The 57,671-nt window shown below is 43.8% G+C and carries 51 protein-coding genes (1 of these 51 running past the window's edge); 33 read left to right on the top strand and 18 right to left on the bottom strand.

Features of this window, described 5'->3' with window-relative positions; genetic code table 11:
- From RLN88_RS01080 to RLN88_RS01065, 4 genes are all read right to left on the bottom strand, one after another.
- Window positions 1-805: the 5' portion of a DUF2268 domain-containing putative Zn-dependent protease gene (locus tag RLN88_RS01080; protein WP_350219525.1), read on the bottom strand. 113 nt of this gene lie to the left of the window's left edge; 805 of the gene's 918 nt are visible here — the first part of the coding sequence; its start codon is at window positions 803-805; its stop codon lies off the left edge, out of view.
- A gap of 21 nt (window positions 806-826) precedes the next feature.
- Window positions 827-1,345: a hypothetical protein gene (locus RLN88_RS01075; RefSeq protein ID WP_350219524.1), complete on the bottom strand. Its 519-nt coding sequence runs from the start codon at window positions 1,343-1,345 to the stop codon at window positions 827-829.
- 84 nt (window positions 1,346-1,429) lie between these two features.
- A complete protein-coding gene (locus RLN88_RS01070; protein ID WP_350219523.1) occupies window positions 1,430-2,230 on the bottom strand; it encodes a LytR/AlgR family response regulator transcription factor in 801 nt (266 codons plus the stop codon).
- A gap of 722 nt (window positions 2,231-2,952) precedes the next feature.
- Window positions 2,953-5,022, bottom strand: a complete 2,070-nt coding sequence (locus RLN88_RS01065) for an alpha-ketoacid dehydrogenase subunit alpha/beta (protein ID WP_350219522.1) — start codon at window positions 5,020-5,022, stop codon at window positions 2,953-2,955.
- A 292-nt stretch (window positions 5,023-5,314) separates the two neighbouring features.
- Between RLN88_RS01065 and RLN88_RS01060 the strand changes: the two genes are divergently transcribed.
- A complete protein-coding gene (locus RLN88_RS01060) occupies window positions 5,315-6,448 on the top strand; it encodes a Fic family protein (RefSeq protein WP_350219521.1) in 1,134 nt (377 codons plus the stop codon).
- Between the two features lie 89 nt (window positions 6,449-6,537).
- Here RLN88_RS01060 and RLN88_RS01055 read toward each other — a convergent pair whose 3' ends face one another.
- The 4 genes from RLN88_RS01055 to RLN88_RS01040 all read right to left on the bottom strand — a co-directional run bounded on the left by RLN88_RS01055 (window position 6,538) and on the right by RLN88_RS01040 (window position 11,218).
- Window positions 6,538-7,296 carry a hypothetical protein gene (locus RLN88_RS01055; protein WP_350219520.1) on the bottom strand — a complete coding sequence of 253 codons (759 nt, stop codon included), beginning with the start codon at window positions 7,294-7,296 and terminating at the stop codon, window positions 6,538-6,540.
- Between the two features lie 46 nt (window positions 7,297-7,342).
- On the bottom strand, window positions 7,343-9,499 hold the full coding sequence (locus tag RLN88_RS01050; RefSeq protein ID WP_350219519.1) for a S9 family peptidase: 2,157 nt from the start codon (window positions 9,497-9,499) through the stop codon (window positions 7,343-7,345).
- 157 nt (window positions 9,500-9,656) lie between these two features.
- On the bottom strand, window positions 9,657-10,457 hold the full coding sequence (locus tag RLN88_RS01045; RefSeq protein ID WP_350219518.1) for a hypothetical protein: 801 nt from the start codon (window positions 10,455-10,457) through the stop codon (window positions 9,657-9,659).
- 8 nt (window positions 10,458-10,465) lie between these two features.
- Window positions 10,466-11,218, bottom strand: a complete 753-nt coding sequence (locus RLN88_RS01040) for an enoyl-CoA hydratase/isomerase family protein (RefSeq protein ID WP_350219517.1) — start codon at window positions 11,216-11,218, stop codon at window positions 10,466-10,468.
- Between the two features lie 167 nt (window positions 11,219-11,385).
- Between RLN88_RS01040 and RLN88_RS01035 the strand changes: the two genes are divergently transcribed.
- The 4 genes from RLN88_RS01035 (at window position 11,386) to RLN88_RS01020 (ending at window position 16,463) form a co-directional block, all read left to right on the top strand.
- Window positions 11,386-12,522 (top strand): hypothetical protein, encoded by a 1,137-nt coding sequence (locus tag RLN88_RS01035; RefSeq protein WP_350219516.1) that lies wholly within the window; start codon window positions 11,386-11,388, stop codon window positions 12,520-12,522.
- A 74-nt stretch (window positions 12,523-12,596) separates the two neighbouring features.
- Entirely contained in the window at window positions 12,597-13,760 is a 1,164-nt protein-coding gene (locus RLN88_RS01030) for a histidine kinase (protein ID WP_350219515.1), read from the top strand.
- Window positions 13,757-15,715 carry a tetratricopeptide repeat-containing sensor histidine kinase gene (locus tag RLN88_RS01025; protein ID WP_350219514.1) on the top strand — a complete coding sequence of 653 codons (1,959 nt, stop codon included), beginning with the start codon at window positions 13,757-13,759 and terminating at the stop codon, window positions 15,713-15,715. The genes RLN88_RS01030 and RLN88_RS01025 overlap by 4 nt, the downstream gene beginning before the upstream one ends.
- Before the next feature lie 4 nt (window positions 15,716-15,719).
- Complete coding sequence (locus RLN88_RS01020; protein WP_350219513.1) at window positions 15,720-16,463, top strand: LytR/AlgR family response regulator transcription factor; 744 nt, start codon at window positions 15,720-15,722, stop codon at window positions 16,461-16,463.
- A 116-nt stretch (window positions 16,464-16,579) separates the two neighbouring features.
- Here RLN88_RS01020 and RLN88_RS01015 read toward each other — a convergent pair whose 3' ends face one another.
- Window positions 16,580-16,855 (bottom strand): hypothetical protein, encoded by a 276-nt coding sequence (locus tag RLN88_RS01015; protein WP_350219512.1) that lies wholly within the window; start codon window positions 16,853-16,855, stop codon window positions 16,580-16,582.
- Window positions 16,856-17,099: 244 nt separating this feature from the next.
- Here RLN88_RS01015 and RLN88_RS01010 point away from each other — a divergent pair, with 244 nt between their 5' ends.
- From RLN88_RS01010 to RLN88_RS00980, 7 genes are read left to right on the top strand one after another with little or no spacing between them, the layout of a single operon-like run.
- Window positions 17,100-17,612 (top strand): hypothetical protein, encoded by a 513-nt coding sequence (locus RLN88_RS01010; protein ID WP_350219511.1) that lies wholly within the window; start codon window positions 17,100-17,102, stop codon window positions 17,610-17,612.
- A gap of 4 nt (window positions 17,613-17,616) precedes the next feature.
- Complete coding sequence (locus RLN88_RS01005) at window positions 17,617-18,282, top strand: hypothetical protein (protein WP_350219510.1); 666 nt, start codon at window positions 17,617-17,619, stop codon at window positions 18,280-18,282.
- Window positions 18,252-19,037 (top strand): sensor histidine kinase, encoded by a 786-nt coding sequence (locus RLN88_RS01000; protein ID WP_350219509.1) that lies wholly within the window; start codon window positions 18,252-18,254, stop codon window positions 19,035-19,037. Before RLN88_RS01005 ends, RLN88_RS01000 begins: the two co-directional genes overlap by 31 nt.
- 1 nt (window position 19,038) lies before the next feature.
- The gene (locus RLN88_RS00995) at window positions 19,039-19,719 is read left to right on the top strand and encodes a response regulator transcription factor (protein ID WP_350219508.1); all 681 of its coding nucleotides are present in this window, start codon (window positions 19,039-19,041) and stop codon (window positions 19,717-19,719) included.
- 26 nt (window positions 19,720-19,745) lie between these two features.
- A complete protein-coding gene (locus RLN88_RS00990) occupies window positions 19,746-20,027 on the top strand; it encodes a type II toxin-antitoxin system ParD family antitoxin (protein ID WP_350219507.1) in 282 nt (93 codons plus the stop codon).
- Window positions 20,014-20,310 (top strand): type II toxin-antitoxin system RelE/ParE family toxin, encoded by a 297-nt coding sequence (locus RLN88_RS00985; protein WP_350219506.1) that lies wholly within the window; start codon window positions 20,014-20,016, stop codon window positions 20,308-20,310. Before RLN88_RS00990 ends, RLN88_RS00985 begins: the two co-directional genes overlap by 14 nt.
- 13 nt (window positions 20,311-20,323) lie before the next feature.
- Window positions 20,324-21,367: a hypothetical protein gene (locus RLN88_RS00980; RefSeq protein WP_350219505.1), complete on the top strand. Its 1,044-nt coding sequence runs from the start codon at window positions 20,324-20,326 to the stop codon at window positions 21,365-21,367.
- A gap of 50 nt (window positions 21,368-21,417) precedes the next feature.
- Here RLN88_RS00980 and paaZ read toward each other — a convergent pair whose 3' ends face one another.
- Genes paaZ through RLN88_RS00965 form a run of 3 tightly spaced genes read right to left on the bottom strand, consistent with a single transcriptional unit; the run spans window position 21,418 to window position 24,757 of the window.
- Entirely contained in the window at window positions 21,418-23,469 is a 2,052-nt protein-coding gene (gene paaZ, locus RLN88_RS00975) for a phenylacetic acid degradation bifunctional protein PaaZ (RefSeq protein WP_350219504.1), read from the bottom strand.
- 51 nt (window positions 23,470-23,520) lie between these two features.
- A complete protein-coding gene (locus RLN88_RS00970) occupies window positions 23,521-24,138 on the bottom strand; it encodes a deoxynucleoside kinase (protein WP_350219575.1) in 618 nt (205 codons plus the stop codon).
- A gap of 25 nt (window positions 24,139-24,163) precedes the next feature.
- Complete coding sequence (locus RLN88_RS00965) at window positions 24,164-24,757, bottom strand: acyltransferase (protein WP_350219503.1); 594 nt, start codon at window positions 24,755-24,757, stop codon at window positions 24,164-24,166.
- Window positions 24,758-24,847: 90 nt separating this feature from the next.
- Between RLN88_RS00965 and RLN88_RS00960 the strand changes: the two genes are divergently transcribed.
- Window positions 24,848-25,390 carry a putative outer membrane beta-barrel protein gene (locus RLN88_RS00960; RefSeq protein WP_350219502.1) on the top strand — a complete coding sequence of 181 codons (543 nt, stop codon included), beginning with the start codon at window positions 24,848-24,850 and terminating at the stop codon, window positions 25,388-25,390.
- Window positions 25,391-25,435: 45 nt separating this feature from the next.
- Here the strand turns inward: RLN88_RS00960 and pcaF are convergent, their stop codons facing one another.
- Window positions 25,436-26,644 (bottom strand): 3-oxoadipyl-CoA thiolase, encoded by a 1,209-nt coding sequence (gene pcaF, locus RLN88_RS00955; RefSeq protein ID WP_350219501.1) that lies wholly within the window; start codon window positions 26,642-26,644, stop codon window positions 25,436-25,438.
- 158 nt (window positions 26,645-26,802) lie between these two features.
- On the opposite strand from pcaF, the gene carB reads away from it, so the two are divergent.
- Together carB and RLN88_RS00945 are read left to right on the top strand one after the other, a co-directional pair.
- Complete coding sequence (carB, locus tag RLN88_RS00950) at window positions 26,803-29,619, top strand: carbamoyl-phosphate synthase large subunit (protein ID WP_350219500.1); 2,817 nt, start codon at window positions 26,803-26,805, stop codon at window positions 29,617-29,619.
- Window positions 29,620-29,630: 11 nt separating this feature from the next.
- Window positions 29,631-29,876, top strand: coding sequence for a hypothetical protein (locus RLN88_RS00945; RefSeq protein ID WP_350219499.1), 246 nt, complete (start codon window positions 29,631-29,633; stop codon window positions 29,874-29,876).
- 243 nt (window positions 29,877-30,119) lie between these two features.
- On the opposite strand, the gene RLN88_RS00940 is transcribed toward RLN88_RS00945, so the two are convergent.
- Complete coding sequence (locus tag RLN88_RS00940) at window positions 30,120-30,764, bottom strand: response regulator (protein ID WP_350219498.1); 645 nt, start codon at window positions 30,762-30,764, stop codon at window positions 30,120-30,122.
- Between the two features lies 1 nt (window position 30,765).
- Complete coding sequence (locus RLN88_RS00935) at window positions 30,766-32,721, bottom strand: sensor histidine kinase (RefSeq protein ID WP_350219497.1); 1,956 nt, start codon at window positions 32,719-32,721, stop codon at window positions 30,766-30,768.
- 125 nt (window positions 32,722-32,846) lie between these two features.
- On the opposite strand from RLN88_RS00935, the gene accD reads away from it, so the two are divergent.
- From accD to RLN88_RS00920, 3 genes are all read left to right on the top strand, one after another.
- Complete coding sequence (gene accD, locus RLN88_RS00930; RefSeq protein WP_350219496.1) at window positions 32,847-33,686, top strand: acetyl-CoA carboxylase, carboxyltransferase subunit beta; 840 nt, start codon at window positions 32,847-32,849, stop codon at window positions 33,684-33,686.
- A 127-nt stretch (window positions 33,687-33,813) separates the two neighbouring features.
- Window positions 33,814-35,109 carry an NADH:ubiquinone reductase (Na(+)-transporting) subunit F gene (nqrF, locus tag RLN88_RS00925; RefSeq protein WP_350219495.1) on the top strand — a complete coding sequence of 432 codons (1,296 nt, stop codon included), beginning with the start codon at window positions 33,814-33,816 and terminating at the stop codon, window positions 35,107-35,109.
- Between the two features lie 67 nt (window positions 35,110-35,176).
- Window positions 35,177-36,313: a formimidoylglutamase gene (locus RLN88_RS00920; RefSeq protein ID WP_350219494.1), complete on the top strand. Its 1,137-nt coding sequence runs from the start codon at window positions 35,177-35,179 to the stop codon at window positions 36,311-36,313.
- Here the strand turns inward: RLN88_RS00920 and RLN88_RS00915 are convergent.
- Window positions 36,310-36,498: a PspC domain-containing protein gene (locus tag RLN88_RS00915; RefSeq protein WP_350219493.1), complete on the bottom strand. Its 189-nt coding sequence runs from the start codon at window positions 36,496-36,498 to the stop codon at window positions 36,310-36,312. The genes RLN88_RS00920 and RLN88_RS00915 overlap by 4 nt on opposite strands.
- A 12-nt stretch (window positions 36,499-36,510) precedes the next feature.
- The gene (locus RLN88_RS00910; protein WP_350219492.1) at window positions 36,511-36,741 is read right to left on the bottom strand and encodes a hypothetical protein; all 231 of its coding nucleotides are present in this window, start codon (window positions 36,739-36,741) and stop codon (window positions 36,511-36,513) included.
- Between the two features lie 461 nt (window positions 36,742-37,202).
- Between RLN88_RS00910 and RLN88_RS00905 the strand changes: the two genes are divergently transcribed.
- Window positions 37,203-40,454 carry a PAS domain-containing sensor histidine kinase gene (locus RLN88_RS00905; protein WP_350219491.1) on the top strand — a complete coding sequence of 1,084 codons (3,252 nt, stop codon included), beginning with the start codon at window positions 37,203-37,205 and terminating at the stop codon, window positions 40,452-40,454.
- Here the strand turns inward: RLN88_RS00905 and RLN88_RS00900 are convergent.
- On the bottom strand, window positions 40,438-41,034 hold the full coding sequence (locus tag RLN88_RS00900) for a LuxR C-terminal-related transcriptional regulator (protein WP_350219490.1): 597 nt from the start codon (window positions 41,032-41,034) through the stop codon (window positions 40,438-40,440). The genes RLN88_RS00905 and RLN88_RS00900 overlap by 17 nt on opposite strands.
- 76 nt (window positions 41,035-41,110) lie before the next feature.
- Between RLN88_RS00900 and RLN88_RS00895 the strand changes: the two genes are divergently transcribed.
- From RLN88_RS00895 to RLN88_RS00830, 14 genes are all read left to right on the top strand, one after another.
- Window positions 41,111-42,466, top strand: coding sequence for a response regulator (locus RLN88_RS00895; protein ID WP_350219489.1), 1,356 nt, complete (start codon window positions 41,111-41,113; stop codon window positions 42,464-42,466).
- Complete coding sequence (locus RLN88_RS00890; RefSeq protein ID WP_350219488.1) at window positions 42,453-43,106, top strand: response regulator; 654 nt, start codon at window positions 42,453-42,455, stop codon at window positions 43,104-43,106. The genes RLN88_RS00895 and RLN88_RS00890 overlap by 14 nt, the downstream gene beginning before the upstream one ends.
- A 127-nt stretch (window positions 43,107-43,233) precedes the next feature.
- Window positions 43,234-43,575, top strand: a complete 342-nt coding sequence (locus RLN88_RS00885) for a hypothetical protein (RefSeq protein WP_350219487.1) — start codon at window positions 43,234-43,236, stop codon at window positions 43,573-43,575.
- A gap of 367 nt (window positions 43,576-43,942) precedes the next feature.
- Complete coding sequence (locus RLN88_RS00880) at window positions 43,943-44,359, top strand: HYC_CC_PP family protein (protein WP_350219486.1); 417 nt, start codon at window positions 43,943-43,945, stop codon at window positions 44,357-44,359.
- 89 nt (window positions 44,360-44,448) lie between these two features.
- Window positions 44,449-48,279, top strand: a complete 3,831-nt coding sequence (locus RLN88_RS00875; RefSeq protein ID WP_350219485.1) for an efflux RND transporter permease subunit — start codon at window positions 44,449-44,451, stop codon at window positions 48,277-48,279.
- Window positions 48,276-49,499, top strand: a complete 1,224-nt coding sequence (locus tag RLN88_RS00870; protein ID WP_350219484.1) for a TolC family protein — start codon at window positions 48,276-48,278, stop codon at window positions 49,497-49,499. The genes RLN88_RS00875 and RLN88_RS00870 overlap by 4 nt, the downstream gene beginning before the upstream one ends.
- Window position 49,500: 1 nt before the next feature.
- Complete coding sequence (locus RLN88_RS00865) at window positions 49,501-51,306, top strand: efflux RND transporter periplasmic adaptor subunit (RefSeq protein WP_350219483.1); 1,806 nt, start codon at window positions 49,501-49,503, stop codon at window positions 51,304-51,306.
- A 17-nt stretch (window positions 51,307-51,323) separates the two neighbouring features.
- Window positions 51,324-51,815 (top strand): DUF3347 domain-containing protein, encoded by a 492-nt coding sequence (locus RLN88_RS00860; RefSeq protein ID WP_350219482.1) that lies wholly within the window; start codon window positions 51,324-51,326, stop codon window positions 51,813-51,815.
- A gap of 2 nt (window positions 51,816-51,817) precedes the next feature.
- A complete protein-coding gene (locus RLN88_RS00855; protein WP_349563630.1) occupies window positions 51,818-52,378 on the top strand; it encodes an AraC family transcriptional regulator in 561 nt (186 codons plus the stop codon).
- 71 nt (window positions 52,379-52,449) lie between these two features.
- Window positions 52,450-54,936 carry a heavy metal translocating P-type ATPase gene (locus RLN88_RS00850; RefSeq protein ID WP_350219481.1) on the top strand — a complete coding sequence of 829 codons (2,487 nt, stop codon included), beginning with the start codon at window positions 52,450-52,452 and terminating at the stop codon, window positions 54,934-54,936.
- A 10-nt stretch (window positions 54,937-54,946) separates the two neighbouring features.
- The gene (locus tag RLN88_RS00845; protein ID WP_350219480.1) at window positions 54,947-55,543 is read left to right on the top strand and encodes a DUF2911 domain-containing protein; all 597 of its coding nucleotides are present in this window, start codon (window positions 54,947-54,949) and stop codon (window positions 55,541-55,543) included.
- Window positions 55,540-56,007, top strand: coding sequence for a TlpA family protein disulfide reductase (locus RLN88_RS00840; RefSeq protein WP_350219479.1), 468 nt, complete (start codon window positions 55,540-55,542; stop codon window positions 56,005-56,007). The genes RLN88_RS00845 and RLN88_RS00840 overlap by 4 nt, the downstream gene beginning before the upstream one ends.
- Window positions 56,004-57,230, top strand: a complete 1,227-nt coding sequence (locus RLN88_RS00835) for an exo-alpha-sialidase (RefSeq protein ID WP_350219478.1) — start codon at window positions 56,004-56,006, stop codon at window positions 57,228-57,230. The genes RLN88_RS00840 and RLN88_RS00835 overlap by 4 nt, the downstream gene beginning before the upstream one ends.
- 3 nt (window positions 57,231-57,233) lie before the next feature.
- Entirely contained in the window at window positions 57,234-57,635 is a 402-nt protein-coding gene (locus RLN88_RS00830) for a Fur family transcriptional regulator (RefSeq protein ID WP_349563625.1), read from the top strand.
- Window positions 57,636-57,671 lie beyond the last annotated feature (36 nt).

The following is a 57,671-nucleotide window of genomic DNA, read 5'->3' as shown; positions in this document are numbered from 1 at the left end:
TTTTATAGCCCATCGTATACCCCAACAAGGTATTTTTATTTTCCTCGGTCAAGGATTCCCACATCCAGTAACTCTGGTCTTGATTTTCAAGGTCTGTTAGGAACCGAGCTTTGAGGTCTGCCTCATTCGCTTCAAAAAATGTTTTGTTTCGGTACGGATTTTTACTTTTCTCAACCAGATAATAGGATACGAATTCAGCACCTCCTTCCCTTAAAACTAAATCGAGCATATTGTTGGGTTGACTATACGTTTTGATGTAATTCTGAAATCCTAATGTTCGTGCTTGCTGGAAGTGAGTCAACTCGTGTAGCATTAAATGAAGTAATTTCTCCGGTTGGTCGACAGCTCGTTCAATTGTGATTAATTGTCCTTTTGGAGAAGCTTGTGCGATTCCCCGATTGGATCCCACCAGAAAATATGCAGGAGGATACATGGCATTGGGTATCTCATTATGGAAGCTTGTTAACTCTTTCAAGTATTGCTCATTGAAATCGGTGATCTCCTTACGAAAGTCGGATAAAAGGGCATATTGTTCCGGGTTTTTAGCCAATGCCTTTGCAAGTTTTTCAGGCGTTAGTCCATGCCTGCCAATATACTCGGTGAGACCTGCAGAAGCTTTAGAAAAATAGTGCTCATTTAGTACACCGATTGTGTCAGAGTCTACATTCAGCAAATAATAAGCAGTAAGGAAATTATCCAGATCGGAATAGATGACCTGAGCTTCTTTGGGATCGGTTAGATAAGACGGCTGTGCGGCTGTCACCATACAGACACACAATAAGGAAATTGATAATAATGATTTCATAGTCGTTTTTGTTTTGAGTTTTTAAATCGTTTGTCTAACCCTTTTGGCGGATGCAATCACTGCATACAGCGTGGGTCCGGCAAAGAGGAAAAATGTGATGAGAGCTACCCAGATTCCTGAAATGGTCAAGTACTCGCCTAACTGAATATTCGATCCGGTCGGGTCAAACAGGATATCAAGAAACATGGGTCCGGCCATGGCGATTAGCAGAGCTAGATCAAACAAGAAAGTGAAAACCCATAACTTGTCCATTTGATTCTTTAGTGATCTTGTTGCAATCAGAAAGCTTCCTACCACAATGACTCCCGTGATGATTGTGACCCAGATTCCCGCTGGTATCTTGATCAGCCCGAACTGATAGCCGGCATATCCGGAATCAAAAAATCCTCGGAAAGGAGCCACAAGATTGGCGAGTAAATATGGGAAGTGCGCAATTGCAATGATCAACAAGGGCCGATTATATTTCTTCTGGTGAATCAACCTTCCAAACCAGATCAGATAAAGAAAAGCCAATGGCAATCCGACGTATAACCAATTCATAATTTTGAAAATTTAGTTTGCGATACTAATCGAAAGGCTTCAGCCGAAGTTGGCTATTCAGCTCGTTTTGGGGTGAATGGACGACTATTTGGGGTAAGTGAATAGTTGATCGACCTGATTCTGATATTTTTTGGAAACGGAGAGTTCCAGGATTTCTTCATTCTGCCGCAGAAGGATGGTGTCTTTTTTTGGATAATCTTCCACAAAATGAAAGTTGATCATGTACGATCGGTGGATACGGATAAACTGGCTGTAGGCCTGCAACTGATCTTCGAGCGCCGAAAGGCTGGAACGAAGCGTTTCTTTCCCTCTGGTGGTTACAATGTCCACATAATTATCATCCGCTTTCAGGCTGATGATCTCACTAATGGACAAAATCAATGAATCTTTTCCTTCGCCGATCAGCTCAATACTCCCATCAGCAACTTCCTTTTTTCCGATCATAGAGTGGAAATACAGATACCTCGCATAAAGCGAGAAGGTGAGGTAGCAAAAGCCAACCATCAAAAGGCAGGCAAGCCAAAGTTCCAGATATTCCAAGAAATCGATACATTCCCAATCGCAGGATACGCCTCTGATGATCAGATAAATATGGATCATAAAAAGGATTTTGAGCCCAAAGATTCTCAGGTCGAACGCATGATCCTTTCTGGCTCTTGGACTAAAAACAAAATCGAACAGGTAGCTGATCATGATCCAGAGAGCCGCGAAAAGAAGCAGGCTAAAAAGTAAGTAGATGTAAGCCTCAAAGTTGTTATTGTTGATGCCAAAGGGACGTGTAAGGCCAAGGAAGAGCCAGATGAAGAGGCCTGAGGAAAGGTTGAAAAGATGCTGCTTCCTTTTGTGGAAGTAAAACCAGTGAAAGTATTTGTGGTTGGCCAGCATGGGGGTAAAGATGCAGGTTCTTTGGGTTAAATACTCGTTCAGCTTGACTGAAACTTTTTCTGAAAGTCATTCATGGAGGAGATCCTTCGCTTCACTCAGGATGACAGCTCCGATCTAGGTTCAGTGCTAAAATTTAAACCTTTCTACTCCCTTGATTTCTGTGTCATGCTGACGAGAGGAAGCATCTAAGGAGATTCCTGATCTCCGCTCCGCTGCGTCAGGAATGACGTCCTTATTTCAGTGCGCCATCCAAAAAGTCAATGGGGGGAGTATTTGATTTTTTATTTGGGCTTTATTTCTGTGCGTCATCCCGGACTTGATCCGGGATCTTCTTCTTTGCTTTCGTAAAATGTCATCTAGAAGGGTTTGAATACTGATAGTGGGGAGAACTAGGAATCTAGATTATGAAACTTAGGTCAGCGAATATGAGCCAAAAGAGAAACAAGCCAAAAATCAAACAACCAATAATGATTTTTAGCCGCCTCTTGTTATAGGCTTTATTTTCAACCTCCATTTTTTGCCTGATAGCGTCTAGAGCTTGGGGAGTAGCTTTCTTGAACTTATAGATTTTTCCATTTGATTTAGAACCTCTTTCTTTGAGTTTGGCATACAGACCTTTCCTGGAGAGCTTAGATAGATTCTCCTCATTTAGTTTGGCCATATCCCGTGCTATTCCCCAGGTTCCCATAATTATTACACGTATTAGTAAGTAAGGTAGTTACTCAAAAACTTGCGACTTCCCTCATCTTCTCCGCAATCCGCTCCACATTTGGCACCACAGATTCCATCAGGGGCACATTATGTGGAAGTGGAATGTCGGGCATAGCTATTCGCTCTACGGGTGCGTCCAGATAGCTAAATCCTTCTGAGGCCAGCACCGCAGCAATCTCAGCTCCGAAACCAGCAGTCAAGGCATCTTCATGAACAATGAGGCATTTGTTGGTTTTTTTAACGGAATTGAGCACGGACTCTTTGTCCCATGGCATGATCGTTCGCAAGTCAAGCACATCAGCCGAGATTCCGGTTTCGTCCACCGCTTCTTCACATGCTTCGCACATCGCACCCCAGGTCACCAGCGTGATGTCGGTTCCCTCCCGGAGGAGGTTTGCCTTTCCGAATGGAACAATAAATTCATCACCCGGGTAGGGTCGCCTGGCGTAGCGGTTATCGTTCAGGTTTCTATGTTCAAAGAACATAGTAGGGTTGTCCGAGCGCATAGCTGAGCGAATGAGGCCTACTGCATCCTGTGCATTGCTCGGGAAGGCTACTTGCCAGCCAATGGCGTGTGCAAACATCACCTCATTTGTCACCGAGTGCCACGGGTCACCCACTTTCGCAAATCCTCCGGGCATCCGCACTACTATTGGGCAGGCAAAACGATTGGCAGTTCTCCATCGTGTCGTTCCGCAGTTGTTGAGCTGTTCCATGGCTGGGTCAGCATATTTTCTAAACTGTATCTCAGCCACGGGCATCAGTCCCGCATAGGCCATCCCCACAGCCCGACCGATAATCCCCTCTTCGGATAGCGAGGTGTCAAATACCCGATCTTTTCCATATTTTGATTGCAAGCCCATGGTTACAGCGTGTACTCCTCCTTTCATTCCCACGTCCTCTCCAAAGACCAGCACTTTTGGGTTGGTTTTCAGCTCATAATCCAATGCCAGGTTGATCGCCTCCCCAATGTTGATTCTTCGTTTGTCCGGCTTGGGTTCTTCGCTACTGACCGGGAACATTGGATTAGATGGTCTTAGTCCTCCGATTCCCTGTACTTCATCAGCTTCTGAGAAGACAAACTTTTTGATTTTGGTAGTGTCAGGGAGAGGCCGGTTGAGTGCTGCTTCAGCAGATTGATCTACGATCTTTTTGGCCTCTTTCTCTAATACTTTCCACTCTTTATCGGAAAACATCTTTTTGATGGCTTTCAGCGGATCATTCGCCTGCTCTTTCTTCAACAGTTTTTCGTCCTTATAGGCCTGATTGTCTTGGTAGGAGTGGCCATTGAGCCTTGGCACGGTCAGTCGCACCAGTGCCGGGCCTTTTCTTGATCTTACATGGTCCGTTCCGGCTTTCAATAGTTTAAATGCTTCTTCGGGATCTGTACCGCTTCCATCCCAGATATCCAAATTTTTGAATGAAGCCAGATTTTCTGCAATGTTTCTTCCCGGTGTTTGGTATTCACTCGTTACCGATATGCCATAGCCATTGTCCTCGATGTAGAAAAGCACAGGAAGCTTTTGTGTGGTAGCGATAGTCAAAGCAGACCAGAAGCCATTGGTGGCCACTGAAGCATCACCACCCAGGATGGCGGCTATTGAATCCTTATAATTTTTATCTTTTAATGTCTTCGTATAGTATTCAATGCTTTGCGCCCAGCCGATGGCTGGGGTATACTGCGCACCCACATCACCGGCCATCGGCAGCACCACACAGCCACGGTCAGATTTTGGCATGTTGCACACCACTCCGATATCGCGTCCATCACTGTATCCACCTGACCGTGTGAGGGGAGCAGAAAGCGCATCTTCCACGGAAAGTCCAAGACCAATCATAAGCGGGCGGGAACGATAGTAGGCGCTTGCTGCATCTTTAGGTTTATCGAGTAAATGTGCAAGTATCAGCTGACCCAATTCATGTCCTCTGGCTGAGAATTGATATAGTACTTTCTTTTCAGGAACGAGCTTGTTTTCTTCCAGATCGTCCATGGCTCGGGAGATGAGCATTTTCAGAGCGATTTCCTTCCAGTCTATCACTGATGCTTTCTTTTTTTGGGGTGCTGTTGCTGTTTTTGACATAGTATTTTCTTGGGATCGCTAAGTTACAAAGGCGAGGAGTTTTTGATGCCTGATTTACTAGTAAACATTAGAAAAATTAAAAATTAATGTTTACTTGAATTGCAGACCTCAAAATAAAGCCGTACTTTCGAACAAACATCAAAAATTGAATTAATTGATGTTTACTTGAGTATAGACTTTAAAGGACAATCAAAATTGGTTTTCATTCTGACCGCAGTGAAGAATCTATCTTAAATTGATGCAGATCCTTCGTTTTCACTCAGGATGACATTCTAAAAAGAGATGTGAATAAATGAATCAACCCCTTTTCCATATAAACCCGGATCGAAATAAACCCTGGAACGATCTGCCGGATTTGCCGATCCATCCGGATCTGTATCGCACGGTGGAGGTGATGGAGCAACTGGCCAATACAAAATCGGCACTGGGACGATTGCATGGGAGATCTATCGCCATTCCCAATCAGGGTGTTTTGATCAACACGATTTCCTTACAGGAGGCAAAGGCATCAAGTGAGATCGAAAATATTTTCACCACAGACGATGAATTGTACCAGGCGTATAGCGAGGAGGGCGAGGATGTGAGCATCAAAGGCGCCCCCAAGGAGGTGCTGCGATACAGGGAGGCGCTCTGGGCCGGACATCAGCATTTGATGGATCATGGTACGTTTGACATGGATTACTTCATCCGCATCTACCGACTGGTGAAGCAAACAAACGATGGAATCAGGCCATCGAGTGCACACATCTACATCAAGCAGGGCGGAACAGGACCGAATGCAGGGACTGCCATCTACACCCCGCCACGGGGCAAAGGGATCATTGAGCAAAAGCTTCAGAACCTACTGGAGTTTGTGAATGATGACGAGAAGTATCCGATTGACCCGCTGATCAAGATGGCGATTGCGCATTATCAATTTGAGGTGATCCACCCATTCCGGGATGGAAACGGAAGAGCTGGTAGGATTTACAACATCAATATTTTGACTCAAAAAGGGCTGCTGGATCTCCCGATCTTGTTTTTGAGCAGATACATCATTGACAATAAAAATGACTATTACTCGCATCTTGCAAGTGTGACTCAGCGTGCCATGTGGGAGCGGTGGATACTGTTTATGCTAAAGGCAGTTGAGGTAACGGCCAACCTGACGTTTAATAAAATTAATGATATCATTTCGGCAAAAGAAGGCATTTTGGAAGCCATTCAGGGGGACACAAAAATCAGAAAGTCCGAAATGCTGGTTCAAATGATTTTTACCCAGCCGCTGACGAAAGTAAGCCACTTGACCGATGCAAAAATCTTTGCGGAGAATACAGCCAGAAACTATCTAAATGAATTGGTGGAGCTGGGTATCCTGGAAAAGCGTACGATTTCAGGCCATCATTACTACCTGAATTTGGAGCTGTACCGAATTTTGTCTGAGTAATGAATGTGAGTATTACTTAATCACTTCCACTCAAATATGCTCGAATCTCACTGGCAATCGGGTATAAAAAATGGCAAAGAGTTAGAAATTTATTCTGGAGTGGAAGTGATTAGCTCATTTACAATATCCTTCTCCAATGCATCTAAACGTTTCTTTTGTCGCTCAATATAGAGCATTGCGTCCTTTATGGTGGTTCTATGAATACGAATTGCGCGTTTAAACTCGCGATCATTCATCAATTTTCCGTAATCACCTTTAAGTGCAATGTCTCCGACATTCAAATCAGCATGGATGTTTCCTGCTTTATAAAGCTTTAATGACTCAGACCAACTGTGGTCAAGGTCGGCTAGTATATCATCATCTAATAAATCCTTGACTGAAATGGCAAAATCATTTCCATAGAGCTTTGTTTCAATCCTCTTGCTCGTGAGCAAGTAGTATTCTATAAATCGTATGATCCGTTGATTTTCGACAGTATTTCTTATCCTGGACATTTCAGCGTCATTGTTTGAAATAAAAGTGTGCCAATTAGGAAGGTATTCTCCTTCCTCTTCAACATCTACTATAAAAAAGTTCTTTTTCAAATAACGTAAAAGAGTGCTAGGTTTTGGAAGTACTTTTCCAAAAAGTGAATCAGTGATATGAATATCTTCTTGATTAAACTTTCCTAAATTGTTATGAAGAAAGTTTTTTTCATCTTCTATTTCTTGAAGTATGGTCGAAAGGATCTCATTCTTTTTTTCCTGAAGCTGCCTTTGTTCTCTCCATTCATCGAAAATGAATGAAGAAACAATGCCAATAAAAATGACCATAAATTCTAGTACGAAGAAGCCAAACGTTCTTTTCATTTATATAATGATAAAAAAGGAGGCAAAACGTCTCCTTCATTAGTTTCTACAATTTCTCCATGATAAACTCGGTCATCATCTGGTAGAGGTGACCTCTTCGGTTTCCTAATCCATGTGCCCGGTCCGGGTAGTAAAAAGAATCAAATTGCTTCCCGGCATCAACCAGCTCGTTTTGGAGGGCCACCGAATTCTGAAAGTGGACATTGTCATCGCCTGTTCCGTGCACGAGTAGGAAATTTCCATTCAGCTTATCGGCATGGGTATTTGGGCTGTTGTCATCATATCCTTCCGGGTTGTCCTGCGGACGTTGCAGGTATCTCTCCGTGTAGATGGTGTCGTAATATCTCCAGGTGGTGACAGGTGCAACAGCAATAGCCGTTTTGAACACATCATTTCCTTTGAGGATGCACAATGACGACATGTAGCCACCATAGCTCCATCCCCATATACCGACCCGACTCTCGTCAATGTAACTATAATCAGCCAATGTTTTAGCTGAGAAAATCAGGTCTTCTGTTTCATATTTGCCAAGCTGCTTATACGTCAGCTTTTTATAGGCTTCTCCTCTATACCCTGTTCCCCGGGTATCGATCACCGCCACGATGTATCCATTTTGAGCGAGGTACTGATGCCAGATGAAGTGGCTGCCACCCCATCGGTTCGAGACATTTTGTGAGCCCGGCCCGCTGTATTGATAGATCAATAGTGGGTATTTTTTGGTTTCATCAAAATCGGCTGGCTTCAGGAAAAATCCACTCAGCGTGCTGCCTGTCGGTGTGGTGAGCTGAAAGAATTCCTTGTCAGCAAACCCGTATGCTTTAATTTTCTGTGCAAGCTCCTGATTGTCCTCCATCACTTTTATCTGCTTGTTTCCATTGGTCTGGTAGAGAGAAACTTGCATCGGGGTGGTGGCAGAGGAGAAATAATCCATATAGTAGCTACAATCATTGCTCATATTGATAGAGTGAACGCCAGCCTCTACACTCATCTTCTTTTTGCCCTTTCCGGAGAGTGAAATGGAATACAGGTGCTGCTCCAGCGGAGAATCTTCCGTGCTGATGTAGTACAATTTCTTTTTCTGCTGATCCAGTCCTACCAGGCTTACTGCCTCGAACGCCCCATCGGTTATTTGGTTGACCAGGCTGCCATCAAGGTTGTAGAGATAGAAATGTTTGTAGCCGTCTTTCTCACTACTGAAAAGAAACTGCTGGCCATTGTCCAGGTAGGTGAGGTCGTCACAAAACGTGAAGTCAATGTACGTGTCGCTTTTATCTGTGAGGATTACTTTGGAGCTACCATCTTTTGCATTTACATGGAGAATATCAAGCTGGTTTTGCAATCTATTGAGCCGCTGAACGGCAAGTAATTCGGGGTTCTTTGTCCAGTAAATGCGTGGGATGTAGATGTCGGTTTCTGCTCCTATGTCCACTTTTGTTTTCTGTTGCGACCCCAGTTCGTACAGAAAAATCTCAACAACAGAATTGTCCTCACCGGCTTTCGGATACTTATAGCGGTAGTCTTCCGGGTACAATGCGCCATCATTCCACACCTGCATGTTGTACTCTCTCACGCCTGATTCATCCATTCTGTAGTAAGCCAGCCTCTTGCTGTCTGGCGCCCAGGCAAATGCCTTGGTTAGGTACAGTTCTTCCTCATACACCCAATCGGTGCTACCATTGATGATGTAATTGAATTTGCCATCAGTTGTTACAGCCACTTCATTTTTGGAGGACAGGTCTACATAAAAGAGGTTGTTGTCTCGGGTAAATGCCACTTTCGTATTGTCAGGCGAAAGGGTGGCGTATGATTGACGTCCTTCGGAGAGTTTTTGAGCTTCGCTTGAGTTTCGATCATAGATATAGAAAACGGCTGTATAAGACCTGCGATAGATTGACTTTCGATCGGTCATGATCAATACCTTCGACTCATCATCGCTGAAACTATAGTCGTCGATCTCGAGATTCAAAGCATCCCCATCTGCGATGGTTTCTACCATGTCTCCTGTTCGCACGCTATATTTTATGATCTTATTGTCAGACAATGCGCTGTAGTATTGTCCGTCATTCATCCAGTTCAGGCTTCTCACAGACTTCTGACTGAAGGTGCCGTCGGTTGAGTGCTCTACCTTGATTTTGTTTTGCGCATAGCCTGAAAGGAGGCTGATAAGGGCGATTAGGAGGGTTAATGGTCTGGATATTTTCATGTGTATATAATTTGATTTTTAAAGGCCACATGGAATGTCCGGATAGCTTGAAACTGCATCAAATCGAGATTTTTACTCGGATATTCATCCTCGGTTGATATAGCTTGTTTTATGGACATTTCATGGGTATAAGGTTATCTTTTTTCTAAAACTGAAACTACTGGCCTGGGCTATCAGCAGGGGTTGTCTTTGTTTGGGACGCCTGACGGTACAATTCCCTTACTTCTTCTTCAGTAAAATCCGGAAATATCCGTTTTACTAGTGCTACGGCCTGATCTTCATTTTTCACTTTGCTCGCATTGGAAAGGATAAATTGCTTTTCTATCTCTCTGGTTTTTTCCTCCCCCAGTTTTTCATTGATGATTGGCAATGTAGCCTGAGAAGCATCGGCTATTGCCTGGAGTACCCTGGCACGATCATTCATAAAAGTGATGAACCTGCCAAAATTGTCATAATTGTTGGCCCAGGTCATTTGGTAGAGGGGATCGGTTTTAGGAAGACCTTCCGGTATGGTTTGATACCGCATCGAAGTTTCCATAATCAGGCTCTCTGCATGCTCCAGCTTTTTGATTTCCACAAAGAGCTTTTGCAACGCATCATACAACTCGAAATTTATAATTTCTGTGTTCTGAATGCTGATGGCATATTCTATGATCTGGTAGGAATACTGAGGCTGAATGAATCTCCAATCTGTAAAATTGGAGTAATCCCCACTTTTTATGGTGGCCATGTATTTCTCCACTTCACTATTTACATATCCTGACATTCCAGGCATTTGTAGTCGGAAATGTTCGAGCTCAAACTTTAGTGCGGTGAATACTTTTTCCTGTTCTTTTTTGTCCTTTTCAGCAGCTGCTGAGCTTTGGATGAGGAAGGCAATGTACACACCAATGATGACCACAAGCAGGTCTACAAATGCCCAGGTCCATTTTCCGCGAATAGATTTAGATGAAAACATCCCTAAATCTACTTATTCTTAAATTTCTGGATGAAGTTTCGGGTGAAGTCGGACAATACTAGCTTCCCGCTGGTTTTGGCTCTTTCGGAAAGCAGCTCATCCCAGTGGTCAGTCCCCTGCCAGAATACTTTCTTCATTTCAGCCATGGCTTCAGGATTATAAGCGGCCAGTTTTTCTGCCAGCTGGTTTACTGCTTTATCTAGCGACTCCACATCATCGTAGAGCTTTCCAAAGAGTCCCTTTTGATGTGCCCATTTTGGATCGTAAAATTCATCCGGATTCATGCCCATTTGAGACATGGCAGAGAGACCGACCTTTCGCTCGATGGCAGGCCCTACCACAAATGGCCCAATACCAAGGGCAAGTTCACTTAGCTTAATAGCTGAGTGCTTGGATGCAAAGCAATAATCTACCGATGCAGCCAGGCCAATTCCTCCACCTACTGCTTTTCCCTGCAATCTGCCGATGATGAATTTCGGAGCTTTCCGCATGGCGTTGATCACATTGGCAAACCCCATAAAAAACTCATAGCCTCGCTCAGGGCTGTCGATAGCTATCAACTCATCGAAGCTCGCACCAGCACAAAATGTGCGATCGCCACCACTTTTGAGAATGATCACTTTGATCTCCGGGTTATTCCCTGCCTCGGTAATGGTCTCAGCCAGTTTTTTCAGAATGTCCCCCGGAAGGGAGTTGCTCTGCTCAGTAAAAAACTCAACGGTCCCGATCCCGTTTTCTATGTTTAGGTTCACGTAATTCATACGTGCAAAAATAGAAGAGTCCGATTCTTAACCTATCCCAAGGCTCCTAATTCACCAAAATAATTGGGGAAAGCAATCCATCAAGTCAAACAACCCATTCGTCAATTGGCCATCTTTAGAAATGTGTGGTGAAATGAACATTGCATCAAACAATTTTTATTTCGACCATGAAAAAAACATTTTTAAATCTATTAGCAACGGCATTCTTTTTAGGAACAATTGGATGTAGCAATGATGACGGTTCCACAAACGTAGAGCCTGAAGCAAACATTAGTGTTTTCAAAGGCACTCAGAGTCCCGGCGATGTGTGGGACTGGACACTTAATCACGACGAAAACACTTTTACCACCCTGTGGGATTACGGAACATTTGACGACCTGACGGATGACATCCAGATTGAAGGAACTTTTACAACCCTTTCAACCGGATATCTAAAGTGTACCATTACGAACGTGACTCCATCCAATCCGGACATTCCTGCGGATGGCTCAGCGTTTTTTTATGCGATGCTTTTGCCGGATGTGGCTATGATGGTGAAGCCGGAGGGTAGCATCAAAGGTGATTTGATAGCCACAGTAGCGGCTGGTGATTGTGCGGACGTGCCGGGCAACTACAACTATATCCTGACAGCTCCCGGAAATGGAGAAGAATATGACCCAGCTACGGAAGAAGCGTATGGAGTAGTGACCATTTCTGATGAAGGGGATGGAAACTATGCCATCGCCGGCACTAAATATTCCCTTGATTGTGCAAATGAGGGTGCATGTACCCTAAGCTCTGCAATCACGGGACTCCCTACCGCAGTGTGTACGGAGAATGGCACGGTGGTTATTTCCAGCGACGATGACGAAACCCAGGTGGTTGGACAGTTTACAGCAGCTGGTGTGATGATGCTGGACAGAGGCCAGGGTAATGGCGGTGTGCTGGCATTTCAGCAATCAGCTTCTTATGATTTCAATGATCTGGTGGATGTAGAAATGATCGGGCTGGCATATCTACCCCACAACAACGATGAGAAGACGGTAGCCATCCAGATGACATTTGAGGATACTGGTGATGCTATCCTTGGCGATGGACATAAGATCAACAACATAAATACAGGCGAAATTGACCCGAACGGAGTGACCATGCGTGTAGATGGCATCACCAACGGACTGCTGGACGGTGACCTGACCTTCGATGAGAATGATCAGGGTACCAACTTCGTAGCGGCTATGCTGGAAAGTGGAGGGAAGAAGATGCTCGTTGTGAGCTCTTACGATCCTGATGGTTCACCGTTTATCCTGGTTTTGGCAGAAAAGTAATTACTCTTCATACTTCAAAAAGGAATGGGTGTTCTACATCCATTTCTTTTACTTTAGTTAGCCCGATTTGACCCATGAAAGAATCTTTGCCTGATAATACCAAACTCACGGAGATAGAAGATATCCTGATCTCCTTCTCGCTTTCGATCCTGGAAAAGGAGACAGAGGATGAAGTGGTTTGGGGACTGGTAAAGAACTGCATATCTGCCCTGGATATGGAAGACTGTGTGGTATATTTCATTGATTTTGATCGGGGTGAGCTGGTACAGAAGGCCGCTCACGGGCCAAAAAATCCAAAAGGTCAGCAAATACTTTCTCCATTGGTGATCCCAATGGGCAAAGGAATTACTGGCTATGTGGCCGTCACCGGTGAGCCGCTTATCATTGAGAATACCGAGCTGGACCACAGGTATATCGAGGATGATGTCTCCCGACTTTCAGAGATCTGTGTCCCCATACAGGTGGACGATCAGGTCATCGGTGTGATAGACTGTGAGCACTCTCGGCCTAATTTTTTTACTGACGAACACCTCCGGATTTTGACCGTCATTGCGCGTATCTGCGCCATTAAGCTAAGCCAACTAAAATCTGAGGAACTGCGAAACAAGCAGATGGAGGAAACTCATCTGGTCAAGCTTCAGCTATCTCAGCTACAAACCAAGATGCTGAAATCTCACCTCAATCCGCATTTTGTCTTTAACACACTCAACTCCATTCAGTATTTTCTAACGGAAAACAATAAGGTCACTGCCCTGAATTACCTCTCTTTGTTTAGTAAAATCATTCGCTACTATTTGGGGAATTTCGAAAATGAGCTTGTATTCCTCAATCACGAAATTGACGCACTGAGCAATTACCTGCTGCTTCAAAAATTGAGGTACGAGAGCAGATTCGGCTATTTCGTAGAGAAGGCAGGGATCGAGGCACTCCAGGAAAATGAGCTGCCGCCTCTTCTCCTGATCACCATGGCAGAAGAAATCCTGGAGAATCACCTTTCCGATTCTGACACATTGAAACTAAGAATCAACCTGAATCGGGATGAGGCTGCTTTGATCCTGACCTTTACTTTTAATCATGCATTGGGAGACAGGTCATCCAGCGGCTATCGGCAAAGCATGATCTCCTGGAAGGAACAAATTCAGTTTTTCAACGAGCTAAAAGGTCGGCGCATCTCATACGAGATTGAGCGTGACTCCATAGATACAACCTATCGAATAACAATTCCCCAAAACCTATGACGAAGCATTGGATATCGGTAAGCATCTTCCTGTTGGTATTTTCTCAATGCTTAGTTGGGCAGAGCCCACAAATTGACAGTCTGACGCAGGCTTTGTCTGAGCTGGAGAGTGACACCAACAGGGTGCATACACTCAGAAAGCTAGGCCAGGCGCTTCGTTCATACGACAGGGAGAAGACACTGGAATATCTGAATGAGAGCCTGACGTTGGCCAGGCAGTTGAAGTTTTCAAACGGGGAGATTGAGGCTTTATACTCAATCGGCCTCACATATGGCATGGCGGGTGATTATGCCAATGCACTCACCACGTTGGCCCAGTGTGAGGAGCTGGCCATACAAATCAACGATCATGATCGGCTGGTCTTTATAAATAATTCCCGGGGGATCATTTACAAGCGCCTCGGCGACTATCCGGCCAGCCGCTCCTATTATCTCAAAAACCTACAATTGGTGGACTCACTGGGCTTGGATGTAAATACCTCTTCGGTCTACAGCAACCTAGGCATCCTCTATGATCTGATGGATGAAAAACAAAAGGCCCTTGATGCGTACAAAAAGGCGATTGAGGTACATAAGGGACCCGGATTGGAAGATCTGAAAAAAAATGCGCAGGTCAATATTGCGGTGATGGAATATGAGGACGGAAACTATGAGTCTGCACTGATGCTGTTTCTTGAATCAATAAAGGACAAAGAAGACAGAATGGACAATACCACCGCTTTTTCAAACGTAGGTTTGTGCTATATGCAATTGAAAAATTGGGAAGAGGCGGAGAAATACCTTAACAAGTCAGTGGCACTTTCTAGTGAAATGTCACTCAAGAGGGAGGAGGCCATCGGGCTAAGAAATTTGTCTGAGCTGATGCTTAAGCAAGGAAGGCTGGCTGAGGCAGAAGACTATTATAAAATGGCGCTGGAGCTGATGCCGAGCTACGGGTTTTTTCAGTGGAAAAAGCAGATCCACGAACTGGCGTTTTTTATTCACAGGGATAAGGGGGAGTTGCAAAAAGCCATTGATCATCTGGAGCAGAGCATTGTCTACAAGGACAGCCTCTTCAATGAATCCAAGATGAAAGAGATCCAAAATATGGAGCTCCAGCACAACGTCTACATGAAGAATCAGGAGATCATTCAGCAGCAATCAGAGCTTACCCTTTTGAATGAAAAGGTGGCCCTTGAAAATCGGAGGAAGACCCTGCTTGCGGTGATTACACTGCTTTCAGTTTTTTCCTTTGGCCTTTTGGTGTATGGATATCGCAGGAAGATCCGATCCAATGCCCTGCTCAAAGAGAAGAATAAGCTCATCTCCAGCCAAAAGGCCCGGATAGAAGAAATGAACGAAGAACTGGAGAAACGGATGCTACGGGCGCAAATGAACCCTCATTTCATTTTCAATTCACTGAATTCGATCCAGCACTTCATCACAGCCAATGACAAAACTGCTGCGCTTTCTTATTTGACAAAATTTTCAAAACTCCTGAGGCAGGTTTTGGAAAGCTCCATTGATGTCAATGTAATTCTGGAGGATGAAATAAAGCTTCTAAAAATATATGTGGAGTTGGAAGCCCTCCGGTTTGACGATTCCTTTTCCTATGAATTTATCATCGATGATAAACTTGATACCTATGCGCATGAAATCCCGATTTTGTTGGTTCAGCCTTACATTGAAAATGCCATCATTCACGGACTGATACCCAAACAGGGGGATAAGCGACTGACCATCACTTTTGAAGATGCAAAAGAGTACATCAAATGCATCATTGAGGACAATGGGGTTGGGCGTAAGGGTGAAGAAACGCGAGCTTCCGGAAAGCATATTTCCAGAGGGATGTCTGTGACGGAGCAGCGCATCCGATCATTGGAAAAAACCAACTATCAACTTGTAATCATCGACGATCTGGAGAAAGAGGGCAAGTCGGCAGGTACCAGAGTCACAGTAGCCATACCTAAAAATTGAGATTATGTTAAGAGCAGTCATCATAGAAGACGAAAGACACAGCAGAGAAACCCTGAAAAATCTGCTAAATGAGTATTGTGAGGGAGTAGAAGTGGTGGGTGAAGCGGACTCGGTAACCAATGGTATCAAGGTGATAGAAACGTCCAGTCCGGACGTGATTTTCCTTGACATTGAACTTCAGCCGGGAACTGGATTCGACGTGCTAAAGGGTGTATCCAGGGTCAATTTTGAGACCATCTTCACTACGGCATTTGAGCAGTATGCCATCCAGGCTATCAAGCTCAGCAGCCTCGACTATTTGCTCAAGCCCATCTCTATCGACGACCTTCAAGCAGCAGTGCAAAAGTGCAAGAGCAGGCGAAACGAAAACCAGTACAAGCAGCAGATGGATGTGCTTTTGAATCAGCTTTCACAAAAAGATGGGGATCGGAAAATCTGCCTCTCCACCTCCGATGGGATGGAGTTTGTGCGGGAGAGCGACATCCTTTTTTGCAAGGCAAATGGTTCGTACACGGATTTCAAATTCAGGGATGGGAGGTGCCTGGTGGTGAGTAAGCACCTGAAGGAATATGAAGACCTTTTGGCACCCAATCAATTTATGCGGGTACACAATAGCTACCTCATTAATCTGAAGGAGGTGAAGAAATTTGTGAAATCGGAGGGAGGGTATATTTTGATGAATGATGATTCCATGGTGAGCATATCACCGAAAAAGCGCGATGAGTTTATGGAAAGAATGGTGGGGTGAGCCCTGGTAAAAAAGAAAACCCTCCGAAAATCAGAGGGCTTTTCCCAACCAGCTCCTCTCTGAGTCTCACCTTCAGAGAGAATTGAGTACATCACTATTATGAGGTCTTAAATATTCTATGTCAGATTACCACCACGGGCAAAATCTATCGTCTGGCCTTCCATGCAGGCGAAGTGAAAGGTCTCTCCCTGCCGCTGTATCTGGGCTCCAAATTGTTTGGTAAACCCCAGGCAGGGATCGCCCCCCAGATAAGTGCTTGTAATGGTGACCACACCATTGTTTTGATTGATTAGGTTTTGTAAGATGGACTTCACGTCCATTGCCCGGCCATTATTTTCATTCCCGTTTTTTAAGGCACCATATACGGCAAAGTCAACTTTTATTCCAGACATTTTTTTGGTGATTGTTTGGTTCCTACTCTATCGGCTTTTCGGAAATACGCCACGATCTAGCTCAAATCGATGATGTAAAGTTGGGTGATCTAAGCACTTCAGACCAGAGGGGAATTAACCCTTTAGCTAAACGGGTAGAAATACCTGTTTTTCATTTTTAATGTGGAGGGAATTACTCGAATTTCAAGCCAATGACTACTTATAGTATTGAGAATGATTAGAATTGTTTTTTAAAAATACTATTATGAAAAACCTATTAAGAGCAATTCTATTTATCTCAATTGTTTCTTGCCAGCAGGCAACAACGGACACACCCGCCGAGGTGGAAAATTATGAAGTAGCTGACACGGCCCCTTCCATGTATGCGGTTTCTTTAGCCAGTGCAGAGAGCAGCATCAAATATTACGATAAGCTTTCGAAAGAGGCATTGGGTGTTGATCCGATCAGGGCCTTCACCATTCGTTCTGTTGATTTGGCAGAGGCCATTGGTTTACCCTCCAAATACCTAAATAAGGCAGAGTATCACCATGTCAGAATTTACATGGGACTGGATAGCACCACCAGTCAGTTTAAGATATTCTTAACCCCTGTGGATAGCGCACGGTTGAGTAAAAATATCCCGGGGAAAGATGTGATACTTAGAGGCCCATATGATGGAGACGGAGATGGTGTGGCTGAAAGCGATGGACAGTATGTGATGGATTTTTCAAAATCTTGTCCGAATGCCTGTGATGAGGAGAGTCCATTAAACGAATAAAGAAGTGTTTGAAGCAATCGCCAAAAGTGTCATCGATTACTCGGATATCCCTACCTACATCGTAGGGATATACACGATGCTGATCTACAAAAAACTCCCAAAGGAGATGAAATACTTCTCTTGGTTTGTGTTTGTTTCGTTTGGCGTTCAGGCGGTTGCTTCCATACTTTTTCACAACAGTCAAAATAACCTGCCGGTATTGCATGTGTACACGATACTGGGCTTTGTGTGCCTGATCGCCTTTTACAACCAAATCTTCGACGGTCTAATCAAGCCCGTAATTCTGTGGGTGGTGGGAGTTTTGTTTGTGATCTACTCCATCATCAATTCAATTTTTATCCAGAGCATATATACCTACAATTCCTATGCGCTGAGTGTGGAGTCCGTGCTCATCATTATTTTGTCCCTCACCACCTTTATGTTTTTGATGAATGATATCGTAAAGGAGCGGAGAGTGGCGATCATCAAAAGCATCAATTGGATCAATGCAGGGCTGTTTATTTACTTTGCCTCCAGCCTGCTTATTTTCTATTTCGGAAACATGATCATCAGCTTTCCTAAAACACCGCTTGTGAGATATACCTGGTTTATCTACGCATTATTTTCGATAATTATGTATATCTGCTTTTTTATCGGCCTATGGAATCGACCCAGGAAATCAACTTCTTAAGTATTCTCCTGCCACTTTTACTCCTGGTATTTGTGATTGTCATTGGTGTGATTTTGCTCAACCAGCACTTTCAGAAAAATCTCTACCGTCAGAGCCTGGAAAGGGAGGAGCTTAGAAACAAGCATCAAAAGGAGCTTCTTCAGTCAAACATTGAGGTGCAGGAGGCCGAACGGAAGCGCATTGCCAAGGACCTTCATGACGAGCTTGGAGCTACTCTGTCCATTGCCAAAATGCACCTGATGCGACTGGAGCAGATGCATCCAAACCTGGAATCGAAAGGACTTTCCATCGGAAATGTGCGAAACATCATTGAGTCATCCATAGGGTCTGTCCGGCAAATCAGCCACCACCTGATGCCTACTCAGTTGGAGACATTTGGGCTTATTCGGGCACTGGAGAGTATGATAGACCAGATCAACGATTCGAAACAGCTGACTATCGAATTTGCTACACCAAATGAGGCCACCGAACTATCCTGGGAAAAGGAGCTGGGGCTGTATCGAATTTTTATGGAGCTGATACAAAACACATTGAAACACTCTAAGGCGGGTAAAGTCAATATTAATTATCGGGAGGAGGGGGGTGATATCATTGCAAATTATGAAGACGATGGCGTGGGTCTTCCCGAGCATACAGTTTATGGACTTGGACTGAAAAGTATGGAGGCCAGAGTCAAGGCCTTTGGTGGAAGTTTTGAGTTGATAAAAAGCGATGGGTTCAGTGCGAGATTGCGTGTGCCAATTAAGGATGAATGATATGAGTCAAAAAATAAACATCGGATTGGTAGAAGATCAGTTCCTTTTTCGTGAAGGGATGAAGGCCATCCTATCATCTTATGATGAGTTTGAGGTGGTTTTTGAGTCTGAAGATGGTTTTTCCGTGATAGATAAGCTGGCCAAATGCGAAGTGAGGCCAGATGTTTTGCTAGTCGATTTATCCCTGCCACAGATTGGAGGGAATGATTTTGATGGGATTGATGTGACGGATGCCGTGGTGGAAAACTATCCCGAAATTAAAATATTGATACTATCCGTTCATGATGATGATGCGTTTATTGCTGAGCTGATTGAGCGAGGAGCGCACGGCTACCTTATCAAAGATTCCGACCCCAACGAAGTGACTGAGGCGATCAAATCCGTGTACACCAAAGGCTCCTACATCAATCATCGCACGCTGCTGGCGATCCAGAAAAAGATGAATCAAAAACACAAAACGAGTACCAGAAAAAGCCTGGATGAAGCTTTGACAAAAAGGGAAATAGATGTGCTGAGATTGGTGTGCCAGCAGAAGACCACCGGAGAGATTGCTGAAGAACTTTTCATTAGCACAAAGACGGTAGACGGCCACCGAAACAACCTGCTGCAAAAAACCCACTCCAGAAATGTAGCAGGCCTGGTGCTTTATGCGCTGAAGAAGGGATTGATCGAGGTTTCTTGATTTGAGCTGCAATTAAATATGAACTCATGCGGATTTTGTGTATGTTTATATTTGATAAATATGGACATACTATGAATGTGAGTTTTACAGCAAGACAGGAAAAGTACATTAAGGATCAAATTGCCTCGGGTCATTTTCAAAATGCCAGTGAGGTGGTGAGAGATGCACTACGGCTTCATGAAACGCTGAGGGAGAAGATGATGGACGATTTGAGGAAGGAGATCGGCAAGGCTTGGGACGCTCCACCAAGCAAGAGATCCGCAGAGCAGATCCTGGCTGACAATAAGGCAAAATATGGGATCAAGTAAGGGTTACATTCTATCAGAACCCGCTGAAAATGATCTTGATGATATATTCTTCTACTCACTTCAATATGGTGAAAGACAAGCTGTCTCGTATCAGGAAAAACTCATTGCTACCTTTGATAGACTTGGCAAGTATCCAGATTCCGGGATCGTAAGAGATGATATAAGAGAAGGTCTTCGCCAAACAATTTCAGAGAAACATGCCGTTTTCTACAGGATTAAAGATGGTCTGGTTTTTATCCTTAGAGTTTTGCACCATTCGAGGGATGTGGAGAAGTATTTTTAGTTTTTATTAAAGCATGAGAGAAATTATTAAGAAAAATTGGTGGTGGATAATTCCTGTATTGGTTGCTTCTTTTGGAGTAGTAAGCGGAATAATAATTTTTCATAATGATGGTTTATCCCTTGCAAAATGGGATCACCAAGGATTTGTAGAATTTTTTAAGTACTTCGACTTCCCTTTAAAAGTGCTTGCCACATCAGTTTTACTTTTAACTATTTGTCTTTCAATCAATAGACTTCACAAAACCGAGAAACAGATTCGGATTAGTGAATCTGGATCTTTAAGGAGTAATTATCTTGAACTAGCCTCAAGCTATCAAAATGATTTTATAAGCCTCAAGCTTGACCTCAAAAGGAATATGAACTTTTTCTTCCCCGAAATGAATGAGGGGAAGCCTAAGTTGGATATATCAATTGATATTATTCTCAATGACATTGCACAGACAATTTTGAAGGTAAAATCAGGAAACTTTGGGTTTGTGTCTGGAATATCTCTTTTGCCAATTTTAGCCCAAAAAAATACCCTTAGAGAGCTTTTGCTTATTGATTTTTACTTCAATACCGACACCCATACTGGGCTAATGCTTAGAAGCAGTTTAGTAGATCTAGCTAAAGATTTCGTTCAATTGATAGAGTTTATTTCAAATTTTGATACCCTGCTTGAACCGAGCGACATAAATTCTTTAAAGAATATTTGTACCATGCTTGAAAGGAAGCAAGGTGAATTAAGCAATCTATTTGATTCATTAAAAAGTAAGGATTCAGCCCACTTTATTAATGATGTTGATAGCAATCATAAGTTGTTTGCTTATTACTACATTTTGGCTCACACAAAAGAGGATGGAGCAGATCTCATGTTCTTTCCAGATTTTGGTGCAATTAATGATTATAATAATGCTAAAACCAATCCAAAAAGTGATCTTAACAGATATAGAGGACTAAGAGAAGATCTGAAAAGGAGATTTGAAGAAAATGGTGATATTTTCCCTGTCATAAAATCAGAAAATTATAAACACTTGGTGAATTTAATCCCTGAAGATGCCGGATCAAGTCTGGCATGACATATTAGCTCAGAGAATCATCAAATCGAAAAAATCTTCAAATCAACCAATCACCCCTGATCCTTCTTCTTGATCATCGTCAAAATCGTAGCAATAGCTACGGTTTCCCCTGTCTCATCGTAGACATCCACCAGGAACTTCACGATACCTTTTGCGATATCATCTTTCTTCTCCTGATCTACTTTTTCTTTTACGGTGCACCTTACGCCTATAGTCATGCCGGCATAAACAGGCTTGGTGAATCGGCAATCTTCCAGGCCATAGTTTAGAAGAACCGGACCTTTTTTCGCCTGAACGAACAAACCAGCTGCCGCAGACAAAATGAAATAGCCATGCGCCACTCGCTGCTCAAAGGTGGTTCCTTCCAGGGAGGTTACATCGGTATGAGCATAGAAATGATCCCAGCTCAGATTGGCGAAGTTGACAATGTCTCCCTCTGTCACGGTTCGTTTGGCGGTAATTACGGTATCGCCAATTTCCAGCTCCTCGAAATACTTGGAGAATGGATGACGCTCCGTGTCTTTATACTCGCCACCATATTGATACTGTTGGGTGATCTCAGTGATCATAGTAGGTGATCCCTGGATGGCTGTTCGCTGCATGTAGTGCATCACACCACGTTTTCCACCCATCTCTTCGCCACCTCCCGCACGTCCGGGACCTCCGTGAGTCAGCATTGGCATGGGGGAGCCGTGACCGGTGGATTCTTTGGCACATGCTTCATTGAGCACCAGAATTCTTCCATGGTGAGTCGCGGCTCCAACGGTGAATTCCCGTGCGATTTTTTCGTCCGCGGTTGTGATTGATGATACCAAAGAGCCTTTCCCTTTCTTAGAGATGGCCACCGCTTCATCAATGGTTTTATAAGGCAGGATGGTGCTGATCGGCCCAAAAGCCTCGATGTTGTGAACATCCTCCGAGTTCATTGGATTCTGATTCACGAAAAGCATGGGCGAGATAAATGCACCTTTATTCCAGTCGGCACCCTTTGCTTCTCCTTTATTTTCGAGTGAACCGTAAACCAGCTCATTGGATTTTGCCAGCTCGGCAACCCGCTTGGTTACTTCCTCCAATTGTTCTTTTCCTGCAAGTGCCCCCATTCTCACACCCTCCACATCTGGGTTGCCAATGGTGGTTTGAGCGAAAGCTTTTCCGAGGGCAATCTGCACATCTTCCACGAGTTTTTCCGGCACAATGATTCTTCGGATTGCGGTACACTTTTGACCACATTTTACCGTCACCTCTCTTCGTACCTCTTTGATAAACAGATCAAATTCAGCAGTGCCTGGCACGGCATCCTCACCCAGCACAGCACAATTAAGAGAGTCTGCTTCCAGGTTGAATGGAACAGAGTTTTCAATGATCTGAGGAAGTGCTTTCAGTTTTTTTCCGGTTTCGAATGATCCGGTGAAGGTCACGACATCATTCATATCCACATGATCAAGGATGCCATTTCCATATCCGGCTACCAGCTGAAGCGCCCCTTCCGGTAGGATTTTTGAATCCACTATTTCTTTCACCATCGCTTCGGTGAGGTAGCAGGTTTGCTCTGCCGGCTTCACAATACATGGCATTCCAGCCAGCCAGTTCACTGCCGCTTTTTCCAGCATTCCCCAGATCGGGAAATTGAACGCATTAATATGAACGGCCACACCCTCTTTGGGCACCATGATGTGATGCCCTACAAAGGATCCGCCTTTTGACAACCCAACTGTTTCTCCATCTACATGATAAGGCAGGTCAGGAAACTGTCTTCTTAGGCTCGCATTGGAAAATACATTTCCGATCCCCCCCTCGATATCGATCCAGCTGTCGCCCCGGGTTGCGCCGGTGGCCTTACTGATTTCATAAAACTTCTCCTTGTTTTCCAACAGATGAAAGGCCAAGGCCTTCAGCATCAATCCTCGCTCCTGAAAAGTCATCTTTCGCAAGGCCGGGTTTCCTACTTCCCTTGCATGTTTATACGCATCACTAAAATCAATCCCCTCAATGGTGTGCGAGGCGACCGGTTCGCCAGTGATGGCGTGATGGAGAATTTCTCCATCTCCTGCACCTTCCATCCATTGTCCTGCTATATAGTGTTTTATTTTAGGTATTGCCATGGTGTCTTTTCGGGTTATTCAAAACAAAGTTAATGGGTTCGGAAGAGTAGGCTAACTGAACAAGCCATGCAATTCCGAATCAATCTTAAAAACGATATCAGAAAAGTGTTCTGGATTTTTCACGAAATCAATATCGGTCACATCAATGATCAAAAGTTTCCCCTCGTCATAATTGTCGATCCAGTCTTCATAATGCTGATTGAGCCCTTTCAGGTAGTCAATCCTGATCTGGCTTTCATAGTCTCGGCCTCTCGTTTCGATATTTTTTACAAGCTTGCTAATGTCAGACTTCAGGTAGATCAGTAGGTCAGGGGCTTTTACAAAATTGATCATTGAATCAAAGATTGCTTTATAATTCTTGTAATCCCGATCCTTGAAAAAGCCCTGCTTGTGAAGGCTTTTGGCGAAGATGTAGGCATCCTCATAGATCGTCCGGTCCTGAATGATGGTTTTGTCCCCGGTTCTGAGCCGGTTGATTTGTTCGAAGCGGCTGTTCAAAAAGTAGATCTGAAGGTGGAAAGCCCACTTGTGCATGTCCCCATAAAAATCCTCAAGGTAAGGGTTGTCGTCAGTTGATTCAAACTCCGGATGCCATCCGTAATGCTTTGCGAGCATTTCAGTGAGTGTGGTTTTTCCTGCACCTATATTGCCAGACACAGCAATGTGCATATTCTTTTCCTTCATGGATGGGGGTCTACTTTTTTGTTTCGTTCCAGGTTTTGTAGTCCGCAGAGGCAATTGGCCGATTGGGCTCTACTTCTCGCAAAGGTTCGCATTCTTTCAGTGATTCGAAACACTCCTTTGGCAATTGTTGGTAAAGCTTAGTTCCCTCGGTTTTCCACTGGATCATGTCATCAGTTACCTCTTTGATCCTTTTGGCGGGATTGCCCACAATCAGACTCCTTTTTTCAAAAACCTCATCTGCTTTCACGAAACTTAATGCTCCTACAATGCTTTCATCTCCGATCACAGCATTGTCCATGATCACCGCATTCATGCCTACCAGCACATTTTTCCCGATCTGGGCACCATGAATGATTGCCCCATGCCCAATGTGCGCACTTTCCTGAAGCGTTATCGTGATTCCGGGAAACATATGGATGGTGCAGTTTTCCTGCACATTGCATCCATCTTCGATCACGATTCTTCCCCAATCCCCTCGAATGGCCGCTCCAGGCCCCACATATACATCTCTCCCGATGATCACATCACCTGTCACAGCGGCAAGAGGGTGGATAAAAGAGGAGGGGTGGACAACCGGTTTGATGTTTTTGAATGAATAGATCATTGTTTTTTCGATAAATACCGTGGGAATGGTATTCCAATTAGTTTTTTATACCTATTCCTTTACCCTCAAAATTCACTAACTACTACCATTATGAAAAAAGTAATCTTAAGTTTTTGTGCTGTGACTCTTTTTGCGTTCACAGCTAGTGCCCAGTTTCACTTTGAGTTTGGCCTTAATGGCAATCTGCCTCAGGGGGATGCTGCCGACACCTATAGTTTTGGAGCCGGAGTTTATCTTGAGCCAAGATATGCGATGAGTGACAACCTGGATGTGGGACTATTGATCGGATTCAATGGGCTCGCCGGAGGGGACATTAACTCTGTTGGCACAGCAAATACGGAAGTATCCGCTGCTGCTGTAGTTCCTGTTTTAGGCACAGGGACGTATAGATTTTCAGGAAACAAAGTAAGTCCTTATGCCGGTGCTGGAATTGGATTGTATTTTGTGAAAACAGGAGAGGCCTCTGTCTCAGGTATGGTTGTGGCTGAAAGTGCAACAGAATCTGAATTTGGCTTTGCCCCGAGAGCTGGGGTATTTATCGGTAGGCTAAACCTTGGAGTAGCCTACAATATTGCAGGAGACCTCAAATACATGCAATTCAATCTGGGAGTTAGAATCCTGGGAAGGGGTTGATCCTGAGGAATAAATAAAATTGAAAGGGGCTACAAGCCCCTTTTTTTATGCTCTTTCCAGAATCACTGCATAGCCCTGCCCCACGCCTATACACATGGTACAAAGCGCATAGTTCTTTCCTGTTTTTTGAAGCTGCAAAGCAGCAGAGTGTGTGATTCTAGCCCCTGTCATTCCAAGCGGGTGACCGATGGCGATCGCACCTCCATTCGGGTTGATGCGTTCATCATCATCATCCGCTAGTCCCAGCGATCTGGTACAGGCAAGTGACTGAGCGGCAAATGCTTCATTCAATTCAATGATGTCTATTTGATCAAGTGTAAGACCGGCTTTGGCCAGTGCTTTCTGAGTAGCTTCTACCGGGCCGATTCCCATGATTCTGGGCTCCACGCCAACAACTGCGGAGGACACGATTCGAGCCAGTGGTTTAAGGTTGTTGTTTTTCACTCCATCTTCAGAAGCCACCAAAACGGCAGCAGCCCCGTCGTTTAATCCCGAGGAATTTCCGGCGGTCACCGATCCGTCTTTTTTGAAAGCGGCACGAAGTTTTCCCAGCACCTCCATAGTGGTAGTTGGTTTCACAAACTCATCGGTATCGAAGACAATCGGATCACCCTTTCGCTGAGGGATCTCAACTGCCACAATCTCTTCAGCTAATCTTCCATTTTTCTGAGCCTCGGTAGCTTTCATCTGAGAGCGATAGGCAAAAGCATCCTGATCTTCACGGCTAATTTTGTGAATGTCCACCAGGTTTTCTGCGGTCTGTCCCATGCCGTCAGTTCCGTATAGTTCTTCCATTTTAGGGTTGATGAACCGCCATCCAAAGCTAGAATCATACATCTGCGCATCTGTGCCAAATGGCTTGGCGGATTTTGAAATCACCCAGGGCCCACGGGTCATATTTTCCACACCTCCGGCTATAAACAGGTCTCCGTCACCGGTCTTAATTGCCCGATTCGCATGAACGATGGCTGACATTCCTGAAGCGCAGAGTCTATTGACAGTTTCTCCCGGAACAGAATAGGGCAACCCTGCAAGAAGTAAAGCCATACGGGCCACATTTCTATTATCCTCCCCAGCCTGATTGGCGCAACCCATGATGACCTCATCGATCAAAGCAGGATCCAAAGATGAGTTTCTTGCCATCAGCTCCTTGATTACCAATGCAGCTAAGTCATCCGTCCTGACGGCAGACAAAGTCCCTCCAAAATTTCCAATTGGCGTACGGATTCCATCTACAATAAAAGCTTGTTTCATGTCTTTTGGGTTCTGTTCGTTTCGCAAATATTCAGCCTTATGGCTTACCTACCAATTAACCCGGTCACTAATTAAGAAATTCCTTTGCTACCCATTCTTCATACCTTAATTTTGCCGGAATTTGTTTTAACCTGACTAACAGGAAATACACTCATCTCATGCCTAAAAACCCAAATATCAAATCAGTACTAATTATTGGAAGTGGACCCATTATCATCGGTCAGGCTTGCGAATTTGACTACTCAGGTTCTCAAGCTTCAAAGTCGTTGAGAGAGGAGGGAATTGAAGTTACCCTGATCAATTCCAACCCCGCCACGATTATGACCGACCCGGTTACTGCCGATAATGTGTACCTGAAGCCTTTGACCAAACAATCGATTCGTGAAATTCTGGAAGCACATCCGCAGATTGATGCGGTACTCCCCACCATGGGTGGACAGACTGCCCTGAATCTTGCGATTGATTGCGATAAAGCGGGCATTTGGGAGAAGTACAATGTGGAGATGATCGGGGTAAATATTGATGCAATTGAGACCACTGAGGACAGGGAAAAATTTCGTCATAAGATGATTGAGCTTGGAGTGGGCGTGTGTGAAGGGGAAACAGCCACCTCATTTTTGAAGGGAAAGGAGATCGCACAAAGAATTGGTTTTCCGCTCGTGATCCGTCCTTCCTATACCCTGGGCGGATATGGAGGCGGGTTTGTCAACTCTCCTGAGGAATTTGACAATGCCCTGAATGCAGGATTGCAGGCCTCCCCGATTCATGAGGTACTGGTGGAGCAAAGCATCCTCGGCTGGAAAGAATATGAGCTAGAGCTACTTAGGGACAACCTCGGAAACATTATCATCATCTGTTCGATCGAAAACTTCGACCCGATGGGCGTGCACACCGGTGACTCAATCACGGTGGCTCCTGCAATGACCCTGTCTGATACGGTGTATCAGAAAATGCGGGACATGGCCAAGAAGATGATGAACGGGATTGGTCACTTTGCCGGAGGGTGTAATGTTCAGTTCTCCGTCAACCCTGACACTGAAGATATCATCGGCATTGAAATTAACCCGAGGGTTTCCAGGTCTTCGGCACTTGCTTCCAAAGCTACCGGATACCCCATTGCAAAGATCGCTGCAAAACTGGCCATTGGGTACAACCTCGACGAGCTGAAAAATCAAATTACCAAGACAACCTCTGCTTTCTTCGAGCCGGCCATTGACTACACAATTGTAAAAGTACCACGCTGGAATTTCGACAAGTTCAAAGGCTCTGACCGAAGACTTGGACTTCAGATGAAGTCTGTGGGAGAAGCCATGGGAATTGGAAGAAACTTTCAGGAGGCACTTCAGAAGGCTTGCCAATCACTGGAAATCAAGCGAAACGGACTTGGGGCGGACGGACGTGAGTTGAAAGACCAGGAAGCGATCCTTCACAGCCTGGAAAATCCAAGCTGGAACAGGCTGTTCCATATTTATGATGCGTTCAAGCTCGGCATACCATTTAAGACGATTCACAAACTAACCAAGATTGATCCATGGTTCCTTAATCAAATTGAGGAATTGATCACACTGGAAAAGGAGATTGAGAAATATGATATAGGCTCTATCCCAAAAGAGCTGCTGATGGAGGCTAAGCAAAAGGGCTATGCGGATCGGCAGATTGCGCATCTTCTGAAATGCCTGGAGAGCGAGGTTTATAAGAAAAGAAATGATCTGGGCATCAAGCGTGTATACAAACTGGTGGACACTTGTGCGGCGGAGTTTGAAGCCCAGACCCCATACTATTACTCAACTTTTGAGGAAGAAAATGAGTCGGTAGTCACCGATAAGAAGAAAATCATTGTGCTTGGTTCCGGACCAAATCGTATCGGTCAGGGGATTGAGTTTGATTACTCCTGTGTGCATGGTGTGCTGGCAGCCAAAGAATGTGGCTATGAGACCATCATGATCAACTGCAACCCGGAAACGGTTTCCACGGATTTTGATGTAGCAGACAAGCTCTATTTCGAGCCGGTTTTCTGGGAACATATTTATGATATCATCCTTCATGAAAAGCCGGAAGGTGTGATCGTCCAGCTGGGTGGACAGACGGCATTGAAGTTGGCAGAGAAGCTGGAGCGATACGGGATCAAGATCATTGGGACAAGTTTCGAGGCATTGGATCTTGCTGAGGCAAGGGGACGATTCTCGGATCTTTTGAAAGAACAAAATATTCCTTATCCACTTTATGGAACCATCGAAAATGCCGAGGAGGCGGTAGAGCTTTCTAAGAAGCTTGGATTCCCCTTGCTGGTACGACCAAGCTATGTACTTGGGGGCCAAAGTATGAAAATCGTGATCAATGAGACCGAGCTTGAGCAGCATGTGGTAGACATCCTTAAAGACAAACCTGACGGTGAAATTCTTTTGGATCACTTTCTGGAAGGAGCGATTGAGGCTGAGGCAGATGCTATCTGTGATGGGGAAAATGTCTACATCATCGGCATCATGCAGCACATTGAGCCGGCAGGCATTCACTCGGGCGATTCATATGCGGTACTACCTCCTTATAACTTAGGTGATCTTGTAATGCGTCAGATTGAAGATTACACGAAAAAGATTGCCGTGGCACTGGAAACGGTCGGATTGATCAATATTCAATTCGCAATTAAAGATGATAAGGTCTACATCATTGAAGCCAATCCGAGAGCGTCACGAACGGTACCGTTCATTTGCAAGGCATATCGTGAGCCGTATGTAAACTATGCCACCAAAGTGATGCTGGGAGAGAAGAAGGTGACGGACTTTGACTTCAAACCTTACAAGAAAGGGTATGCGATTAAGGAGCCGGTGTTTTCGTTCCATAAATTTCCGAATGTAAACAAGGAGCTTGGGCCTGAAATGAAGTCTACAGGAGAGGCCATCTACTTCATAGATGACCTGATGGATGATTATTTCATGGAAATCTATGCTGAACGAAACTTGTACCTGAGCAGATAGGTTTAATAGGCATGCTGAAAGTAATCATCATACTTATCCTCATTGGATACGTTTTTTATCGAATCACATCGTTCCTTTTTTCGGGACTTTTTGGTGGCTTTACCCGACACCAGCAGTTTAATCGGCGACATTATTCTGATCAGCCCCGCAGATCACAGGATAGCAATCTGAACATTGACAACATTCCCGGGAACAGAGCCAAAAAAGGCGGTAGCTTCAGTGGGGGAGAATATGTCGATTATGAAGAGGTAAAATAAGGGGCCCAACCATAGACCCCTCTTTTTTCAACCAGCTAAAATGAAGTCCTAACGACTTCTACCAAAAAAATGATCATCAATATCATCATCTCAAACCTGAACAACAGATTCTTCAGTTTTGAGAAATACTCGTCAGTCAAATTCATAGAAAAAAGGTGATTATTTTTCAACTATAAAGTTGAAGTAATGAGCGACCAAACTCAATCGGGAATATTCCTGATTGTAGTTAAGGAAATACCCTAATCAAAGCTCTACGAACCGGTGTTTGATCGCATATTTGACCAAGTCTGCATTAGACTTGAATCCCAACTTATCATAGATTGATTTCTTATGTGCTTCCACGGTTTTCTTTGAAATGGAGAGATTTTCTGCTATTTCAGCGTAGGAATGACCTTCGGCAAATCCGATTAAAACTTCAATTTCACGGTCGGAAAGATCCATAGCTGAAGAGGCGTTTCGCAATTTGGCAGCCAGGGATTCATACACAGACGGAGAAATGGTTTTGCTAAAATACATCTGATCCCGGGCCACAGTTTCAAGGGCTTCCCAGAGCTCTTCTTTTGTGCAATCCTTGTGAAGGTAGCCATGAGCCCCGTTTTTAATGCTTGACTCTATGAAGTGGGCATTTACGTTTGCAGAGATCATCAGCACTTTGATTTCGTGGTGGTGTTTTTTGATGTTCTTCAGGCATTCCAACCCGGAAATTCCAGGAAGGTTGATGTCTAGGAGAATGAGGTCTGGCTGATCATTTTTTAGGAAATCAAGCAGCTCATTGTTTGATCCAACACTTCCAATTATTTCAAAGTGGTCATTTCCCATGAGTAGGGCGGTAAGACCCAGCCTCACTATTTCATGATCGTCCACAATTACCAACCTGATTTTATCCATGCTATGCAGCCCGTTTCAATGTGAACTTAAAGGTAGTGCCACTCCCTTTTTCACTTTCCACCCAAATATTGCCGCCATTTTTCTCCACAAATTCTTTGCAGAGGACCAACCCAAGCCCCGTCCCATCTTTATCTGTGACTGAGTTCTTATCAAAAAGATTGGTTACTTGCTCGGGAGTCATTCCTTGCCCGTCATCAGCGACCACAATTTCTATCAATTGTCCGTTTGGTTTTGATTCGATGGAAATGCGGCCATTGACCCGGGTGAATTTTACCGAATTGGAGATAAGGTTTCGTATGATAGAGAAGAGCATTTTATAGTCCGCAGTGACCTCTTCAGATTCATCAATCTTGTTTTCTATGGTTAATTGCTTTGCATCTGATGCCCCCTTGAAGAGCTCAATGGCCTCATTTGCCACTTCTTTCAATTTCACTTTTTCTGGATGAAAACGAAGGCTTCCCGATTCCGTGATGGACCATTCCAGCAGGTTTTGGAGTAGATCCAGAAGTTTGCTGGAGGAGGTATCTAGCTGCGAAATGAATAGATTTAGCTGATCTTCAGACATGGATTTGTAGTTTTCATCCAGTGCCTGGGCGATAGATTTAAAAGCGCTGAGGGGGTTTTTTATATCGTGGGCAATCATGGAAAACAGGCGATCCTTGGTGTGGTTTACCGCCTTCAACTGACGATTGATCTTCATGCGCTGGCGGTACAGGTAGAAGATGACTGCCCCCACTATGATGGTTAGTATAGCCAAAGTGGAAAGAAAGAAATTTCGTGTTTGGGCCTGCTCCAGCTCCAGGCTTTTTACTTCCTGCTCTGCGTTCAGTCTTGCAATCTCGTTTTCCTTTTCCTTGGTTTCATACTGCACATTCAGTTCCGAAATTTTGTCTGCTATCTCCCTGCTTCGGATGGAGTCATTGGCTGCTTGCCTGAGTTCAGTCCACTTGTAAGCATCGAGATAATTTCCCATGGCAGATTCAATCAGTGATTGAAGCATGTAGGCATTGGGCAGTTGACCATTAAACTCAAATCGCTTTGCCATTGTAATTCCCTCCTCGGCATATTTTTTTGCCAGTGTGATCTTCCCTTGTCGATAGTAGATGCTCGAAAGGGTGAGCAGGCTGGTGATGTGGGGGTCACGCTCTCCGAATTGATCGGCCAGTTTTATGGTTTTCAATGCATGCTCTGCAGCCTTGTCAAATTGATTCTGCTGAATCAAAATCTCCGTGGTATTTACATAGTTGTAGATAATTTGAGTAGTGTCCCTGATTTCCAAAAGCATCTGCAGTGCTTCCTGGTTATATAAAAAGGCCTTATCCAGCTCGCCCAGCGCTCGATAGACAATGGCCAGCAGGTTTGCTGTATACGAGATGTTTTTCTCGTCATTGAGACTTTCGTAAATATCCCTGGCCTCAAAAACTTTTTCCAGTGCCGTTTCATAATTTTTTAAGTCAAAATGAACCCCGGAAATGTTGGTCAAAATATCCGCTTCCCACTGCCTGTTTGGAACTGCGTCTGAATAGTTGAGAGCATTCAGGAAGTTGGCAAGCGCTCCATCCAAATCCCCACTGATTCTGGAGAGATTGCCCAGGCCATTGTAAGCACTGGAAATGAAAACACTATCCTGGCTAATAAGGCTTGCCTCCAGTGCCTTATTAAAATAAAACTTAGATGAGTCGATTTGCCCCAACATACCATGGCAAACACCCATTTTGTTGGCCGCCCGAATCTTGTTTTCGTCGCTTGCTTCTGGCGAAAGGGCATAAGCCTCTCTAACGTACACGAGCTTGTCGTTTGGGTTTTGGTACTGGTCCGCTATCAAAATGAGTGTCTTCACTTTCTCATTTGCACCCGATGCAGATTCCAATGCAGACCTCAGGCTATCCACTTTGTTTTGGGCTATAGTAGATGTAACCATTGACAGGAAAAGGACTAGACTAAGCGTTGACTTCATGCGATTTTAGTGATGGTGATTTTGACTTTAGCATGATACAATTTAGCAAAAATGGAAGATTGTTTTAGTTGATCCCTTTTCGCAATTATCATTTAGCTTTGCCGATTCACTGAGATAGAATTCGAATGGCGTGGTTTAAGCGACAAAGCAAAGGAATACTCACCAAGACGGAGGATAAGAAGGAAGTCCCGGATGGACTTTGGTACAAGACCCCAAGTGGCACAATCATTCATATGCGAGAGTTAAAAAACAATTCTTACGTATGCCCGGATGATGATTATCATGTGCGAATTGGTTCAAAAGAGTATTTCGAAATACTTTTTGATGACAATAAATTTACTGAGCTGGATGCCGATTTATCTTCGGGTGATCCACTCAAGTTTGAGGATACAAAGAAATACCCTGATCGTATTAAGTCCACCCAGAAGAAGACCCAATTAAAGGATGCAGTACGAAGCGCCACAGGGAAAATGAATGGACTGAACCTTGTGGTGTCTTGCATGGACTTTGCGTTCATTGGTGGGTCTATGGGATCAGTAGTGGGAGAGAAGATTGCTCGGGCCATTGACTATTCACTGAAGAATAAGATCCCCTTTCTAATGATATCGAAATCAGGTGGAGCCCGAATGATGGAAGCTGGATTTTCCCTGATGCAGATGGCAAAAACTTCAGCCAAGCTTGCGCTGCTATCAGAGGCCAAGATTCCATATATCTCACTATTGACAGATCCTACAACAGGTGGAGTTACGGCTTCTTATGCAATGCTTGGGGATTTCAATATTGCAGAGCCAGGAGCATTGATTGGCTTTGCCGGCCCACGAGTAATTCGTGAAACAATCGGTAAGGATTTACCTAAAGGATTCCAGAGTTCGGAGTTTGTATTGGATCACGGCTTTCTTGATTTCATTGTGGATAGGCGCCAGCTAAAAACCCGTCTTACTACTTTGTTAAAAATGTTGGATTAGACCAACATTTCACCTGATGATTGTGTTTAAAAATAAGGGATTAAAAAAGGTTCAATTAATCGGTAAGTATGGTTGGCCATATCAACTATATTTGCCCCTGATTTTTCAATAAAAAGGTTTTAGACATATGTCTTCAATTGTCATTACTTCCATCATCGCCTTCACAGCTTTAATACTCCTTTTGGTATTGATCCTGCTATTGGCGCAATCCAAGTTGGTTCAGTCAGGACCAGTAAAAATCACTGTAAATGGTGATTCAGACAACCCAATGGTCACTACTGCGGGATCTACTCTGCTATCCACGCTTTCAGCAAAGAGCGTATTCCTTCCTTCTGCATGCGGAGGTGGCGGTACCTGCGCCATGTGCAAGTGTAAAGTGATAGAAGGTGGGGGAGATGTGCTCCCTACAGAGGTGGGTCACCTGAGCAGAACCGAGCAAAAGGAAAACGTTCGTCTTGCTTGCCAGGTAAAGGTGAAGAATGACATGAAAATTGAGATTCCTGAAGAGATTTTCGGAATCAAGAAATGGGAGGCTACCGTAGTGAGAAACTACAACGTGGCATCCTTCATTAAAGAATTTGTGGTGTTACTTCCGGAGGATATGGATTATGAGGCCGGAGGGTACATTCAGATTGAAGTTCCAAAGTGCGAGGTAGACTTTAAAGACATTGATATCACTGCTCACCCGAAAGAGCATGATGATCCGAAGAAATTTCAAATGGAGTGGGACAAGTTTGGTCTTTGGGATCTGAAAATGAAAAACGATGAGACCATCGAGCGGGCATATTCCATGGCCTCTTACCCTGCAGAAGGGCGTGAGATCATGCTGAATGTGCGTATCGCTACCCCACCATGGGATAGAGCAAAAAACAACTGGATGAGTGTAAATCCAGGTATTGCATCATCTTACATTTTTGGTTTGAAGGAAGGTGACAAAGTGACCATTTCAGGCCCTTACGGAGAATTTTTCATTAATCCATCAGATGCAGAAATGTTGTATGTGGGTGGTGGAGCTGGTATGGCCCCAATGAGATCGCACCTATACCATCTGTTCAAAACTTTGAAAACCGGTAGAAAAGTGAGCTACTGGTACGGTGGTAGATCCAAAAGGGAGCTTTTCTATTTGGAGCATTTCTGGGAGCTGGAGAAAAGCTTCCCGAACTTCTCATTCCACATAGTACTTTCTGAGCCTCTGCCAGAGGATAATTGGAAAGCAAAACAAAGCATGGAAGATGAAGGGGATGGATTTGTTGGGTTCGTTCACCAAGCGGTAATTGATCATTATTTGAGCAAGCATGATCAGCCGGAAGAAATCGAGCTTTACTTCTGTGGGCCTCCTTTGATGAACCAGGCGGTTCAGAAAATGGGAGAGGATTTCGGAATCCCGGATGAGAACATCCGATTCGATGATTTCGGTGGATAATAAAAAGATTTCAATTCAAAGCCTCGCAGAAATGCGAGGCTTTTTTGTTTCTGGCTAAATTAGCTTCATGGACTTAAAGCTTTTTTTCAATCCCACTGTTGTAGATGTAGATCAAAATCCTGCGTCCTTTCAGTCTTCCATTTACATCAATCGACATAAGATGCCAGACCATGAGGGAATGGATATTGCCCTAATTGGACTTAGCGAATACCGTGGAGGAGATGAAAAGGCTGACGTCAAGTCTGCAGATGAGGTGAGAAAGCAAATGTATACTTTGAAAAAGGGCTATGGGGATTATGGAATCGTTGATTTGGGAAATTTCCGGAATGGCCCAACCCTTGAAGATACCTATCTGAGGTTGAAGGAAGTATGCGGATACCTCATGGAAAAAAGTATCGTCCCTGTCCTCTTTGGCGGAAGCCACGATCTTGATCTTGGGCAGTATTATGCATATGAGGCCTCTGAAAAACTGGTGTCTATCTTAAACATTGATAACCAGATGGATTTTGAAGAGGGCACTCCGGACAAGAGTCATATGGGCACGATTTTCAAGCATAGCCCCAATTATCTTTTTAGCTATTATCATCTGGCTTACCAAAGCTACCTGACGAATCAGAAGTCTATCGAACTGTTAGAGAGACTTTCATTTGAAGCCGTGAGGTTAGGCGTGGTAAAAGAAAATATCAAGGACATAGAGCCGCTTGTCAGAGACGCAGATATGCTCTCTTTTGACCTGTCGGCATTGCAAGCATTTTATGCACCCGGTGCGTCAAATTCCAAAGTTTATGGATTGACCGGTGAAGAGGCTTGTCAGTTGTGCTGGTATGCCGGACAAAATGAAAAGATGAGCTCGGTAGGGTTATATAATTATGATGCAGCCAGGGACTCGGACGATCGCAAGACGGCCTTTGTGCTCGCAACCATGATCTGGTATTTCATTGAGGGATACTATCACAGAAAGGGGGATAAAAACTTCAAATCCAATGACTACCTGATGTATGAAGTGCATATGGGAGGCGAGCCTGAAACCATCCGATTTTATAAAAGCAAGCTCTCTGAGAGATGGTGGATGGAGGTGCCCAATCCGGAAGCGGAAGGTCTCTTTAATCGAAACAGAATGATTGCCTGTAACTATAGTGACTATGATCTGGCACTAAAAGGCGAGCTGCCCGACCGGTGGATGAACTTCTACAATAGAGCTTAATACCGTGGTGGCATCACAATCCACAGGATGATGTAAACCAGCATACCCGGGAAACCAATACTTGCTATGGAGAGGATAATGTAAGCAATCCGAACCAGCGTAGGATCCCAGCCAAGATATTCTGCCAGGCCTGCACATACACCGCCCAGCATTCGATCATTTGATCTGAAAAGTCGTTTTGTCATTTCCATTCTACTTTAGTTTAAAGATGATATTTTTTTAGCAAAATCTTTAAAACTGATCATGTTGATTTGGTCAAGTAGTGTTTTGGAAGTGTTGGTGTCTACAGTTTGAATGTTGGTCGGTTCACTCAATAAGTCTGCTGAATAGAGCGACTTGGCATTGAGCGTCAAAAGACACGCGAGCAGGATGCCCAGCAAGATGAGCAGTGTTCGACTTAGGCGAATATTTGTTCGGTTGGTTGCCATGCCTATAATGATACAACCAGCATGCCAGAAAATCTAAATAATTGATTTATAGATATTTACAAATGCATTCAGAAAATTTATCGTTCGGTATTGAACAGCTAGAAATTGAGAACGAACACCATATAGATGGATTGCGCTTAGGTTCAGGAAATAAAAAAAGGTGTCTCCCTTGAGACACCTAAATCACCTAATCACACTGCTGAACGCATTGTATCCTTACACCTGGGATATTTTTTGTTTTGAATCCCAAAAATTTCTTCAAGGTTGCCGCCCCACTATCGTCTTTGTTTTTAGCACCCTCTTTCCTTGTTACAAAGAGACAAATACCGCGTTGAATGGAACGTCGGGGGTTATAGGGAATTTGGTTTAGTTAAAATGCCTATCGCAGTAATCAATCCAGAAATTGTCAGCTTCTTTCGCCTTATTCCCATAAATTTATCTGGATCGAATAGCCCTCTTTTTTGGAAACCGAGATAAACATATCGCACAAAAATGTTTTGGAGAGCATGCCATTTGGTGTGATTCAGGTTGATCTCTCGGGAATAATTGTCTATGCCAATCCATCCGCAATTCGATTAATTGGCGTAAAGGAAGCTTCTGATCTAATAGGCCGGCACTATGAAGAGGGCGAACAATTTGGGGAGGATCAAATGCCTTTATCCTCTAAGGATCATGCCTTTTATATTGTGTTAAAGGAGGGGAAAGTTGTCACTTCCAACCTGCAAGGTGCCATAGTTAATGGTCAACTTAGGTGGTTTTCTATCAATGCTGCGCCCATTTACGATGATGAAAACAACCTGATCGGAGGCATTTCTAATTTTGCCAATGTCACTGATAAGGTGGAGGGTGACAAGAAAAGAAGAGAAGAAGCCGGACGGTACAAAATTCTTGTGGAGAACATAAACGCTGTTGTCTGGGAGACAAAAATCGGTACCCAGACCTTCTCATACATTAGTCCCAAGGCTAGCGAATTGCTTGGATTTCCTAAGGAGGATTGGTTGAAGGAAGGATTCTGGCAGTCTCGATTGTACGAAGATGACAAAGTCCGTGTGATTGCTTACGAGCGTGATAAGGCACCCGATGTAGGTAGCTATCAATTGGAATATCGGCTGGTACACAAGGATGGAAGTATTGTTTGGGTGAGGGATTTGGTGGAAGTCGTGAAGGAAAACGGCCGACCTGACAAGCTTCGGGGATTGATCCTTAACATCACGGAGCGAAAGAATTCCCGATTGCTGTTGCGGGAGAGCGAGAAGCGATATAAGCAAATGATCACCGAGGCACCTTATGCGATCACCATCTATGACCGTCATGGGACACTCGTAGCAGCCAACTCCAAATGTGTGGATTACTGGCTGATTGATCCAAATGAATACATTGGCGTTTTTAATATTTTCCACAATGACGTCTTTACCAGCGAAAAGCAGAAGGAAACGATCAGACGGGCCTTCAGCGGCGAACAGGGAGAGGTCACGGCAGAAATTCCGCTGACCCACGCCGGAGAGAAAAAAACCTATCGGATTAAATATTATCCACTTTTTGATCAGGATGGATCGCTGGACAATGTGGTTTATTTCACGGAAGACATCACTGAATTTGTGGAGGCGGGAAGAAAAACCCAACGTGAGGAAGCGCTGAAGCAAGGAATCCTTGACGCTCTTGATCAGGCCATTCTGGTAGTGGATGAAAATGGAATTATTATAAGCACCAATCGAAACCTCAAATCCTACATCGAAGGGCAGCTCTATTCTGAGCTCAAAGTAGGACGCTCGGTTTTTGATTTTATCTCATACTTTGACGAGAGCTACGAATTGATCAATGGTTTGAAATCCATTTTAAATCACAAAGTAAAGATTCTTGACCATGAGATGAAGCTTGCCGATGGCAAATGGTATAACCTGAGAGCCACCCCCTTGGATGAACCTTTCGGGGCGGTCATAGCCTGGCAAAACATAAACACACGAAAGGAAATAGAGCTTGCCCTGGAGCGGTCATTGAAGAAGTATAGAAGTATCTATAACAAAGCTCCAGTGATGATGCACTCAATCAATGATAAAGTGGAGATCATAAGTGTGAGTGACTTTTGGCTGGAAAAAATGGGGTATGAGCGAAACGAGGTGATCGGGAAGTCGCCGCTGGATTTCATGGCTAAGGAATCAATAGCGGAACATGAAAAAAGCCTTGAGAAGTTGTTTAAGGATGGTTTTGTAAGAAATACTGCCTATAAGTATGTGAAAAAATCCGGTGAGGTCATGGATGTACTTCTTTCAGCAGTAGCGGAGTACGATGAAGATGGAAAATTTGAACGGTCTATTACGGGCATGCTGGATGTGACGGACTTAAAAAGGGCTGAAAGAAAGCTTCAGGATAGCCAGTCTAAGCTGCTGGAAGCGCAGCGTATTTCCAAGATAGCCAACTACGAATACGAAGTAGAAACCGGATATTTTACTCCATCGGAAGAGATGGTTTCACTTATGGGCATAGAGCTATCAGATAATCACGCCTCAGTCATTCAAAAGGTTATTTATCCCGAAGATTTGCCCGGCTTTTCTGAGACACTCGGAAATGCCATCAAGCAGGTAAAGGATTTTTATCACACGTTTAGAATCCGGCATTTAAAAACCAACAAAATCAAGTGGATTTCCGGAAGAGGCAGAATGCAATCTGACGGGAAGGGCTGGGTAACCAAAATGATCGGAACCCTGCAGGACGTGACAGAGCAGAAGCAGGCTGAGCTCAAAATCAAGCGGCTGACAGACAGGATTTTGCTTGCGACTGAGATCGCCAATCTGGGCGTTTGGGAATATGACCGGGAGACAGATGAGATTTTCTGGGAAGATCAGATGTACTCTATTTTCACCGATGCGAAGGAGCCCCAAAAACTGGCAGAATGCCAAAAATATTTGGTTGAGAGTGATCAGACTGTGTTCAGGGAAGGGCTTCAAATGATCAAGGATGGCATCAATTTTCTAGAGTCTGAAATCAATGTGATGGTCGAAGGTGAGGAAAAGTATCTTAGGTCATTTATTAGGGTTTTGAGAGATCAAAGCGGAAAAATGAAAGGTATGGTGGGAGTGTTGTATGACATCACCTTGGACAAAACCTTACAGAAAAGGCTCGAAAAATCACTGGATGAAAAGAATGTGCTGATCAAAGAGGTACATCACCGTGTGAAAAACAACATGCAGTTGATTTCATCTATTTTGGCATTGAAATCTTACGACCTGGAAACAGACAAGTCAAAAGCCATTTTTGATGAGGTGAACAATCGGATTAAAGCTATGTCGGTGATTCATGACAAACTTTATAAGTTTTATAATGTATCTGAAATTGACCTATCCGAGTACCTCCATCACATAGCTCAGGAGCTCCAGGTTTTGTTGGGATCATCCTATATCCGAATAGATGTAAGTTCTGAGCAGATTGTGATGGATGTGGAGAAGGCATTGCTCATCGGGTTGATGGTGAGCGAGATGGTAGGAAATGCCATCAAACATGGGTTTGAAAAAAATGAGGAAGGTACTATCACAATTCACTTTGCCAAGCAGCAGAAGAAGAATGTATTGCGAGTGGTCAATAATGGGAAGGAAGTGGAGTCTGATGTCCTTCAAAGCAGTTCGGGACTTGGAATATCGCTCATAAAAACGTTCGCCAAGCAGCTGATGGGCTCTATTGAGGTGGATCCGGAGAATGGATTTAAAGTGACTTTTTGAAGTCTGCCGAATAGTCCAAAAGTGTTTGAATAAGCCCGCTGGTCGTTTTGGATCCAATTTTCCTCATGATATTCCCTTTGTGTGCATTGATCGTCCGCACACTCAGATCCAGCCTAACGGCAATTTCCTCATTGGTCATATCCTGCATCATCAGCAGCAAGATCTCATTTTCCCGCTCTGTCAAAGAAGAAACCTTCTCCGATATCTCATTTGCCTTGTTGGAAAAGAGCATCCCGATCATCGTTTCATTATAGTAAATGTCTTTTTCCAAAGCTACCTGAATGGTCTTCATGATCTCCTCCGCCTCCATCGTGAGGGCGATGATCCCGTTCACGTCATATTTAGAGGTGTACTGAATAAGGAGCGGCTTGATTTCGTATGCAAAAAGCAGGATTGGAATCTCTACATCATACCTTTTGGCTTCATGGGGAGAGATGGTTTCTGAATCAATAATCACCATGTCCAAATGGTCTGAAAAATCCATGGCCATAGAGAGGGTATTAGGATATATTTCATCCAGCAGAAGAAATAAATAATTCGCAAGTGAAGTATTTTTTGATACGATGAAAATCTCCTTCATTTTGGAATTTGTTTCTGACACTTACAATTGTAATATCTCACAAAATCTTATAAATTGATAATAATCATCCGAACCCATGGGAAAAATTCTTGTAGCCGAGGACTCTCTTATCGTTAACCAGCATATAAAACATGCGCTGGAATCAGGCGGCCATCAGGTCGTGTCAGTATACTCCGGCAAAGAGGCTGTGGAGGCTGCTGCAAGGGAAAATCCAGATCTCATCCTCATGGATATCATGATGGAGACAAATTCCGACGGAATTGATGCTGCATACGAGATCAAACAAAGCCTGGATATTCCAATCATATTTTTGACTGCACTGACTGATGAGCCCACGATTGAGAAGGCAAAATTTAGTTTGCCATACGGGTATGTGGTAAAGCCATTCAATGAAGCGGAGCTACTCTCGAATATAGATGTGGCTTTGTACAAAGCTCAGGCAGAAAAAAAAATCAAGGAGAATAGCGAGCTCTTTCAGGCAATTATCAATTCGATTGATAAGGCTATTTTTTTATTGGATTCTGGAGGTATCATCAAATACACCAATTCAGTGGTTGAGTCTATCACGGATCGTTCGTTTGATCAGCTTATCAACAAGAACATAAACGAAGTGCTCAACTTCATTGATGAAAATGGAAAGGCCGATCAGGAAATTGTGGGCATGGAGGATGCCACGGAAAAGGAGCTCATTCTAAATGATACTGATCGGGTTTATGGCGATTTCTATTCTCACTATGTATCATTGGATGAAGATTACACGCTCTTTTTCTTCAAGGACATCACCGAGCGTGTGAGGATCAGAGAGGCAAATGAAGACATGAAAAACAGGCGTTTGCTCTCATTCATTGAAGGCCAGGAAAAAGAGCGAGAGCGAATCGCCCGGGACCTGCATGATGGCGTAGGTCAAATTGCCAACATGATTAAGCTTGCGGTGAAAAAAGGAGATTCCGGGGATATCCTAGCAGATATGATCGATCAGTTTCTGGATGAAATGAGAAAGGTGACGGACGGTTTGTTGCCCACCCTGCTCAGCGATTTTCCCATCGATGTGAGTTTGAAAAAAATCATTGATCAGGCAAACAAGAGTTCCAATATCCGATTTGAATTTCATGCACAGGATCTTCCCAAGCTGGACATGAAGCATAAAGTGAACATTTACAGAATCTCACAGGAAAATATTTCTAACATTATCAAGCATTCTCAGGCGACCAATGCGTCTATACAGCTTTACGGATTTGATGATCACATCCAAATGACAATAGAGGATGATGGGGTCGGGTTTGAATTGGGAGACTACACGGATGAAACATCGCATCACGGCCTTCAAAATATGCTTTTTAGGTCCGAAGTTTTAAACGCTGAGTGTAATATTGATACAAAAAGGGGAGGGGGCACATTCATTAGCTTAAAAATTCCACATGAAGAAAACTAAATTATTCCTCGTAGAAGATCACGAATTGGTACGAAAGGGTGTGAAGAGCATCATTGACATGGATCAGTCGATTGATATCGTAGGTGAGTACGATAGGGCCTCAAAAGCGATAGAAGCGATGGAGCAAGGAAACGTCCCCAATATCATTTTGATGGATATATCCATGCCGGAGATGACGGGGTTGGAGGCTTCCAAAATCATCGGGGAAAAATTTCCAGATGTCAAGATCATTGTTTTGAGCATGTATAAAGATGAGGAATATGTGATGGAGGGCCTCAATTTCAACATAGCTGGATATGTGGTAAAAGACAGTGTGGCCGATGAGATTTTGGTAGCTATTGAAAAAGTGTTGGAAGGAGGTAAATTTTTCAGCCGGGAGGTCATTGATACGGCCCTTAATTCATATAAGGAAATAAAGAAGGAAAAGAAAAAGGCGGAGAGTGTCCAACTGACCAAGCGGGAGATTGAAGTTTTGAATGATATATCTGACGGGTTGAAAAGTCAGGAAATTGCCGAGAAGCTCTTTATAAGTGAGCGAACCGTTGAGGCTCACAGGGGCAATATAATGAAAAAGTTAAATGCCAAAAACATGGCTGAATTGATCAAAAAGGCTATGAACCTAGGCTTGATTAAAGCCTGAGTTTTAGTAAAAATGCCTAACCAAAGTGCCGTACTTTCCTGCGGTATTTTCCATCAGGTATCTGCGTACATTTGATATACCTGCATAATTTGTAGGGATAAGCCACCTAATTTAAGAACGTATAACTATGATTATTCACGATACTCATCAGAAAATCAATGCGCTCAAGGAGCTTATACCCGGTGGCTTTGTGTTTGTTTTGGATACTACAGATAGGTCTTTCGTTTTCAAATCAGGACCAGATATTCAATGCGAGCAGCGCGTGATATCCCTCGATCGGGTTCACGGCATTGATACCCTCACAAAATTTACAGATTTCTATTCTTTCGAAGACGACACATCCTATGTGAAGTTGCGACGCATCAGTGAAAATACCTTTATCGGCTTGTGTGGCGATAAGGAAGAATTCAGCGCAGAGCAGTGGAGTGGCGCAGACGATTACTTGCAGCGTGCTGCTCTTACTCATTAAATTAAGAGAAATAAAAACCGGCTTATACTGGGTTATGTGAACTTGGTGGGATCACACCCAGACCCATACCACACCACCTTGGTGATCTTTCAATGGCGGTTTCAGATCAGGGTTCTCACCGGTTTATTTAAATAAAAAAAGCTGCACAAGGCAGCTTTAAATGTGAACTCGGAGGAACATGAACCTTCATTTTTATCCATTGTATATCAATTAGTTACGAGTCAAGGACTCAATATGGTAACCGAATAGGTAACCGAGTGATTTAGGCTCAATTAATACGGATTATGATGGGTTGAAATTGAAATCATATAACTCTCTCCCATAATTCTGTAAATCCTTCCTTTTCAGTTTTCGTATATTTGTTTGGTTGAAAAAGATTATATCCATATCGCTTGCACTCCTGATGCTTACAAGTCATCTGGGTTTTGCCGTAGGAACTCACTTCTGTGGGGGACTTGCTGTAGAAGCCAAATTGATGATTGGACATGAGCACCTGGATTGTGGAATGGCTGACATGGATAAAGAATGTGAAGGCAAGTCCGACGGAAAAACCTATCTGGATAAAATGCCTTGTTGCGAGAATGAATACCTCAGCATAGAAGTTGAGGATGAGTTTAAACCAACTATAGAGCAAAGTACACTGAATTTCGAGTTTGTTGCGGCATTTGTTGTCTCATATCTTGATGTCTTTTCAGTAGATGAGGTAAATCCACAATACACGGAGTACGACCCACCTCTGGTCACGGAGGACATATCAACACTTCACCAGGTCTTCATTATATAATACGCATAGTATGTTCTGACAAGTTTGTCAGGCGGGGTATATCAATGCCCATTTTGGACTGATGTTTCAGTTTCAACTCAAAACATATTATGCTCAATCGAATCATAAAATACTTTTTAGAAAACAGGCTGGTAACTGTTCTAATTCTCATTGGCTTCATTGCCTGGGGAATTGTGACAGCACCGTTCGGCGGTCAGGCGTCCCTGTGGAAAGTCGGCTCATTACCTTCTGATCCTGTGCCTGTGGATGCCATTCCCGATATCGGGGAGAATCAACAGATTGTATTCACTCAATGGCAAGGACGGTCACCTCAGGATATTGAAGATCAGATCTCTTACCCAATGACTACCTATCTTTTAGGTATCCCGGGCGTTAAATCCATCCGAAGCTCATCCATCTTCGGCTTTTCAAGTATCTACATCATCTTCAATGAAGACATTGAATTTTACTGGAGTCGATCTCGAATTCTGGAAAAACTCAATTCCATTCCATCAGGATTACTGCCGGATGAAGTTCAACCTACCCTAGGCCCAGACGCGACAGCACTTGGACAGGTGTATTGGTACACCATAGAAGGAAGGGACAAGAGTGGAAATCCTACAGGAGGATGGGACTTGCATGAGATCCGCACCGTGCAGGATTTCTATGTGAAGTATGGATTGAATGCTACCGAAGGAGTTTCAGAAGTAGCTTCAATTGGTGGATTTGTTCAGGAATACCAGATTGACGTAAATCCGGATGCGCTTTTGGCATATAACATCCCGCTGCATAGAGTCATGACGGCTGTCAAGCAATCGAATAAAGATGTTGGAGCTAAAACCATTGAAATCAATCAGGCCGAATACCTGGTAAGAGGGTTAGGCTATATCAAATCCGTTGAAGATTTGGAGAAAGCAGTTGTTGCTGTTCAAGACAATGTACCTGTCCGAGTTATGGACATTGGTCGTGTATCACTTGGCCCGGCTACTCGAAGAGGATTACTAGATAAAGACGGAGCTGAAGTAGTAGGTGGAGTGGTAGTCGCCAGATATGGTGCAAATCCACTGGAGGTCATCAACAATGTCAAGGACAAGATTAAGGAGATCGCTCCAGGACTTCCAAAGAAAACACTAGCCAATGGGACAGAGAGCCAGTTGACTATTGTGCCTTTCTATGATCGATCCCAATTAATTTATGAAACACTGGGAACACTTGAAGAGGCACTTTCATTGGAAATCCTGATTTCCATTTTGGTAGTAATCGTCATGGTGTACAATCTCAGAGCCTCATTTCTGATTTCAAGTATTCTTCCGATTTCCGTACTTATGGTGTTTATTGCCATGCGCTACTTTGGTGTAGATGCTAACATCGTGGCACTTTCCGGAATTGCCATTGCCATTGGAACGATGGTCGATCTGGGGATTATACTTTCTGAGAATATCATAAAGCATCTCGATGAAGCTCCTCCTGAACAGAAGTTAATCACAACGATTTACAATGGTTCAGCTGAGGTAGCAACTGCAATACTCACAGCTGTCTCAACAACCATTGTCAGCTTTATCCCTGTATTCACTATGCAGGCAGCTGAAGGCAAACTATTCGGGCCACTGGCCTTCACTAAAACTTTTGCTCTTGTTGCTGCACTAATCGTGTCACTATTGATTTTACCAACACTGGCTTACTGGTTCTTTGGAGCCAGAATTAAAAATGAGAAGGTGCAACAAGTCGTAAACCTTGGCTTGATCCTCATTGGGATTGTAGGATTAGCGTTCGGCCAGATTTGGGGTGGGATCATGATGCTGCTTTTCGGATCACTGGTTTTCTTCAAAGCTTGGTATAAAAGAAAAGAACGACCTCAAAAATGGTATACTGGAGTCATTGATAAGGCTGAATTGATCCTGGCCGTAATCGGTGTGGTTTGGTTACTTGGTAAATATTGGCTTCCACTTGGAGCCGGCAAAAGTGTATTTACGAACGTGCTTTTTGTTGCGCTTCTGATTGGTGTTATTCTGGGAGCATTCACGTTGCTTCAATATTACTACAAGTCGATACTAAAATGGTGCCTGGCCAATAAGGTCAAATTCATGCTCATTCCAACTTTTCTAATCCTCTTAGCAGTCAATATCTGGCTAGGATTCAGCTCGGTATTTGGATTTGTATCCAAAGGTTTGGAGGCGATGGGTGTTGAGGTTCAGTCCTCCAAAGGCTGGTCGACATTCGCTCATGCTTTTCCTGGTGTTGGCGAAGAGTTTATGCCATCACTGGACGAGGGAAGTTTCTTGCTTATGCCTACTTCCATGCCACATTCAGGCATTGAGTACAATCGGAAGGTGGTTGGTCAGCTGGATATGTTGCTAACCAATATTCCTGAAGTTGATCTGACGGTCGGTAAACTAGGTAGAGTGGAATCAGCATTGGATCCTGCACCAATTTCCATGTATGAGAATGTGATCAATTATAAGTCGGAATACATGGTGAACCAAAGTGGTCGAAGGATACGATTTAGAGTTGATGACGATGGGCGTTTTGAGTTGACCGATGGAACATTCATCAGCAATGAAGATGCGCTTCAAAAAGGGATCAAGCAATCCCAACTAATTGAAGATGACAATGGAAAGTATTTCCGCAACTGGCGACCAGAAATTCAGTCTCCGGATGATATCTGGAATGAGATAATTAAGGTGACCAAAATCCCTGGCGTGACTTCAGCTCCAAAGTTGCAGCCGATCGAGACTCGGTTGGTTATGCTCCAAACAGGCATGCGAGCCCCAATGGGAATCAAAGTTTATGGCCCGGACCTGCAGACGATACAAGATTTCGGTTTGCAACTGGAGGAGATCCTTAAACAAGTTCCATCCGTCAAAACAGAAGCTGTCTTTGCTGACAGAATAGTTGGAAAACCTTACATGCATCTCAACATTAACAGAGAGCAGATCGCTCGATATGGACTGAGCATTGAAGATGTTCAGCAAACCATTGAAACTGCCATAGGTGGCATGAAGGTCACCACGACAGTTGAGGGGCGAGAACGATTTCCTGTACGAGTTAGATATCCTAGAGAGCTCCGTGACGATCCTGAATCGCTGGCCAAGGTATTGATCCCAACCCCGACAGGAGCACAAATTCCACTCGGGCAGTTGGTAGACATTGAATATATGAGGGGACCTCAAGCCATCAAAAGTGAAGAGACTTTCCTTGTTGGTTATGTCCTTTTTGATAAACGAGATGGTTACGCAGAAGTGGATGTAGTAAATGATGCTCAGCGCACCATCAAGGAGCGAATTGATAGCGGGGAGTTGGATGTTCCATCTGGAATTAGTTACAAGTTCTCGGGTAGCTATGAAAACCAGGTGAGAGCTGAAAAGCGATTGGCCATCATTGTCCCGGTGGTGTTGGGGATCGTATTCCTGATCCTTTATTTCCAATTCAAATCCACGACTACTTCCCTGATGGTATTCACCGGAATAGCCATGGCTTTTAGTGGTGGATTTATCATGATCTGGCTTTACGGTCAAGATTGGTTTTTCAACTTCTCATTACTAGGAGTTGACTTCAGAGACCTCTTTCAGATCAAAACCATCAACCTCAGTGTAGCGGTGTGGGTAGGCTTCATTGCCTTATTTGGAATAGCAACGGACGATGGCGTGTTGATGGGCACTTATCTGGATCAAAGTTTTGATCGGAACAGGACCAAAACGATCCCCGAAATACGTGAGGCAGTAGTAGAAGCAGGGTTACGAAGAATCCGACCGGCTGTGATGACCTCTGCCACGACCATCATTGCCTTACTTCCAATTCTTACATCTACCGGAAGAGGATCTGATATAATGATCCCAATGGCAATCCCAGCCTTTGGAGGAATGGCCGTGGCGGCAATCACCTATTTCGTGGTGCCGGTACTGTACTGTATGCGTGAAGAACGAAAACTGAATAAGCAATGAAAAAGTATCTAATCATAGTAATGACCTTAAGTGTGGTGCTTCCAGGAAGTGCTCAAACTTTAGAGGAATACTTTCAATTTGCAGCGGAAAACAATCCTGGACTAGAAGCCAAGTACAAAGCTTTCGAAGCAGCATTGGAAAGAATTCCTCAGGCTAACAGCCTACAGGACCCCACCTTTTCATTTGGATATTTTATCTCTCCGGTTGAAACAAGAGTTGGCCCACAGCGAGCACGGTTCTCACTCACTCAAATGTTCCCTTGGTTTGGAACATTAAAAGCAAGCGGTGATGTAGCTACCCTGAATGCAGAAGCTCAATATCAGGTCTTTTTGGATGCTCGGAATAAGCTTTATTATCAAGTTGCGGTGGCCTACTATCCGCTCTATGAATTGGATAAATGGATTGAGCTGGAAAGTGAGAATGCAGAAATCCTTGAGTCATACAAGACCATTGCAACCACTAGGTTTGAAAATGATCAAGGGACATTGGTTGATGTACTTAGAGTGGACATCATGCTCAAGGATGCATTGACCAATTTGGAAATTCTCAGAATGAAAAAGCAACCATTGGTGACCTCATTCAACAAGCTCTTGAATAGAGAAGAGTATGCTGACGTGGTAGTTACAGATTCCCTAATGGTCACCGATCTGGCAATCAATCGAGATTCATTACTGGCCAATAATCCTGTCTTGGATGAATTGGAAATTCGGTTGGAGGCAAGCAAGAAGCAAGAGGTTTTGGCTGAGAAGCAAGGATTGCCAAAGCTAGGGGTGGGTTTGGATTACGTGATTGTCAGTGAACGCTCGGATATGTCTGTTCCTGACAATGGCCAAAACGCTTTGATGCCTATGGTCACTGTGGGTATCCCCATTTTCAGAGGAAAGTACAAATCAGCAAAGAAGGAAGCTCAACTGATGCAGGATAGTTATTCACTTCAAAAAGAGGATCGAATCAATCAGCTCATATCCGGATATGAAATGGCTGATTTCGACCGAGTAAAACAAATGGAACTTCTACAGCTCTATGACGAGCAAATTGCTGAGACGCAGCAGGTGCTTAACCTCCTACTTTCAGCATATGGGAACTCAGGAACAGCATTCGAAGAGGTATTGCGTACGCAACAACAACTCTTAAAGTATAAAAAAATGAAGGCTACAGCGATGATGGACTATCACGTTGCAGTGGCTAAGCTTAATTATTTGACAGCTAAAAAGTATTGAAATGAAAATATCCATAAGAACACTAATCGTTGTGATTGTAGCAACCCTCGCAGGTGGTTTGCTGCTTGGATGGGCCTTTTTTGGTGGAAGTTCGGAAGCGGAACATTCGCACACTGAAGTCATCAACGGAGAGACCGTTTGGACATGCTCTATGCATCCGCAGATTCGACAAAATGAAGCAGGCGCTTGTCCGATATGTGGGATGGATCTCATACCATTAGAAGACGACAATGGAGAAGGTATTGATCCTATGGCCATTACCATGTCACCTACTGCGATGCAGTTGGCCAATGTTGTTACGGCAATTGTAGGTAGTGAATCAGCAATGAAAACCATTCGCTTGAACGGCAAAGTGCAGGAAGATGAACGATTGATCTTCAGCCAGACCACACACTTTCCAGGAAGGATTGAAAAGCTTGCTGTGAATTTTACAGGAGAGTATGTCAGTAAGGGAAGCGTGATTGCAAATTTGTATTCACCTCAGTTGGTAACTACTCAGGAAGAGCTGTTCGAAGCTTATAAAATCAGAGAAAGTCAGCCCAATCTATATCGGGCGGCCAGGGAAAAGCTGAAGAACTGGAAGCTGACCGAATCTCAAATAGATCAGATCATATCTACTGGAAAGACTCAGGATCAGTTTCCTGTACTAGCGGATCAGTCGGGCTATGTAACTAGCAAGAAGGTCAATCTTGGAGACTATGTAAACAGAGGACAAACCCTATATGAGATTGCCAATCTATCCAGAGTTTGGGTACAATTCGATGTGTATGAAAGTGACCTGTCCTGGATTAAAAAAGGTGATTCAATTCAATTCAATATTAGTTCACTTCCGGGACAAACGTTTAAAGACAAGATTGATTACATCGATCCTGTGATCAATCCCAAAACTCGTGTGACAAAAGCGAGAGTAGTCGTCCAAAACAATGATCGAATTCTGAAACCTGAGATGTTTGCTTCCGGTGAAGTGAAAGCTCAACTGGGAAAGACAGTCGATCAATTGACTGTACCCAAATCTGCAGTGATGTGGACCGGAAAACGATCCGTGGTTTATGTGAAACTATCCTCCGATCAGGGATTGCATTTCAAAATGCGGGAAGTGACGCTTGGCCCATCACTTGGAGATGCTTACATCATTGAGAAAGGGTTGGAATCAGGCGAAGAAATCGCCGTGAATGGAACCTTCAGTATTGATGCTGCGGCCCAACTTGCAGGCAAGCCATCGATGATGTCACCGGAAGGTGGAGCTGCCATGACAGGTCATGATCATAGTGGAATGAACCAAGGATCCTCACAAAGCAATAATCAAATGAACATGCTTCAGGTGAATGAATCTGAACAAACGTTTGAAAGTGATCCTGAATTTAAGGAGCAACTTCAGGCGGTCTTTTCAGCCTATCTACCAGTGAAGGATGCGCTCATTGAAAGTGATGTAAATACAGCAAGCAAGGAAGCCAAATTTCTTCAAAAGGTTATTGAAAAAGTGGATATGAAGTTGGTAAAGGATGAAGCACACATGGAATGGATGAAAGACCTGAACATACTGCAGAAATCCACTGAAGGTATTCAAAATGAAACTGATCTGGAAAAAGCTCGAATGATGCTTTCACCCTTGAGCGATCAGCTGTTCCATTCACTAAAAAAATACCAGGTAGAAGTAGATGGCTATCGACAATACTGTCCAATGGCTTTTGACAACACAGGAGCCTTTTGGCTAAGCGATTCGGATAAAATCCTGAATCCATATTTCGGTGATGCCATGCTCACCTGTGGGAATGTAGAAGAACATATAAATGAATCAATCAATTAAACTTTAACTTAAATACGATGAAAACAACACTATTGACACTTGGGCTTGCATTGGCTATTGCTTCTTGCAGCTCTGCAAAAAAGGAAGAGAAAGCTGAAACTAAAGAGGCGGCAAAAACTGAGGTTACTGAAGCATCTTCCGGCATTTCTGACTACATGGCACTCAAAGATGCTTTGGTTCAGACTGATGCTTCAGCAGCGAAAGATGCAGCGGCTAAACTCGCTGAATCTGCAACCAAGGAGAATTGGAGTGCCGATATCGTTGAGGCTACAAAAACAATCGCATCCAGTGACAATGTAGAAGCCCAACGAACAGCTTTCAAAACGGTGACTGACGGACTCATTGCTTCATTAAAAGCCAATGATTCAGAAGATGGAGTTTATGTACAGTACTGTCCGATGGCTTTTGACAATACAGGAGCCAGCTGGTTGAGCATGTCAGATCAGATCAGAAATCCATACTTCGGTGACAAGATGCTGAAGTGCGGAAAAGTAACTGAAGAACTGTAATCATGACTACCCTCCACATCAAAAACATGGTTTGTGATCGCTGCAAGAAAGTGATCAAAGACGAGTTGACCACCCTCGGTGTGGAGGTGCATTCTATTGAATTAGGAGTGCTTGAGATTGATCCAAAATCAGTTGATCTTGAATCCATCGCCGGTACCATTGAAGCACATGGTTTTGAATTAATAGAAAGTAAGGAAGAAATAATTGTCGAGCGAATAAAGGTGTTTCTCATTAACATGATTGACCAGCTTCCCATTCAGCGAAAGAACAAGCTTTCGACCATGATTTCTGATGAATTGGGAAGGGATTATTCATCACTAAGCAAAGTCTTCTCTCAAAGGGAACACATTACCATTGAGAAGTATTTCCTACGATTGAAACTCGAGAAGGTCAAAGAGCTGATTCAGGATGGTTCCCATTCCTTTTCTCAAATTGCTTCCATACTTGATTATTCCAGCATCAATCATTTATCCGGGCAGTTCAAACAAGAAACAGGACTTAGTATGTCAGAGTACAAGACCATGTTTCAATCGGATAGAAAACCTCTTGACAAGATTGTGTAAATCAAATCCATGATTATGAAATCGATTCAGTTTTGCACCTCCGAACTTTGTTTCATTAACTTTTTAATGAAATGAAACACACGTATCAAATTTCCGGAATGACCTGCAATGGTTGCAAGAGTCATGTAGAGAAAACGCTCAAAGCAGTTGAGGGTATCTCTGATGTTTCTGTCGATTTAGCAAATAAGGAAGCGGTTGTTCAAATGGAGTCTCATATTCCAATTGAAACACTTAAAGAAGCCTTGCAAAAGGACGGAGATCGCTATGACATTCACCTTCCAGGGTCTCACGAGAATCATCACCATCCCATGCCGGAAATTAAAAAGAAGGACACTGGAGGATCTGGCAAATACTATTGTCCCATGCTTTGTGAAGGGGATAAGAAATACGACAAGCCAGGAGATTGTCCAAAGTGTGGTATGGATTTAGAAAAGGAAGAAAGTTCAAAAACCATTTACACCTGCCCGATGCACCCTGAAGTAGAGCAGGATCATCCGGGATCATGTCCGAAATGTGGAATGGATTTGGAACCGAAAAAAGCTTCTGCTGATGATGGTTCGGAGGAACAGAAAGCATACAAGAAAATGCTGACCAAGTTCTGGATTTCGGTGGCATTCACACTTCCCGTCTTCTTTATCGCCATGAGTGAGATGATAGGTGTTTCTTTATCTGGAATCGCAAGCGAAAAGACCTGGGGTTGGGTGCAGTTTGCATTGAGTACACCAGTCATCTTTTACTCTTGTTGGAATTTCTTTGTGAGAGGGTACAAATCCATCATCAACCGCTCACCGAACATGTGGACACTCATCACCTTGGGAGCTGGAGCTGCATACCTGTTTAGCATTTTTGCCTTGCTGTTTCCTGATATTTTCCCTGATCAATTCAAATCAGAGGGAGGAGCTGTTCACTTATATTTTGAAGCTGCAGTGGTCATTCTTACCCTGATCCTATTAGGACAATTATTGGAAGCAAAAGCAAGAAGTCAAACCAATTCTGCCATCAAGGAGCTTCTCAACCTTGTACCACCTGAAGCAACGGTCATTAGAGATGGTGAGGAAATGACGATTCCATTGGAACATGTGAAGCTGGATGACATCATTAAGATTAAACCTGGTGAAAAGATCCCTGTAGATGGTGAGATAACCGAAGGAAAAAGCAGTATCGATGAATCGATGATCACAGGTGAACCTGTTCCCGTTGAGAAATCGGAAGGAGATCACGTGATAGGGGGGACAATCAATGGTACCAGCTCCTTTCAAATGAAAGCGCAGAAAGTAGGAAGTGATACACTGCTATCCCAGATCATCGAGATGGTCAATAAAGCCAGTCGGACAAAGGCACCCATTCAGAATCTGGCTGATAAAGTGTCCAGCTATTTTGTTCCTATCGTCGTTACAATTGCCATCATAGCTTTTGCCGTATGGGCGATTTGGGGTCCTGATCCTAAGTTGGTTTATGCTTTCACCAGCGCCGTGACCGTGCTAATCATTGCCTGTCCATGTGCATTAGGACTAGCTACTCCCATGTCGATCATGGTTGGAACTGGAAAAGGTGCGAAGCAGGGGATTTTGGTAAAGGATGCAAGAGCCATAGAAGAAATGCACAAGGTGACCACACTTGTCATTGATAAAACGGGAACGATAACACAAGGGAAGCCATCCTTGCAGGATGTTCAGTCAATTACTGATAAACATAATGCGGACGACATTCTTAAGAATGTCGCTTCACTCGAATCAAATAGTGAACATCCATTGGCACATGCCATTGTCGAGGGAGCTGAAAATAAAGGACTGAAACCTCAGAAGGTTGACGATTTTAACTCCATTACTGGTAAAGGCATTACAGGCAAAGTAGATGGGCTGCAAATAGCCATTGGCAACAAAAAGCTCCTGGAGGAATTTGATTTAACACTGGATCAGGAGCATGACGAAGATGTGAAGCAAAGACAGCTGGAAGGACAAACGGTCATGTTTGTAGTGATTGATAAGGAAGTGGCAGGGTTCATCAGCGTAGCTGACCCAATCAAAGAATCATCCGCTGATGCTATTAAGCATTTGCAGGACCAAGGACTGGAGGTGATTATGCTCACTGGTGACAATAAGAATACAGCCAAAGCGGTTGCAGATAAGCTTGGATTAGATGGATACGAAGCGGATCTGTTACCGGAAAACAAATACGAGAAAGTCAAAGCGCTACAGGAAGAGGGAAAGATTGTAGCTATGGCCGGTGATGGAATCAATGATGCTCCAGCCCTCGCTCAGGCCAATGTAGGAATTGCCATGGGAACTGGTACCGATGTGGCCATTGAAAGTGCTAGTCTTACATTAGTTAAAGGAGAATTGGATGGAATTGTGAGAGCTCGGAAGCTGAGCACAGATGTGATGAGAAACATTAAGCAGAACCTGTTCTTTGCTTTCGTTTACAATATGCTAGGTGTACCAATAGCCGCAGGAGTGCTCTTTCCTGTATTTGGTCTTTTGTTGAGTCCGATGCTTGCAGCATTGGCCATGAGCCTCAGCTCCGTTTCAGTAATAGGTAACAGTTTAAGATTAAGATAAAATAAAAACCATGAAGACGACAGCACTAACACTTACAATTTTCGCATTGCTTTTTAGTTGTGGAAGCCCTGGTAAAGGTGAGCAAGAAAGCAATGAAAAGGATTCTCATGCAAACCATGAGCATGAGGCTAAAAAAGAGGACACCAAGAAAAAGCCACTGAGTCCCCGAACCGCTTCCATGTCCAATATTGGGAACAACCATGTGCATATTGATTACGGATCACCAGGTAAAAGAGGCCGAATGATCTTCGGAGGATTGGTTGGCTATGGCACAGTATGGGCTACTGGAGCACATAAGGCCACCACCATTTCTTTTGATAAAAATGTAATCATCAACAGCGTAGAGATTCCAGCAGGGAAGTATGGATTGTTCACTATTCCTAGAGAAGAAGAATGGACGATCATTATCAGTAAAGATTGGGACATGCACCTGGCGGATGATTACGATCAGGTAAATGATATGGTTCGGGTGTCAGCTCCGGTTCAAAAGCTGGATGAGGTTGTAGAGTCCTTAACTTTTGAGGTCAGTGAAATCGACGATAAGAACGGACAAATCACCATTAAATGGGATCAGACAGCTGTCGCGTTTGATGTTGAGAATCAATGAAAAAGCTGCTAATCATTTCGTTTTTACTAATTGGTTTGATTTCCTGTCAACCGGAGAAGGACACGTTTATCAGTAAAATCAAACTGGCAGATTTGAAAGGTGAAACGCTGGACAAAGAGCAATTCAAAAGCAAAATTATCATTCTTAACCTTTGGGCTACATGGTGCACTCCTTGCATCAGGGAAATGCCCGATCTGGTGAAGATGCAAAATGAATTGCCGGGTGACTTTGTTTTACTTCTTGCATCAGATGAATCCCTTATAAAGATTCAGCAATTCACTGAAAGACGACCTTTTGACCTCACGTTTACTCAAATTCAAACTTCTGTAGAGTCTTTAGGTGTCTATTCTTTGCCTACCACATTCATTATTGGAAAAGATGGTCAGCTATTAGAAACACTTGTTGGAGCACGGGAATGGGATAGTCCTGAACAAATTGAACAACTTAAAACCTACCTAAAATGAAATTATTAAGCGCATTAATCATAGCCAGTTTATTGCTTTCGTCTTGTCAGAAAAATCAAGAAAAGGCGACAGAAAATTCTGCACTCCAAAATGTTGAGTCCCCTGCAGAGAGCAATGCTTCTTTGCCTTATTTGATCAAAGGAGGTGATGATCTTTTGTATATGTCCTGGGTGGAGAAAAGGGATTCAGGTTGGATCGACCTGAAGTATTCGGTCCAGAAAGAAGACATCTGGCAAACACCAGAAGCCATTGCATCAGGAAACGATTGGTTTGTGAATTGGGCAGACTATCCCATGATGGCAGTGGATAAGCAAGGAAATATGATTGCTCATTTTCTGGCTAAGAGTTCTTCAGGAACCTATTCCTACGATGTGAATGTGGTCTATAAGCCAGTCGGGGGCGAATGGTCAGAACCGATTATTCCCCATGATGACGGCACACCAACAGAGCACGGATTTGTAACCATGCTACCTAAGAATGACGGAACGTTCTTACTTTCCTGGCTGGACGGTCGCAATACCGGAGGTGGTGATCACGATTCCGGCGGTCACGGAGGTGGAGGAGCAATGACGATCCGGACAGCCACATTGGATATGATGGGTAACCTAACACAGAAAGCAGAGCTCGATTCTCGCGTATGTGATTGCTGCCAGACAGGAGGCGCAATGACCCTAGGTGGACCTGTAATCGTTTACCGTGATCGCTCAGAGGAAGAAATGCGAGATATGTCCTTTGTAAGATTTGTTGATAACAATTGGACTGAATCCAAAGCAGTAAACTCAGACGGATGGAAGATTGCCGGATGTCCGGTTAATGGTCCAAGAATAGCTGCTTATGAAAATACAACAGCTACAGCCTGGTTTACAGCTGCTGAGGGAATTGCAAAAGTGAAGGTTGCTTTTATGGATGATTCGGGAGCATCTTTTCAGGAGCCAATCATTGTGGACGATTCCGTTTCGGTTGGTAGAGTGGATATTGTAATGATAGATAATCAATCAGCATATGTAAGTTGGCTTGACCTGGAAGGAGAAACACCACTCATTAAGTTCAGAAAAGTATCAAAAAATGGTTCTATGAACGATCCGATAATCGTTTCAGAAACCAGCGCATCCAGAGGAAGTGGATTTCCTCAGATGGAATTAATTGATGGTACGTTGTTCTTTGCCTGGACGAATGTTGAGGAAGACAAAACTTCGGTTTCCCTTTCTCAGTTTAAATTCTGAACAATGCTCGAACAAAAACTAGAAAATAGAGATATCAAGCCAACAGCCATGCGGCTGTTAGTACTAAGAAAGCTCGTAGAATCAGGGGCTGCTATAAGTCTCAGTGACCTGGAAACAAAATTTGAACGGGCAGATAAAGCTACGCTTTATAGAACCCTCAAAACCTTTGAAGACAAGAAGCTCATTCACAGTATTGATGATGGAACCGGTGCTGTGAAGTATGCGCTCTGCGAAGAAGGCTGTGAATGCGAGCCACAGGATCAACACATTCACTTTCATTGTGTGGGATGTGGCGAAACTTATTGCCTAACTCAGTCTAAAATCCCTCAAACAAACATTCCAATAGGTTTCAAGGCAGCCAGTGCCAGCATGGTGTACAAAGGCACATGCGCGAACTGCTCCTAAAACAATGCAAACAGGTTGCACTCCTTTTTCGTTATT

The organism is Ekhidna sp. (genome assembly GCF_040223195.1).
Taxonomy (GTDB): Bacteria; Bacteroidota; Bacteroidia; order Cytophagales; family Cyclobacteriaceae; genus Ekhidna.
Note: the sequence above shows the minus strand (reverse complement) of the source record. Positions and strands in the feature narration are given on the sequence as shown.

Excerpts from the sequence above, each read along its gene's own strand:
- RLN88_RS01075 (WP_350219524.1), bottom strand. The coding sequence starts at position 1,345 with ATGAATTGGTTATACGTCGGATTGCCATTGGCTTTTCTTTATCTGATC.
- RLN88_RS01070 (WP_350219523.1), bottom strand. The coding sequence starts at position 2,230 with ATGCTGGCCAACCACAAATACTTTCACTGGTTTTACTTCCACAAAAGG.
- RLN88_RS01065 (WP_350219522.1), bottom strand. The coding sequence starts at position 5,022 with ATGTCAAAAACAGCAACAGCACCCCAAAAAAAGAAAGCATCAGTGATA.
- RLN88_RS01060 (WP_350219521.1), top strand. The coding sequence starts at position 5,315 with ATGAATCAACCCCTTTTCCATATAAACCCGGATCGAAATAAACCCTGG.
- RLN88_RS01055 (WP_350219520.1), bottom strand. The coding sequence starts at position 7,296 with ATGAAAAGAACGTTTGGCTTCTTCGTACTAGAATTTATGGTCATTTTT.
- RLN88_RS01050 (WP_350219519.1), bottom strand. The coding sequence starts at position 9,499 with ATGAAAATATCCAGACCATTAACCCTCCTAATCGCCCTTATCAGCCTC.
- RLN88_RS01045 (WP_350219518.1), bottom strand. The coding sequence starts at position 10,457 with ATGTTTTCATCTAAATCTATTCGCGGAAAATGGACCTGGGCATTTGTA.
- RLN88_RS01040 (WP_350219517.1), bottom strand. The coding sequence starts at position 11,218 with ATGAATTACGTGAACCTAAACATAGAAAACGGGATCGGGACCGTTGAG.
- RLN88_RS01035 (WP_350219516.1), top strand. The coding sequence starts at position 11,386 with ATGAAAAAAACATTTTTAAATCTATTAGCAACGGCATTCTTTTTAGGA.
- RLN88_RS01030 (WP_350219515.1), top strand. The coding sequence starts at position 12,597 with ATGAAAGAATCTTTGCCTGATAATACCAAACTCACGGAGATAGAAGAT.
- RLN88_RS01025 (WP_350219514.1), top strand. The coding sequence starts at position 13,757 with ATGACGAAGCATTGGATATCGGTAAGCATCTTCCTGTTGGTATTTTCT.
- RLN88_RS01020 (WP_350219513.1), top strand. The coding sequence starts at position 15,720 with ATGTTAAGAGCAGTCATCATAGAAGACGAAAGACACAGCAGAGAAACC.
- RLN88_RS01015 (WP_350219512.1), bottom strand. The coding sequence starts at position 16,855 with ATGTCTGGAATAAAAGTTGACTTTGCCGTATATGGTGCCTTAAAAAAC.
- RLN88_RS01010 (WP_350219511.1), top strand. The coding sequence starts at position 17,100 with ATGAAAAACCTATTAAGAGCAATTCTATTTATCTCAATTGTTTCTTGC.
- RLN88_RS01000 (WP_350219509.1), top strand. The coding sequence starts at position 18,252 with ATGGAATCGACCCAGGAAATCAACTTCTTAAGTATTCTCCTGCCACTT.
- RLN88_RS00995 (WP_350219508.1), top strand. The coding sequence starts at position 19,039 with ATGAGTCAAAAAATAAACATCGGATTGGTAGAAGATCAGTTCCTTTTT.
- RLN88_RS00990 (WP_350219507.1), top strand. The coding sequence starts at position 19,746 with ATGCGGATTTTGTGTATGTTTATATTTGATAAATATGGACATACTATG.
- RLN88_RS00985 (WP_350219506.1), top strand. The coding sequence starts at position 20,014 with ATGGGATCAAGTAAGGGTTACATTCTATCAGAACCCGCTGAAAATGAT.
- RLN88_RS00980 (WP_350219505.1), top strand. The coding sequence starts at position 20,324 with ATGAGAGAAATTATTAAGAAAAATTGGTGGTGGATAATTCCTGTATTG.
- paaZ (WP_350219504.1), bottom strand. The coding sequence starts at position 23,469 with ATGGCAATACCTAAAATAAAACACTATATAGCAGGACAATGGATGGAA.
- RLN88_RS00970 (WP_350219575.1), bottom strand. The coding sequence starts at position 24,138 with ATGCACATTGCTGTGTCTGGCAATATAGGTGCAGGAAAAACCACACTC.
- RLN88_RS00965 (WP_350219503.1), bottom strand. The coding sequence starts at position 24,757 with ATGATCTATTCATTCAAAAACATCAAACCGGTTGTCCACCCCTCCTCT.
- RLN88_RS00960 (WP_350219502.1), top strand. The coding sequence starts at position 24,848 with ATGAAAAAAGTAATCTTAAGTTTTTGTGCTGTGACTCTTTTTGCGTTC.
- pcaF (WP_350219501.1), bottom strand. The coding sequence starts at position 26,644 with ATGAAACAAGCTTTTATTGTAGATGGAATCCGTACGCCAATTGGAAAT.
- carB (WP_350219500.1), top strand. The coding sequence starts at position 26,803 with ATGCCTAAAAACCCAAATATCAAATCAGTACTAATTATTGGAAGTGGA.
- RLN88_RS00945 (WP_350219499.1), top strand. The coding sequence starts at position 29,631 with ATGCTGAAAGTAATCATCATACTTATCCTCATTGGATACGTTTTTTAT.
- RLN88_RS00940 (WP_350219498.1), bottom strand. The coding sequence starts at position 30,764 with ATGGATAAAATCAGGTTGGTAATTGTGGACGATCATGAAATAGTGAGG.
- RLN88_RS00935 (WP_350219497.1), bottom strand. The coding sequence starts at position 32,721 with ATGAAGTCAACGCTTAGTCTAGTCCTTTTCCTGTCAATGGTTACATCT.
- accD (WP_350219496.1), top strand. The coding sequence starts at position 32,847 with ATGGCGTGGTTTAAGCGACAAAGCAAAGGAATACTCACCAAGACGGAG.
- nqrF (WP_350219495.1), top strand. The coding sequence starts at position 33,814 with ATGTCTTCAATTGTCATTACTTCCATCATCGCCTTCACAGCTTTAATA.
- RLN88_RS00920 (WP_350219494.1), top strand. The coding sequence starts at position 35,177 with ATGGACTTAAAGCTTTTTTTCAATCCCACTGTTGTAGATGTAGATCAA.
- RLN88_RS00915 (WP_350219493.1), bottom strand. The coding sequence starts at position 36,498 with ATGACAAAACGACTTTTCAGATCAAATGATCGAATGCTGGGCGGTGTA.
- RLN88_RS00910 (WP_350219492.1), bottom strand. The coding sequence starts at position 36,741 with ATGGCAACCAACCGAACAAATATTCGCCTAAGTCGAACACTGCTCATC.
- RLN88_RS00900 (WP_350219490.1), bottom strand. The coding sequence starts at position 41,034 with ATGAAGGAGATTTTCATCGTATCAAAAAATACTTCACTTGCGAATTAT.
- RLN88_RS00895 (WP_350219489.1), top strand. The coding sequence starts at position 41,111 with ATGGGAAAAATTCTTGTAGCCGAGGACTCTCTTATCGTTAACCAGCAT.
- RLN88_RS00890 (WP_350219488.1), top strand. The coding sequence starts at position 42,453 with ATGAAGAAAACTAAATTATTCCTCGTAGAAGATCACGAATTGGTACGA.
- RLN88_RS00885 (WP_350219487.1), top strand. The coding sequence starts at position 43,234 with ATGATTATTCACGATACTCATCAGAAAATCAATGCGCTCAAGGAGCTT.
- RLN88_RS00875 (WP_350219485.1), top strand. The coding sequence starts at position 44,449 with ATGCTCAATCGAATCATAAAATACTTTTTAGAAAACAGGCTGGTAACT.
- RLN88_RS00870 (WP_350219484.1), top strand. The coding sequence starts at position 48,276 with ATGAAAAAGTATCTAATCATAGTAATGACCTTAAGTGTGGTGCTTCCA.
- RLN88_RS00865 (WP_350219483.1), top strand. The coding sequence starts at position 49,501 with ATGAAAATATCCATAAGAACACTAATCGTTGTGATTGTAGCAACCCTC.
- RLN88_RS00860 (WP_350219482.1), top strand. The coding sequence starts at position 51,324 with ATGAAAACAACACTATTGACACTTGGGCTTGCATTGGCTATTGCTTCT.
- RLN88_RS00855 (WP_349563630.1), top strand. The coding sequence starts at position 51,818 with ATGACTACCCTCCACATCAAAAACATGGTTTGTGATCGCTGCAAGAAA.
- RLN88_RS00850 (WP_350219481.1), top strand. The coding sequence starts at position 52,450 with ATGAAACACACGTATCAAATTTCCGGAATGACCTGCAATGGTTGCAAG.
- RLN88_RS00845 (WP_350219480.1), top strand. The coding sequence starts at position 54,947 with ATGAAGACGACAGCACTAACACTTACAATTTTCGCATTGCTTTTTAGT.
- RLN88_RS00840 (WP_350219479.1), top strand. The coding sequence starts at position 55,540 with ATGAAAAAGCTGCTAATCATTTCGTTTTTACTAATTGGTTTGATTTCC.
- RLN88_RS00835 (WP_350219478.1), top strand. The coding sequence starts at position 56,004 with ATGAAATTATTAAGCGCATTAATCATAGCCAGTTTATTGCTTTCGTCT.
- RLN88_RS00830 (WP_349563625.1), top strand. The coding sequence starts at position 57,234 with ATGCTCGAACAAAAACTAGAAAATAGAGATATCAAGCCAACAGCCATG.